This is a genomic window from Pseudomonas sp. YL2, assembly GCF_023063025.1.
In the GTDB taxonomy this organism is placed as follows: Bacteria; Pseudomonadota; Gammaproteobacteria; order Pseudomonadales; family Pseudomonadaceae; genus Aquipseudomonas; species Aquipseudomonas putida_A.
Window position 1 is genome coordinate 57,672 of record NZ_JAJSLU010000016.1, and the last position, 57,671, is coordinate 115,342.

A 57,671-nucleotide genomic window follows, 5' to 3' on the forward strand; every position below is an offset into this window, starting at 1 on the left:
TCGATGATCGAGGACGGCATTCTCGACGGTGATCTGGTGGGAGTGAAGCGCAATCCCGAAGCGCTCAACGGGCAGATCGTGGTGGCGCGCCTCGACGGCGAAGTGACGATCAAACGCTTCGAACGTGTCGGCGCTACGGTGCGCCTGCTGCCGCGTAACCCGGCGTACCAGCCGATTGTCGTGCGCGATGATCAGGACCTGGCCATCGAAGGGGTGTTCTGCGGTCTGGTGAGGCAAGGCTGATGGGCGCCGTCGTTGCACTCGATACGCTGTTCAATGGCGGCCAGGTCTGGAAGGGCCGGCCTGCGCCACCGGCGGCCAGCCCGCAACCCACCGGGCATGCCGCGCTGGATGCGGCACTGCCCAGCGGTGGCTGGCCGGAAGCGGCGCTGAGCGAAATCCTCCTGGCCGGGCCCGGGGTTGGCGAGTTGCAACTGGTGTGGCCGACGCTGGCGCGGCTGTCGGCGGCGGGCGAGCGCATCGTGCTGGTGGCGCCACCGTTCGTGCCGTACCCGCAGGCGTGGGCGAACGCCGGGGTCGATCTGCGTCAATTGTCGGTAATCCAGGCCAGCGAACGCGATGCCTTGTGGGCGGCGGAACAATGCCTGCGTTCCGGCAGTTGCGGCGCGGTGCTGTGCTGGCCGCACAAGGCCGATGACCGAGCGTTGCGGCGTTTGCAGGTGGCGGCGGAAACCGGCCAGACCCTGGCGTTTGCCTGGCGCCCGCTGAGCGAGGCGATCAACCCGTCGCCGGCCGCGTTGCGTATTGCCATCGACGCCAGACCCGCCCAGTTGCGCGTGCTCAAGTGCCGTGGCGGACTGGCGCGCACGGCGCCGATTGCCTTTGCCGTCGGGCACTGAGGTCGTCATGCGCTGGGTGTGTATTCTGTTCCCGCAATTGGCCCTCGACGCGGTGCTGCGCCAGCGTGCCGATCCTGCTGAGCCGTTGGTGCTGCTCAGTGGCCCGGCCCAGCGCCGGGTGCTGCAAGCGGTGAATGCAGCGGCGCGCCAGCTCGGCTTGCGCGCCGGCCAGTCGATGACCGCCGCGCAAGCGTTGAGCAAAGGCTTTGCCACCGCCGATTACGACCTCGCCGAGGTCGAGCACTGGCAGCAGTTTCTCGCCGCGTGGGCCTATCGTTTCAGCGCGCAGGTCAGCGTGCATTATCCGCGTACCGTGGTGTTCGAGATCGAGTCGAGCCTGGGCCTGTTCGGCTCCTGGGCGCAGTTCGAAGCGCGGCTGCGCAAGGAGCTGACCGAGCTGGGTTTCCGCCATCGCATCGTCGCCGCACCGAATCCGGTGGCGGCGCGGGTGCTGGCCAACGCCTACGACGGTCTGGTGGTACCTGACGGTGAAGCCCTGCAGCATCACCTCGGAAAGTTGCCCGTCGACCGTGTCGGGCTGGAGCCGCAGGTCGCCACCGCGCTGACGCGCATGGGTCTGCGCAACCTGAACCAGCTGCAGAGCCTGCCGCGTCAGGCCCTGGCCCGGCGCTTCGAAGCGTCGATGCTCAAGCATCTCGACACCCTGTTCGGCGCACGGCCGCTGGCCTTGGCGTTCTATCTGCCGCCTGACCGCTTCGATGTGCGTATCGAACTCAATTTCGACGTGCAATCTCACCAGGCGCTGCTGTTTCCGTTACGCCGCTTGACCGCTGACCTGTCGGCATTCCTCTGCGGACGTGACAGCGGCGTGCAGCGTTTCGACCTGCATCTGGAGCACGCCGGGCTGCCGGACACGCTGATCAAGGTCGGCCTGCTCAGCGCCGAGCGCGATCCGGCGATGCTCTTCGAACTGGCCCGCGGGCGACTGGAGCAAGTCCAGGTCGAGGCCCCGGTGCGCGGTTTTCGCCTGCGTGCCGAAGACCTGCCGAGTTTCGTGCCGCAGTTTCAGGAACTGTTCGATGACCGTCCGCAACAGACCTTGCCTTGGGAGCAATTGCGCGAACGTCTGCGTGCACGGCTCGGCGATGACGCGGTGCAGGGCCTGCGCTTTCAGGCCGACCACCGCCCCGAATGTGCGTGGCAGAACGGCGTCGACAAGCAGCGTTGCAGCGGTTTGCCGAGTGTGCAGCGCCCGGGCTGGCTGCTCGGCGAACCGCAGAGTGTGCCGGAAGGTTCGGCGCGGATTCTCATGGGCCCGGAGCGCATCGAGTCCGGCTGGTGGGACGGTGATGATGTGCGCCGCGATTACTACCTGATCCAGAACCGCGCCGGTCAGCAGGGCTGGGCCTATCGGGCCGTGGGCGAGGGCGGTCCGTTGTGGCTGCAGGGCTGGTTTGCATGAGCCACGACTATGCCGAGCTGCACTGCCTGTCGAACTTCAGTTTCCAGCGCGGTGCCTCCAGTGCCCTTGAGCTGTTTCAGCGGGCGAAAAAACACGGTTATCAGGCGCTGGCGATCACCGACGAGTGCACCCTGGCCGGTATCGTTCGTGCCTGGCAAGCGGCGAAATCGGTGGAACTGCCGCTGATCATCGGCAGCGAAATCCGCATCGATAACGGCCCGAAACTGATACTGCTGGTGGAGAACCTTGCGGGCTATCAGGCCTTGTGCGGCTTGATCACTCAGGCCCGGCGGCGTACGCAGAAGGGCCAGTACCAGGTGCTGCGCGAGGATTTCAGCGAGCCGTTGCCGGGATTGTTCACCGTGTGGGTGCCGGACAGCGTCGATGACGTGGAGGAGGGCCGCTGGCTGAAGCAGACTTTCGGCGAGCGTCTGTATCTGGCGGTGCAGCTGCATCGTGGGCAGGACGATCAGCGGCGGCTGGCGGCACTGCTGAGTTTGGCCGAGCAGCTGCAGATCGCCGCCGTGGCCAGCGGCGACGTGCACATGCACGCCCGTGGTCGGCGCGCCTTGCAGGACACCATGACCGCGATCCGCCATCACGTCCCGGTGGCCGAGGCCGGATTGCGCCTGCATCCCAACGGCGAGCGGCATCTGCGCAGCCTCGAGGTGTTGCGCGAGCTTTATCCGCCGGCGTTGCTCGACGCCTCGGTGCAACTGGCCCGGCGCTGCACTTTCGAGCTGAGCGAATTGCGCTATGAGTATCCGAAGGAGCTGGTGCCGCAGGGGCATACCGGCAGTTCCTGGTTGCGGCAACTGACCGAAGAAGGCATTGCCTGGCGCTGGCCGAAAGGGCCGCAGGCCAAAGTGCTCAAGCAAATCGACGATGAGCTGAAACTGATCGCCGAGCTCGGCTACGAAAGCTACTTCCTCACCGTGCACGACGTAGTAAGTTTCGCCCGCAAGCAAAAAATCCTCTGTCAGGGCCGTGGTTCGGCGGCTAACTCGGCGGTGTGTTTTGCCTTGGGCATCACCGAGATCGACCCGGACCGCACCACGCTGCTGTTCGAGCGTTTCATGTCGAAAGAGCGCAACGAGCCGCCGGACATCGACGTCGATTTCGAGCACGAGCGCCGCGAAGAAGTCCTGCAATACGTGTTTCGCCGATATGGCCGGCGGCGTGCGGCGTTGACGGCGGTGGTCAGCACTTACCACGCTGCCGGTGCGGTGCGCGACGTAGCCAAGGCCCTTGGGCTGCCGCCGGATCAGATCAATGCACTGGCCGATTGCTGCGGCCACTGGAGCGACGAAACACCGCCGCTGGCGCGCTTGCTAGAAGGCGGCTTCGACCCCGACAGCCCGGTGCTGCGTCGAGTGCTGAGCCTGACCGGGCAACTGATCGGCTTCCCCCGGCACTTGTCGCAGCACCCCGGCGGTTTCGTGATTTCCGAGCAACCGCTGGATACGCTGGTGCCGGTGGAAAACGCCGCGATGGCCGAGCGCACGATCATTCAGTGGGACAAGGACGACCTCGACGCGGTCGGGCTGCTCAAGGTCGATATCCTCGCCCTCGGCATGCTCAGTGCGATCCGTCGTTGTTTCGACTTGCTGCGCCGTCATCGCCATCTGGATCTCAGCCTGGCGACGATCCCTGATAAAGACAAAGCGACCTACGAGATGATCAGCCGTGCCGACACCATTGGCGTGTTCCAGATCGAATCACGGGCGCAGATGTCGATGCTGCCGCGCCTGAAACCGGCGAAGTTCTACGATCTGGTGATCGAGGTGGCGATCGTCCGCCCGGGGCCGATTCAGGGCGGGATGGTCCATCCGTACCTGCGCCGGCGTAACAAGGAAGAACCGGAAACCTATCCCTCGCCGGAACTTGAAGTGGTGCTCAAACGCACCCTCGGCGTGCCGCTGTTTCAGGAACAGGTGATGCAGATCGCTATCGTTGCGGCCGACTACAGCCCCGGCGAGGCCGATCAGTTGCGTCGCTCGATGGCCGCGTGGAAACGCCATGGAGGCTTGGAGCCGCACAAGGAACGCCTCGCCGCCGGCATGAAGAAAAACGGCTACACCGAGGAGTTCGCCGCGCAGATTTTCGAGCAGATCAAAGGCTTCGGCAGTTACGGCTTTCCCGAATCCCACGCTGCCAGTTTCGCCTTGCTGACCTACGCCAGTTGCTGGCTCAAGTGCCACGAACCGGCGGCGTTCGCCTGCGCGTTGATCAACAGTTGGCCGATGGGTTTTTACAGCCCGGATCAGATCCTTCAGGACGCCCGTCGGCATCAGTTGCAGATCCGTCCGGTGGACGTGCGCGCCAGCGACTGGGATTGCAGCCTGGAACCGATCAGCGGCGCGCAGCCGGCGATTCGCATGGGCCTGCGGATGATCAAGGGCTTTCGCGAGGACGACGCCCGGCGCATCGAAGCGGCGCGGGCGCGGGGGGCGTTTGCCGATGTCGCCGATCTGGGCGAACGGGCCGCGCTCGACAGTCGCGCCCAGGCATTATTGGCAGACTCCGGCGCGTTGCGTGGCATGGCCGGGCATCGGCACCGTGCGCGTTGGGAAGTGGCCGGGGTGCAGAAACAGCTGGGCCTGTTTGCCGGTTTGCCAAGTCAGGAAGAACCCGATGTGCTGCTACCCAAACCGAGTGTCGGCGAAGATCTGCAGGCCGATTACGCGACTATCGGCACCACGCTGGGGCCGCATCCGCTGGCGCTGCTGCGTGGCGAACTCAAGGCCCGGCGTTGCCGCAGCTCTCAGGAGTTGCTGGACGTCGAGCATGGTCGGCCGGTGAGCATCGCCGGGCTGGTCACCGGGCGGCAGCGACCGGGCACTGCCAGCGGCGTGACCTTCGTCACCCTCGAAGACGAGTTCGGCAACGTCAACGTGGTGGTCTGGCGCGATCTGGCCGAGCGCCAGCGTCAGGTGCTGGTCGGTTCGCAATTGCTCAAGGTCGATGGCCGCTGGGAGCGGGAGGGCGAAGTGCGGCATTTGATCGCCGGGCGATTGAGCGATCTGACTTCGTTGCTCGATGGCATCCGCGTGCAGAGCCGCGACTTTCACTAAACCCCAGAACACCACATATCCCCCCCTGTGGGAGCGGGCTTGCTCGCGAAGACGGTGTGTCAGTTGGCAAATAAGTGGCTGACACACCGCTTTCGTCGGAACGCCGCCCGGAGCAAGCCCGCTCCCACAAGGGGGATTTGTGTGCGTCCAAACAAGCCAATTCATTGGCGTCAAAAATATCTGTCGCCAATGGTGGCACTTTGTCATAATGCCGCCCCTTTTCCGCTCCCCACCGCGTAGCCGTGCCGGGGCACACCGTTTTTTTCAGAAGGAATGCACAGTGAGAATGATCTCCCGGATGTTGGTCTCAGGCGTTGCGATTGCCGTGCTCGGCACCCTCGCCAGCTCCCTTGCCGGGTGCGCCACCGAAAGCTCCCGCGCCCTGCCGGTGGCCAAGGTCGAGAGCGCCACGCAAGTCTGGACCGGCGCTCGCGTACCGATGGCGGTGGGCAAGTTCGATAACCGCTCCAGCTACATGCGCGGGATCTTCTCCGATGGCGTTGATCGTCTCGGCGGCCAGGCCAAGACCATCCTGATCACTCACTTGCAGCAGACCAACCGTTTCTCGGTACTGGATCGCGACAACATGGGCGAGATCCAGCAGGAAGCGGCGATCAAGGGCCAGGCCCAACGCCTCAAGGGCGCCGATTACGTGGTCACCGGCGACGTCACCGAGTTCGGCCGCAAGGAAACCGGTGACCACCAGCTGTTCGGCATTCTCGGCCGTGGCAAGACCCAGGTCGCCTACGCCAAGGTCAACCTGAACATCGTCAACATCAGCACCTCCGAAGTGGTGTATTCGACTCAGGGCGCCGGCGAATACGCCTTGTCCAACCGCGAAATCATCGGCTTCGGCGGCACCGCCGCGTATGACTCCACCCTCAACGGCAAAGTCCTCGATCTGGCCATGCGCGAGGCGATCAATCGTCTGGTCGATGGCATGAACGCCGGTGCCTGGAAACCGGCTAACTGATCGTTATTCATTGCAAGGAGCAACACCCATGAATCTGACTTTGTCGCGGTCGCTGCTGGCCCTGACGCTGGCCGCCAGCGCCTTGCTGGCCGGTTGCAGCAGCCCGAAAACCCTGTACCAGTGGGAAGATTACCAACCGCAGGTTTACGAATACTTCAAAGGCGAAGAGCCAAAAGAAGCCCAGGCCGAAGTGCTGGAGCGCGACCTGCAGAAGATCCGTTCCACCGGCAAGGCCGTGCCGCCGGGTTACCACGCGCACCTGGGTCTGCTGTACCTGAGCATGGGCAAGGACGATCAGATGGTGCAGCAGTTCCGCACCGAAAAAGCGCTGTTCCCCGAGTCCGGCCCATACATGGATTTTCTGCTTAAAAACGCCAAGACCGGAGACGCCAAATGATCTCGCGCACCCTGAAACTGCTGGCCGCCGGTTTGGCCCTGACCGTGCTCGGTGGCTGCGTCGCGCCGAAAACCGTGGATTACTCGGCGTACAAACAGGCACGGCCGAAGACCATTCTGGTGCTGCCGCCGCTGAACACCTCGCCGGACGTCAAGGCTTCCTACAGCTTGCTGTCGCAGGTGACGTTCCCATTGGCCGAAGCCGGTTACTACGTGCTGCCGATCACCCTGGTGGACGAAACCTTCCGCCAGAACGGCCTGACCACCCCGGATGACATCCATCAGGCGCCGGCCAACAAGCTCAAGGAAATCTTCGGCGCCGACGCTGCGCTGTACATCACCGTGACCGAGTACGGTACGCGCTACATGGTGATCAGCAGCGAAACCGCGGTAACCGCCACCGCCAAGCTGGTCGATCTGAAATCCGGCACCACGCTGTGGACCGGTTCGGCACGGGCGTCGAGCGAAGAGGGCGGCAATAACAGTGGTGGCGGCCTGGTCGGCATGCTGATCACCGCCGCGGTGAAGCAGGTGATCAACAGTTCGACCGATGCCGGGTATCCGATTGCCGGCGTGGCGAGCAATCGCCTGTTGTCGGCCGGTCAGCACGCAGGACTGTTGTACGGCCCGCGTTCGCCGAAGTACGGTACTGACTGATTTAGGTACGACACAAAAACCTTTGTAGGAGTGAGCCTGCGCGCGATAGGGGGTTGTCAGGCAACATCAACGAGGCTGACACACCGCCATCGCGGGCAGGCGCACCCCTACCCCGGGAAAGTGTTAATCAGTGTTATTTGGCAGCGGCCAAAACCGCTCCTCCCCACCCTCGAAAAAATCCCCGTATCCCCTGCATCTCGACGCCGAAGGCGATATCCTGCGCCACACTTATCTGCGCAAACGGCGAATAACGCTGCAACACCGTGTTTGCCCGAGGCTAAAGGAGTGTTCGAATGACCGAGAAGAAACTGGAAACCACGGTCGACCGCGTCTACCAAGGGGTTTACCAGGCGATCAGCAAGCGTTCGCTGCGTCCGGGGATGAAGCTGGGCGAAGCGTCCCTGGCCGAACTGTTCAATGTCAGCCGCACGTCGGTACGCGCCGCGCTCAAGCAACTGGAAGCCGAGGGGCTGGTCACCACCGAGCCGAATAAAGGTGCATCGGTGTCGCTGCCCAGCAACGAAGAGATCCGCTCGCTGTTCGAAACCCGGCGTCTGATCGAAATCGGCATGGTCACCGAACTCTGTCGGCGCAAGGACACCGCCGCCATGCAGGTCTTGCGCGAGCACCTGCTACTGGAGGACGCAGCCCACGCGGCAGGCGATCACGAGCAACTGATTTACCTGCTCGGCGAGTTCCACCTCAAACTGGCGCGCAGCCTCAACAACCCGGTGCTGCTCGACTGGTTCCAGAAGCTGATTTCCCGCGCCTCGCTGTATGTCGCTGCACTGGATGACGACAGCCATGAAGCCTGCCGTGACAACGAACATCTGCGCCTGATCGAATACATCGAGGCGGGCGACCAGAGCGCCGCCATCGAACTGACCTGCACGCATTTGAACGGCATCGAGAAGGCGATTCTCGACGTCGCGGCGAAGATGAAAACTGGCTACCATCCCCTCAAGCACCTGATCGGGGTCTGATCCGGGCCTGGTCTGAAATCGGCTATACCTCTAATGAAACCATTACGGCCGATGAGGCTCGAAACAGACGGGCGTCGCGGCGTTCTGCCGTCGCGATGTATCGGGCAAACACCACAGGACACCGAGTCAATCGATGCAGTTTTTATCCGATAGCCACGGTTGTGACGGCTGGAAAGGCGAGATGGCCGAACGCATTTGCGCGTTCGACTGGCGCCTCACCGAACTCGGCCCGCTCGACACCTGGCCTGCCAGCTTGTGCAGCACCGTGCAATTGATGCTGGCCTCGCCCTTGCCGATGGTCATGCTCTGGGGCCACGCCGGCTACATGATCTACAACGACGCTTACTCGCAGTTTGCCGGTGGCCGCCACCCGTATCTGCTGGGCGCACCGGTGGAACTGGGTTGGCCGGAAGTTGCCGAGTTCAACCGGCATGTGGTCGACACCTGTCTGGCGGGCGGCACCTTGTCCTACCGCAACAAGGAACTGGTGCTGCTGCGCGATGGCGTGCCCGAAGATGTCTGGATGGATCTGTATTACAGCCCGGTGGCCAACGATGATGGGGTGCCTTCCGGAGTGATGGCGATGGTGGTTGAGACCACCGAGTTGGTGCGCTCCGAGCGCCTGCGTCAGGCGGCAGAAGACGCCTATCGGGCCGACAACGAACGGGTGCGTCTGGCGCTGAATGCGGGGGCCTTGCTCGGCTCGTTCGTCTGGGACGTGAAGAACAATGTGCTGTCAGCCGATGAGCGTTTCGCCCGAACCTTTTGCTATCCGCCGGATCAGGACCTGAGCAACCTGCCGCAATCCGTCAATGAGTCGCGGATCCATCCGGACGACCTGGCGTGGGTGCATGATCGGGTCAGTCATTCGCTGCAGACCGGCGAGCCGTACAACGCCGAATACCGCGTGCGGCGCGCGGACGGCAGCTACCTGTGGGTGCTCGCCAGTGGCGCCTGCGAGTTCGACGAACACGGCGCGCCGTTTCGTTTCCCCGGGGTGTTGATCGACATCCATGAACGCAAGATTGCCGAAGAATCCCTGCTCAAATTCACGCGCAACCTGGAGCAGCGGGTGGCCAACGAAGTGGATGCCCGGCTGGCGGCGGAAGAGCAATTGCGCCAGTCGCAGAAGCTTGAAGCCATCGGCGGACTGACCGGCGGCGTGGCCCACGACTTCAACAACCTGCTGCAGGTAATTGCCGGCAACCTGCATTTGCTGGCGCGGCATGAACCGGACAATGCCAACGTGCAACGCCGGGTCAGCGCGTCGCTGGCGGCGGTCGAGCGCGGCGCCAAGCTGTCGTCGCAACTGCTCGCCTTTGCCCGGCGCCAACCGTTGTCGCCGGCGGTGTGCGATCCGCGGCAGATCTTCGACGGCGTCGGCGAATTGCTGCAGCGCGCGTTGGGCGAAACCATTCAGATCGACGTGCAACTGCCGCAAGAGCCGTGGCATATCAACGTCGACCGCAATCAACTGGAAAACGCCATTCTCAATCTGGCGATCAACGCCCGCGATGCGATGAAAGGCGAGGGCACGATTGTTCTCAGTGCCATTAATACACGGCTGGACAGCACTTTTTGCGCGGGCAAAGGCATCGTTGCCGGCGATTTCGTGCGGGTGGTGGTCAGCGATACCGGCGTCGGCATTGCGCCACAAATGCTCGAGCAGGTGTTCGAGCCATTCTTCACCACCAAGGCCGACGGCCAGGGCACCGGGCTTGGCCTGAGTATGGTGTTCGGCTTCGTCAAACAGAGTGGCGGCCACGTCGAGATCGACAGCACCGTGGGCGAAGGCACGCGGGTGCAACTGTACTTTCCGCGCAGCCTGCGTCCGGTCCTCGATGAGACGCCGAGCGTCGACCCGCAGCAGGGCGGCGGCCACGAGACCATTCTGGTGGTCGAGGATAACGACGCAGTGCGTGCTTCGGCCGTGGAGTTGCTGCGCGAGGAAGGCTACCGCGTGCTGACCGCCGGCAATGGCGACGTGGCGATGCAGATGCTGCTGGAAGGGATCGACGTGGATCTGATTTTCACCGACGTGGTGATGCCGGGGCTGATCAAGAGTTCCGATCTGGCAGCCTGGGCCAAGGTGCAGACGCCACCGGTGGCGGTGCTGTTCACCTCCGGCCACACCCGCGACATCATTTCACGCAACCACCAGTTGAGCCCGGACACGCATTTGCTGGGCAAACCGTATGGCCCGGAGGCGTTGTTGCAGATGATTCGCTCGGTGCTGAGTGCCTGATTCCCTGTGGCCAGGGAGCTTGCTCCCGCTCGGCTGCGCAGCAGTCGTAAACCCGGGAACCGCGGTTTACCTGCCGGGTTGATTCGTCTGGATTTGGGGCCGCTTCGCAGCCCAGCGGGAGCAAGCTCCCTCGCCACATGTTTTGTGTTCGACTCACATTTTCCGATCAAGGCCCGCCCATGACTTCCAAACGCACCTCCAAAGCACCCGTCGGCATGGTTCGGGTGCGTGGCGCTCGCGAACACAATCTGAAGAACGTCGACGTCGATATCCCCCGCGATGCGCTGGTGGTGTTCACCGGTGTATCCGGTTCGGGCAAGTCGTCGTTGGCCTTTTCGACCTTGTACGCCGAAGCCCAGCGGCGTTATTTCGAGTCGGTGGCGCCGTATGCGCGGCGACTGATCGATCAGGTCGGGGTGCCGGACGTCGATTCCATCGAAGGTCTGCCGCCCGCCGTGGCCCTGCAACAACAGCGCGGAACGCCGAGCACACGGTCGTCGGTGGGCAGCGTGACCACCTTGTCGAGCCTGATCCGCATGCTTTATTCCCGCGCCGGCAGTTATCCGCCGGGGCAACCGATGCTGTACGCCGAGGACTTCTCGCCGAACACCCCGCAAGGCGCGTGCCCGGAGTGCCACGGTCTGGGCCGGGTCTATGAGGTGACGGAGGCGCTGATGGTGCCTGATCCGAGCCTGACCATCCGCCAACGCGCCGTGGCGTCCTGGCCGCTGGCGTGGCAGGGGCAGAACCTGCGCGACATCCTCGTGACCATGGGCATCGACGTCGACATCCCCTGGAAGAAACTGCCGAAAAAGCAGCGTGACTGGATTCTGTTCACCGAAGAAACCCCGACCGTGCCGGTCTACGCCGGGCTGACCCCGGAGGAAACCCGGGTCGCCATCAAGCGCAAGATGGAACCGAGTTATCAGGGCACTTTCACCGGCGCCCGCCGTTATATCCTGCACACCTTCACGCATTCGCAAAGTGCGTTGATGAAGAAGCGCGTTTCGCAGTTCATGCTCGGCAGTCCGTGTCCGTTGTGCGACGGCAAACGCCTCAAGCGTGAAGCGCTGTCGGTGACCTTTGCCGGTTACGACATCGGTGAACTGTCGCAGATGCCGTTGCTGCAAGTGGCCGAGGTACTGCGGCCAGTGGCAGCGGCGACGTATCTGCAGCAGGCCGAAGAAAGCGGCGAAACCCTCAGCCATGCGCAAACCCGCGAAGCCCGCCAGCAACGTGTGGCCCACGGTGCCAGCGGCCACGCCAGTGCACCGGACGTACGCCACACGCCAAACCTGTCGCTGGAAAAACGCCTGGCGGCGCAACGGATTGCCGAGGACTTGCTGGAACGGGTCAGCACCCTGACCGATCTGGGCCTCGGTTATCTGGCGCTGGAGCGCAGCACGCCGACGTTGTCGTCCGGCGAGTTGCAGCGTTTGCGCCTGGCGACGCAATTGGGCTCGCAACTGTTCGGCGTGATCTACGTGCTCGACGAGCCATCCGCCGGTCTGCATCCGGCCGATGGCGAGGCGCTGTTCGAAGCCTTGCAGCGCTTGAAGGCCGACGGCAATACGCTGTTTGTGGTCGAGCACGATCTGGAAACCATGCGCCGCGCCGACTGGCTGATCGACGTCGGCCCGGCAGCGGGAGAGAAGGGTGGGCGTGTGTTGTACAGCGGCCCTCCGGCCGGGCTGGCCGAGATCGACGAATCGCAGACCCGCGCCTATCTGTTTGCCGAGAGCCAGCGGCAGACCCGCACCGCGCGCAAGCCGAGCGGTTGGCTGAAACTCGATGGCATCAGCCGCAATAACCTGCACAACCTCAGCGCTGAATTTCCCTTGGGCTGCTTCACCTCGGTGACCGGGGTTTCCGGTTCGGGCAAGTCGAGTCTGGTCAGTCAGGCGTTGCTCGAACTGGTCGGCGCGCAACTCGGGCGGCCGCTGGGTGAGGACGAGCCGGAAGAGCTCAGCCTCGAAGACGATGCGCCGCAGGCCAGCAGCGGTCAGGTGACGGCGGGGCTGGAGTCGATCAAACGCCTGGTGCAGGTCGATCAGAAACCCATCGGCCGCACGCCACGTTCGAATCTGGCGACCTACACCGGGCTGTTCGACAACGTGCGCAAACTGTTCGCCGCCACGCCCGAGGCACGGGCGGCGGGGTATGACGCCGGGCAGTTTTCCTTCAACGTCGCCAAGGGTCGTTGCCCGACCTGCGAGGGTGAAGGTTTTGTCAGCGTCGAGTTGCTGTTCATGCCGAGCGTGTATGCGCCGTGCCCGACCTGTCATGGCGCGCGCTACAACCCGCAGACCCTGGCGATTCAGTGGCAAGGCTTGAGCATTGCGCAGGTGCTGCAACTGACCGTGGAAGAGGCGGTAGAAGTGTTCAACGAGCAGCCGGGGATTCGTCGTTCACTGGAGGTGCTGCGTGACATCGGCCTCGGTTATCTGCGGCTCGGCCAACCTGCCACCGAGTTGTCGGGCGGTGAGGCGCAACGGATCAAACTTGCCACTGAGCTGCAGCGCAATCAGCGCGGCGCGACCCTGTATGTGCTGGATGAACCGACCACCGGACTGCATCCGCGCGATGTCGATCGGCTACTGGAGCAGTTGGACAACCTGGTCACGGCGGGGCACACGGTGATCGTCGTCGAGCATGAAATGCGCGTGGTGGCGCAGAGTGATTGGGTGATCGACATCGGCCCGGGGGCTGGTGATCAGGGCGGCAAAATCGTCGCCGCCGGCACGCCGCAGAAAGTTGCCGCGAGCAAAAAGAGCCGAACCGCGCCGTTTCTGGCCCGGGCCTTGAGCCGATAGCGACGCCGTTCCTACTGGCCCCACAGGGGGCTGCGGTGTACTCGGAAGATGTCACACCGCAATCCCTTGTAGGAGTGAGCCTGCTCGCGATAGCGGAGTGTCAGCCAGAAATGAATTGACTGACCTGACGCCATCGCGAGCAGGCTCACTCCTACAGGGTCTGTGTTCTCAACCGAGCAACCTGATGGCGGTGTGTCAGGCACCATCAAGCGTGCGGCGGACCTTGTCCAACAGTTCGCTGATCTGGAACGGTTTGACCAGCATTTCCATGCCGCTGCCCAGGAACACCTGGCGATTGATCGCGGTCTCGGCATAACCGGTCATGAACAGAATCGGCAGGCTTTCACGCCAGCCCCGCGCCACGTCCGCCAGTTCCCGGCCGCTCATGCGCGGCAGGCCGACGTCGCTCAGCAGCAGGTCGATCGTCGGATCATTCTGCAAGCGCTCCAGCGCGGTTTCGATATCCGCCGCCTGCGTGCAGCGATAACCTGCGTCTTCCAGCACTTCGGTAACGAACATGCGCACTGCCGGCATGTCCTCGACGATCAGGACATGCTCGCCGGCACCCTGCGGATCCACCTTCGGCGCCGGGATGTCGGCGCCGGTCGGGTCGTTCGTCGCCGGCAGCATGATGGTCACTTCCGTGCCGCGCCGTGCCACGCTGCGGATATGTGCATCGCCACCGGACTGGCGGGCGAAGCCGTAGATCGTCGACAACCCCAGACCAGTACCCTGGCCCAGCGGTTTGGTGGTGAAGAACGGGTCGAACACCTTGTCGATCACACTGTGCTCGATACCGGTGCCGTCATCGCGCACCGACAGCGCGACATACGCACCATCGGCCAGATTCGGGTCGCCGTGGGAATACGCCGCATAGGTGTTGACCCAGATATTGCCGCCTCGGGGCAGCGCATCCCGGGCATTGATGACCAGATTCAGCACAGCGCTTTCCAGCTGTACCGGGTCGACCAGGGCAATCGCCGGTTTGTTGGTCAGTTCAAGCTTGAGGGTGATGCGTTCGCCGATGGTGCGCATCAGCAATTCTTCCAGCGAGCGCACCTGCTCATTGATGTCCACCGGCCGGGTATCCAGTGGCTGTTGGCGGGCGAAGGCCAGCAGACGATGAGTGAGGGACGCCGCACTCATCGCCGAATTCAGTGCGGCTTCGGCGTAGAACTGCACCTTGTCCGGACGCGCATCGGCCATGCGTTTCTGGATCAGTTCGAGGCTGGTGATGATCCCGGTCAGCAGATTGTTGAAGTCGTGGGCGATGCCCCCGGTGAGCTTGCCCAGTGCGTCCATTTTCTGCACTTGCAGCAACTGCGATTCGGCGCGCACGCGCTCGGCGACTTCCTTGGCCAGTTGTGTGGTGGTGTCGTCCAGCTGTGCCAGGTGCGAGCGCTCGCGGTGGCGATGCTCGGTGACGTCTTCGACGAATACCAGGCTCAGTTGCGGTGTGCGGTACGGGGAAATCTGCCACTCGGTTTCGCGAACCTCGCCCTGTACGCGCATGTTCAACGTGCCTTTCCAGCGCTCGCCATCGACCAGCCGCAGGCGCAACTCGTTGAGGATCGCGCCCTGGTCTTGATCAAAGCACTCGCTGAGCGTTTCCGGGTTGCGGTTGTCCTGAATCATCTGCGTGAAGGCGTGGTTGCATTCATGCACTTTCAGGTTGGCATCAAGCACGGCAATCGGCGCCGAGACATTGACGAAAATCTCGCGGAAGCGTGCCTCGCTCTCGCGCAGCGCGTTTTCGGTATCACGCACCCGCAGCAGAGTGCGCAGGGTCGCCAATAGCACGTCAGGGTCTACCGGGTGAATCAGGTAGGCATCCGCCCCGGCATCGAGACCGGTGATGATGTCGCCGGTCTGGATCGACGCCGCAGACACGTGGATCACCGGCAGCAGCGCGGTGCGTGCATCAGCACGCAAGATGCGCACGATGTCGAAGCCGCTCATGTCCGGCAGGTTCACGTCGAGGATCAGCGCATCGAGTGGCTCGCTCGCGATCAGCGCCAAACCTTCGCTGCCGGTGCCGGCCTCCAGCACCTCGTAGTCATGGCGCTCCAGGCGCCGGCGCAAGGCGTAGCGGGTGGCGGCGTTGTCGTCGACGATCAACAGACGGATGTCACGTTTCATCGACATTCTCCAGGGCGAGCGCCAGTGGAATGATCACGAAAAAGGTCGATCCGACCCCCGGCTTGCTGTCCATCCCGACCTCGCCGCCGAGCAGGGCAGCGAAGCGCTTGCACAAGGACAAGCCGAGGCCGGTGCCGCGCAGGCGTTTCTGCAGCGGCGAGTCGACCTGCGAGAAGTCCTCGAACAATGCACCGTGCAGCTCCGGCGCGATACCGATACCGGTGTCGCTGACGGCAAAACGTACTTTGTCCGAGCCTTCCAGGCGCGCCGAAACCCGCACTTCACCGCGGGTGGTGAATTTCAGAGAGTTGGAAATGAAATTGCGCAGAATCTGCCCGAGTTTTTTGTCGTCGGTGTACAGGCGTGGCAGGCCGACCGGCTCTTCGAAAATCAGGTCCACCGCCGACGCATCGACGATCGGCCGGAACATCCCGCGCAGGGCGGAGAACAGGTCGAACATGTCGAACCATGCCGGGGAAATAGTGATCCGCCCGGCTTCGATCTTCGCCAGATCGAGCAAGTCATCGACCATGTCGCTGAGTTCACGCGCGGCGCTGCTGACGAACGCCACCTGCTTGTGCTGCTCGGGGCTGAGCGGGCCGTCGAGCTCATCGGCCAGCAGGCTGTTGATGCTGAGGATCGAGCCGAGCGGGGTGCGGAACTCATGGCTCATGTACGACAGAAAGCGGCTTTTCAGGTCCGAGGCCTGCCTCAGTTCTTCCGCCTGGGTGTCGAGTTCGGCGTAGAGCGCCAGCACGCCCTGGTTGGTCTCGTCGAGTTCCTCGCGCAGGGCCGCGGTCTCGCTCTGCAATCGGGCGATCAGCGCAGCCTGTTCGGCGGCATTCAGGCTTGGCGACTCAGCCATGGGCGGCCTCCAGGGCAACGACCAGTACCGTGACGTCGTCGCGCCCGCGACAGAAGTCACGGTGCAGGACGCTGGCTATCACGGCAGGATGGCGGTGCACCAGACCGGGGTAGTCTTGAAGATTCCAACGGGACTGCAGGCCGTCGCTGTACATGATCAATAGATGTCCGTTCACGTGAGCATAGTCAAAGGGCTGGGCTTTTCGGTATTGACCGCCGACGATGCCCGGGTGCGAGGCCAGCCCGCGCGACTTGTCGGCGGTGAGCAGGCTGGCGCCGATGTTGCCCACGCCAGTAAAGGTCAGGCCATCGCGGGCGGCATTGTACTGGGCGAACGCGGCGGCGCCGCCACGGCTGCCGATCATGTCGCGGTGCATATCCTCCATCAGCAGCACCGGACTGGCGAACGGGGTTTGGGCGAACACCCGCTCGCCGGCCTTGGCCGCGCGCTCGGCATCCTCACCGTGGCCGAGGCCGTCGATCACCAGCGCACTGACATTCGCGCCGTTGTACGCCAGGTGCCAGGTGTCGCCGCACGCCGGGTCGTTGTGCAGCGAGTGCTGGCTGACGCCGTAGCGCAAGTCCGGTTGACGGTCGCCGCGCGGGTACAAACGCGCCAGTAGCACCGCGCCACGGGCGTCGGCGTGGACGTCGAAGACTTCGGTCTGCCGCGCCACGGCGCCCAGTCCGATGCCTTGGGTGCCACCGGTGGAAAAACCATCGGTCAGGCAGGCGTCGAGGTCAAAGCCCTGTGCGCGATCAATCGCGAGCATTTCGATGCCGAATCCGCCGGGGCGCGGCAACAGGCGCAGGTGAACTTCGCCGCGGCTGGCGTGCTTGAGCACGTTACTGGCCAGTTCGGTGGCGACCAGCGCCACGCGTCCGGCATCGGTTGCATCAAAACCGAGTTGCTCGGCGAGCCGTTGCGCGGTGCGCCGGGCATGGCCGATCTGGCTGCTGTCTTCGATCAGCAGCACCTGGGTCAGCGACCCAGCGATATTCATGTCCATCGGGTGATCGTTATTCGCGTGCCCTTACCGGGCTCCGTGTCCAGTTCGAACTCCTCGACCAGCCGTTTGGCGCCGGTCAGGCCCAGGCCCATGCCGCTGCCGGAGGTCCAGCCGTCGGTCATCGCCAGTTTGATATCGGCAATACCGGGGCCTTCGTCACGGAACGTCAAGCGCAGACCGACCTTGTGATCTTCATCGAGAATCTGCCAGTCCATGTCGCCGCCGCCACCGTACACCATGGTGTTGCGGGCCAGTTCGCTGACCGCCGTGACCATTTTGGTCAGGTCGATCAGGCGCATCCCGCATTCGGTGGCGAGTTTGCGGGCGGTCTGGCGTGCGAGCACGACATCCTGCTCGATATGGATGGGTTGAGTACCGCTGCTGCGTACGGTCATTGCCGGTCTACTCGTTCCTGCAGCAGTTTCATCCCGCGCTCGACGTTCAGTGCGGTGCTGACACCCGGCAGGGTCAAACCGAGTTCGACCAGGGTGATCGCCACGGCGGGTTGCATGCCGACCAGCATGGTTTCAGCGTCCATGATTTTCGACAGCCCGGAGATGGTGCTGATCATCCGGCCAATGAACGAGTCGACCATGTCCAGCGCCGAGATGTCGATCAGCACGCCACGCGCCGAGGTCTTGCTTATGCGCTCGGACAAGTCGTCCTGCAACGTGAGGGCAAGCTGGTCATGCATGTCGACCTGAATGGTCACCAGCAGGAACTTGCCCATTTGGAGAATCGGGATACGTTCCATCGGCTCAGACCGCTTTGCCGAGGCTGATACCCAGGCGGGAGAGGGCGAGCTTCAGTGCGTCGGCCAGATTGGCCTTGGTCACCACGCCTTGCAGGTCGAGGCCCAGATGGACGATGGTCTGGGCGATTTGCGGACGCACGCCGCTGATGATGCAATCGGCACCCATCAGACGAATCGCGGTCACGGTTTTCAGCAGGTGCTGCGCGACCAGGGTGTCGACGGTCGGGACGCCGGTGATGTCGATGATGGCGATTTCCGAACCGGTGTCGACGATGCGTTGCAGCAAGGACTCCATCACCACTTGGGTGCGTTGCGAATCGAGGGTGCCGATCATCGGCAGCGCCAGGACGCCGTCCCACAGTTTGACCACCGGCGTGGAGAGCTCCAGCAGTTCTTCCTGTTGGCGCTTGATCACTGCTTCGCGGGACTTCTGGAAGGTGCGGATGGTGTGCATGCCGAAGGCGTCGAACAGTTCGGAGATTTCCCAGAGTTGTTCGGCGAGCAGCGCTGGCTGTTCTTTATAGTGCGCTTGCAGCAGGGCAAACAGCGGGCCCTTCAGGGCGAAGATGAAACTGGCAGTCTGTTGCGAATCCTGACCGAGCTGGGCACGGCTGTGGGAGAGTTTTTCGAGGAACTGGCGGGTGGCTTCCCAACCCGGCGCATTGATGTTGGTGCCGTTGTCATCCTGCAGGCCATTGATCACCAGTTGCAGGAATTCGCTGGTCTGCTGTTGCAGGTCATGGTCTTTGAGGTTGCGGGTGGCGCCGCTGGCTTCCAGGCCGTTGATCCATTCGCTCAGCAGTTGTGGTTGTTTGTTTTTCATCGCATCGAATGTGCTGTTCTGCAGTGCTGCCATGTGCCTGTTGCTCCGTAGCGTATTGGGGCCGGTTCTGTAAAAAGTGACCGGTGCGAAGTCAGTGACCTTTGCCGTTCAAAATAGTTGTTCAGGTGCGCAAGGATATTTTTGATCCGGCGCAAGCAATGCCCCGGTAACTCTAGTCGGCGCCCTTCAAACCAGCGATGTTTTGAACGTTGGCACCGTAGCGGCTTCGAACATACAAGGCCGGCGGGTTTGAGTCGCGCCGGTAGTGAAAAACGAGGTAGCCATGAACGAGCAAACCAGGCAACAACAGAACCAGGGTACAGAGCCGATCAATCGCAACGACCCGGCCATCGACCCGCAAGTGCCGGGACAGAGTCCGCCAACGCAACCCACGGGTGGCACCGAGCAGGCGCAGAGCGCCGATCCGGCGGTGGATCAAAAGAACAAACACACCGACAACAACAACGAGTTCAGCCCCGGTTTCGAACCTGAGCCCGATCGTCCGAAGCCCGGTGAAGAAACCGATGCCGACATCGATACTGACGGCGGTTGATCTCGCTGAAACGACAAAAGGCCGCATTTATCAATGCGGCCTTTTGCTGTACAGCGCCCGGGTTACTTGCTCGGGTGCTTGGCTTGTAGCTCTTTGGCGGCGGTCAGGTGTTTTTCCAATGCCGGGAGCATTTTCTGCGCAAAGGCCTTCAGTTCCGGGGCTCCTTTGACTTTGTCGTCGGTCACGGTGTTGGCTTCTTTCTTGAACAGTTCGATGGTTTCTTCGTGGGCCTTGACCTGGTTGTTGGCGTAGGCCGCGTCGAAGGATTCATCGCGCATGTCGAGGATCTTTTCCTTGGCCTGCTTGACCAGAGTCGTGGTGTCCGGGACATCGATGTCATTGGCCTTGGCAATGCTCGCCAGTTCGTCGTTGGCCTTGCTGTGGTCGGTGATCATCATGTTGGCGAACGCCTTGATGTCGGCCGACTGACTTTTTTCCAGGGCGAGGCGACTGGTCTCGATCTCCGCGATGCCACCGGCAGCGGCGTTGTCGACGAAGTCGTTCGAGGTGGCGGCGAAGGCACTGCCCATGCCGCTGCTCAGAGCGACAGCCAGAACGAGATGACGCAGGTTGAATCCGTCCATTGATGTATCTCCACACAGGTTTTTGTTGACGTTATGCAATGGAGGGAGCGGAGCAGGAAAAGGTTTGATCGTGTTTCCGAAAGGGCGACGAACGGCCACCGCTGGTCTGACAGGTGGTCGACAGAACCCCTCAACCAAGGCCATTCTGATACGGGCTGACGCATCGGTCGCGTCGGCTGCCGATCAACTGACGGAGGTGTTCCATGCCGGTTCCCCATGACCTGTTTCAGGACTTGAGCTGCACGAAGGAAGAGATCCAGCAAAAACGCACCCAGGATCCACGACTGGATTCACTGATCAACAAGTATTCCCAGGCTGACGCCGACGTGGTCAAGGCCGAAACGGCCACCTCGGACGCCCCCAGCGACGACGCACTGAAAAAACTCAAAGAGAAGCGTCTGAAGGTCAAGGACGAAATAGTCAGCCATTTGCAGGCGCCGTCCTGATCCCCGGATGATCCGCCGACCCACGGTTGCGGATTGATTGGAACGACGACCACCCTCGGCACCTCGAATGTTCAGAGTCTTCATTCAGCGACTCTCTGCGAGGTGCCACATGAACACACCCAGATTCCCCAGTGAAGAGCAGGGCGGTTTCGACCCTGTTCCCACTCACCCTGAGCCCAACAGCCCGGCACACACCACCACTTTTCCCGAAGAGCCGGACGAAGATCTTCCTGAAGACGAAGATCCGGACAAGTTCGACAGATCCGGTAACTGACAGTCCGCTATCGCGAGCAGGCTCACTCCTACAGTTGGAATGCGGTCAACTGTAGGAGTGAGCCTGCTCGCGATGACGTCAGTTGATCTAACACAAAACCAGCAGGCTCACTTCAACGCGTCCGCCAACGGCAACCGCGCCATGTGCGTAGCCTTCAGCGACCCCAGATACAACCAGTCCCCATACTCGCGCGCTGTGGTGATCGGCGAGTAATTGCCGCTGCTGGCGTCCTGCAGATTGGCGATCACCTTGCCCTCAAGATCCAGCCCCAGGACGAACCCGCGTTTCTCCACCGGTTTTGGCAGCACCGTCAGCGCGCGCACGATCATTTTGCGCACCCGCGGATGCCCAGCGGTGCCGTCGAGCAAGGCACTGCGCGGTGCGTACAGCGCGACCCAGAAGCGGTTGCTGCCATTGAACGCGAGGTTGTCCGGCAGGCCGGGCAGGTTGTCGATGAACAGGTCATGGGTGCCGGCCTTGGGTCCCGTCAGCCAGTAACGACTGATGCGGTAGGCGCCGGTTTCGTTGACCAGCACATAAGCGTCATTCGGGCCGAGGGTCACACCGTTGGCGAACTGCAGTTTGTCCAGCAGCACGCTGGTCTTGCCGGTCTGAAAGTCATAGCGCAGCAGGCGCCCGTCACCGCCATGTTCAATGATCGCCTCACCGTCATGCCCGTAACCCCAGCGGCTGCTGGCATCGCTGAAATAGGCGTAGTGCCCGGACTTGTCGATCGCCACGTCGTCAGTGAAACCGAAAGGCAGACCATTGGCCTCGGTGGTCAGCGGAATCAACTGACCCTGGGCATCGAGCGAGAGCAAACCCTTGACCCCGTCGGCAATCACCAGCAAACCATTGGGATGTCGCGCCAGGCCCAGCGGCCGGCCGCCAGTGTCACTCAGCACCTTGCGCTCCTTGCCATCGAGGCTGGTGCGGATCAGTCGCCCGTCATACAGGCCAGTGATCAGGTAATCGCCTTCCAGCAGCAGTGCTTCGGGGCCGTCGATGTCGCTCGGGCCAACCTGTTCGACGGCCTTGAGCCGCTGGTTTTCCGCGTAGACCCCTTCGTTCAGTGACGGCGCCGCTGGCGGTTTCCACGCCACCGGCTGCACCTTGGTCGGCATCAGCAGCAGAAACGCGATGACGAGGATCACCAGCAAAAACAGCAGACGCTTCATGAAAGGTGCCCCGTCAGCGTCAGGTGCCTGAGCGCCATGTCGCGCAGGGCCTGCATCGAGGTCGCCGATTCACGTTCGATGCGGCGCTTGAGCAGCAGCAGATTGGCCAGGCGCATGCCAAGGCCATCGAACCGGTAATCCAGAGTGCGCACGAACCGCGTGCCGTCGCCTTGCGCCGCGCACTCGTAGGTCAGCAACAGCGACAAGCCATGATCGCCCCGCGCCTTGGCGCACCAGCGGCGACCGGGCAGATACTCGGTGACCTCCCAGCGCAAATGGCCGGCGCGCCCGCCGGCATGAATGTCTTCTTCGAAACGCGCGCCGGCATGCAGCGGGCCTTGCGGGCCGTCGATTTTCAGCGACGACGGGTGCCACTCGGGCCAGTGGTTGACGCTGGCGGCGTAGCGGAGCACGGCGATCGGTTCGCCGGCGATATCGATCTGGTGCTGCATGCGGGTCATGGGCGATCTCGAATAGCGCAACGGGGCGGGTGGCGGTTCCCAGTACAGGGTGCCGAACAGGTAATCCATCAGCGGAAAAACGATATTGAAATTACGCTCCTGCATGCGCTCGCGACGGTGATGCAGTTCGTGCAGATGACGCATCTGGCGGATCCACGGCAGGTGGGTCAGCGGATTATTCGGCGGTAGATGCTCGCAGGCGTGAAACACTTCGTAGGTCAGATAACCCAGCACCATGCAGCCGCCGAACAGCCCGGCGACATTGGTGTTGAACTGCGCGAGCAGCCACCACAGCGGCAGGGTGAAAACCAGCGTATGCACGACGATCAGCCAGGCTGGAAACAGAATCACCCGCCAGTCGCGGGCACCGTCATACGTCATGTGGCCGGGGGTGAAAAAGCTGTGATGGTCGCCGGCATGTCGGGCATAGAACAGCTTGGCAAAAGTCTTTTTGTGGTGACCGAGATGGCGATGAACCATGTACACGCCAAAGTTGAACAGCAGCAGGGTCAGCGGCACGCTCAGCCATTCCAGCGGCTGCACCTGATGCGCGCTGCTCCAGAAGGCACCGATTGCCAGCACGCCAAACAGCAGCACGAAGGCGCCGTGCAGCCACGGGTTGTACAACGGATGAATGGCCGCGCGATAGCGGCTGCGGAATGCCTCGGTGGTCTGCCTCACTGCGTTCACCTGTGGGTATTGTTGTTATACCCGGCAGATTAGCCGATCCGGCCGTTTGTGCAGGCCGCACCTTGAGGTCAGTTGCGCCATGCTCCGGTGTAAAGCGGCCGACTCAGCTCAACGGGTTCCAGCGTTGCGACCAGTCGTCATCGGTGGCGATTACCTGGCGCAGCAGATCGAACGCCTGTTGCAGCGTCGCCGAGTCGCGCTCGCGGGCATACACCAGATAGGTTGGATAGCCGAATTCCGGGGCTTTGGTGACCGCTTCCAGTGCGCCGGTTTCCAGATAGCTGCGCACCACACGGGTACGGAAGTAGCCACTGCCGCCATGTTCGAGGATGTATTGCAGGGCCAACGGGCCGAGGTTGAAACTCAGCGCGGCTTTGGCCTTGTCCGGCAGGGCAGCGTCGTGCTGGCGACGAAAATCCGGCCCCCAGTCGATGTAGACATAGGGATCCGGGCGGTTCGGCGCACGCACCAGAATCAGTTTTTCTTCCAGCACCTGCTCGACTTGCAGGCCGGGCCAGTATTCCGGCTGATAGACCAGCGCGGCATCGAGCACGCCGAGTTCGAGTTGGCGCAGCAGGTTTTCGCCGTCGCGGATTTCCATGCGCAGGGCGTGGCCGGGGATCTTATCGCGCAGTTCGGCGGCCCAACTGAGCATCAACGGGTTGCACAGGCTGACTTCGCCGCCGATGTGCAGCACGTTGTGATAGCCGTCCAGCAGCGGCAGGTCGCGCCGTGCGGCTTCCCAGGTCTGCACCAGTTGATTGGCGTAGACCACGAAGGCCTCGCCGTTGGCAGTCAGTTTCGCCCCGGCGCGGTTGCGCACGAACAGCGTACTGCCCAGCTGACTTTCGAGTTTCTGCACCCGGGCGGTGATCGCCGTCTGCGTGACGAACAACTTCTGCGCCGCCGCCGCGAGGCTGCCGTGACGGACGATTTCCAGAAAGGTGCGGGCGAGGTCGATGTCCATGGGCGGGCCGGTGTCTGAGGTGCGGGCATTGTAAGTGCCGGCTCGCCACCGCGTCATCGTTCATCGCGAGCGGGCTCACTCCCACAGGGTCCTGCGCTGGCCCATCGATTTCGCGAACCGTCAAACCAGCATTGCCTGACCCACCGCCTTCGCGGGCAAGCCCGGCTCCCACAGGGTTGGGCGGTGGCCATGGATTTTGTGAACGACACGACCCCCTGTGGGAGCGGGCTTGCTCGCGAAGAGGTCCGCCGATCACCACAAAATCAACCCGCCAACTCAACCTTGCGCACCCGCGCCCAGTCTTCCACCAATCGCGCCGGCGTGCCGCAAGCCTTGCGCTTGTAGACGAAGTGGCTGCACTTCTCGGCAAACTGGTTGCGGTTGTAGAGCATGTCTTCCTGCATCTCTTGCAGTTCGCTTTCCCGACATTGCTCGATCAGCACCTGATCCACGCGCAACTTGCGCTCGCGCACGGCAGCGTAGGTCGGGTCGGTCAGTGCCGCGTTGGCTCGTTGCAGCAACCACAAGGAAAACTCATCCGGGCAGCGCGGGCCGATTTCCTGGATCATGCCCAGTTGCAGCGCCTGCGTGGCACTGACCGGCAGGCAGGCCTGGGTCAGTTGCTCGGCCATCGCCGGGCCGACGGCGCGCGGCAGGCTGTAGGTCCAGTATTCCGAGCCATACAGACCCATGCTCTTGTAATGCGGATTGAGCACGATGTCGGCCCGGGCAAACACGATGTCGGCGGCCAGCGCCAGCATCACGCCGCCGGCCCCGGCATTGCCGGTCACGCCGCTGACCACCAGTTGCCGCGCGCTGAGCAGTTCGGCGCAGACATCGTCGATCGCCTGAATATTCGCCCAGGCTTCAGCGCCCGGATCCTGCGCCGCCTGGATCACGTTCAGGTGCACACCGTTGGAAAAGCTGCCGCGTCCGCCCTTGATCAACAGCACGCGAGTGTCCCGAGACTTGGCCCAGCGCAGCGCCTCGACCATGCGCTGGCACTGTTCGGTGCTCATCGCACCGTTGTAGAACTCGAAGGTCAGCTCGCCGACATGCCCGGATTCGCGGTAGCGGATCGGCTGATACGGCTCGTCGTTGAATGGCTCGCTGGCGATCGACCAGTCGAGAGTCGGCACGCCGTCCAGTTGCCCGGCCAGCACATGCCGCGCCGGTTGCTTGAAGGTCTCTTCGCCGGGCAGTGGTTTGCGCCGCAGCGAGCCGATCCACAGGCTGTGATCGCCGGTCGCCAGCAGCACCGCGTCGTCATGCACCGCGAGGATTTTGCCGGGAATGCCAGTGCGCTGATCGAGGTGCGCGTCGTACACGTAATACTGCCCGCCCGCCAGGCTTGCCAAGACTCCGGGCTGGCCGTCAGCGGCGTCGATGCAGCGTTTGATGAACCGCGAGCAGTCGTGCCAGCTGAAGGTGCGGTCGTCCTGCTTCATGTTCGGTTGCAAGCGGCCGCGGACTTTCGGGTCGCTGTAATCCAGTGCGACCGGAACGAAGCCGTCGATGAATTTCTCGACCACTTCGCGAATGCAGCGAATCGCCGCATCGCTGACCCGCCCGTTGTACAGCTCGGACTTGCGCAAGCCCGACGGCAGATTGAATTCGCAGGTGGCCCAGACCGGGCCGGCGTCCATTTCTTCCACCGCTTGCAGCGCGGTCACGCCCCAGCGTGTGAGTTCGTTGGTGATCGCCCAGTCCAGCGCGCTGGCGCCACGATCGCCGACGATGCCCGGGTGGATGATCACCACCGGGCGCTGCGCATTACTCCACAGTGCGTGCGGCACGCGATCCTTGAGGAACGGGCAGATCACCAGATCGGCGCCGCTGTGTTCGATCTGTTCGCACACCGACGCCTCGTCGGTGAACACCACGACGCTGGGCGAGTGCCCGGCCTGACGCAGTTCCAGCCAGGCGCGTTGAGTGAGGCCGTTGAAGGCCGATGACAGCAGAATAATCTTCAGTGATCGCATGGTTTTCTTCCTTGAAGGGATAGCCGCGGGCTCCCGGTGAGCCGTCCTTGGCGTTCGATGAAGCGCGCAGATTAGAGAGTGGCTGCGCGCTGGCAACTGATCAGGGTCAACGTTGTGTCAGTCAATATTTCTGCGGCGACGGAGCGCCTTATTCTCAATGGTTTGCTTATCCTGATTTTTAATTACTTCAAATGTCCGCAACGCTATTGCACAGTCGCGCCTGATCAAGAGCCGGACGATCCCGGCAGAACGATGGTTTTTCGCAGCGGGTGGGACCCGTTTCAGGGAGCAAGGCATGGGTGATGTTCAAAACCCGCATTACCGGATGATTGGGCACATGTTCCAAAAGGACTATCGCTGGCTGTGCGCTGCCGTTGGCCGCACGCTGGGTTGCCCGCACAGCGCGCAGGACATCGCCTCGGAAACTTTTTTACGGGTGCTGGCCCTGCCGGACCCGAGCGCCATTCGCGAGCCGCGGGCGCTGCTGACCACCATCGCCCGGCGGCTGGTCTATGAAGGCTGGCGCCGCCAGGATCTGGAACGCGCCTATCTGGAAAGCCTGGCGCTGGCGCCGGAACCGGTGCATCCATCGCCGGAAGAACGCGCGCTGGTGATCGAGGCGTTACTGGCGGTCGATCGCTTGCTCAATGGCTTGTCGGCCAAGGCCAAAGCCGCGTTTCTCTACCATCAGCTCGACGGTTTGACCTACAGCGAAATCGGCAAACGGCTCGGGGTTTCCACTAGCCGTGTGCAGCAGTACATGGTCGAAGCCTTCAAACGCTGCTATCAGGCGATGCAGGCATGAGGCCGGACGAGGCGGTGATCGATGAGGCGGCGCAGTGGATGGCGCTGTTGCAGTCCGGCGAGGCCAGCGCTGGCGAGCGTGCGGCGTTCGAAGCGTGGCGCGCGGCTGATCCGCGCCATCAGCGGATCATCGAACAAATGGGCGGCGGCCTTAACCTGCTGCGCAACCCGAACTTGCGCGGGCTGCCACGCAACAGTCTGCTGCACAGCCTGAATGCGCCGTCGAGCCGGCGGCGCTTTGTCAGTGGCAGCTTGAGTGTACTCGGCATCGCGGTGCTGGCCGGGTTGCTCGGGCGCCGCTATGGCTGGCTGCCGGAAGCGGGGGAGTTAGCGACCGGCACCGGCGAGCGACGCGATTTCACCCTGGAGGATGGCAGTGCGCTGAGCCTGAATGCGCGGACGCGGGTGGTGGCGCGATTCGATGCGACTCAACGCTTGCTGGCGTTGCGCTCGGGTGAGTTGCTGGTGGACGTCGCCAAGGATCCCGCGCGGCCGTTCGTGGTCGAGACCGAACATGGGCGGATGCGGGCGCTAGGGACGAAATTTCTGGTGCAACAGGGCGACGATTCTACGCGGCTGGTGATGCTGCATTCGCAGGTCGAAGTGGTCACCGCCGGCGGTGCGCGGCAAGTGGTGGAGGCGGGGGAAAGTCTGCTGTTCAACGCCCAGGATATTCTGGCTCTGGAGCGCAGCACCGGCCAGGAAAGTGCCTGGGTGCAAGGTCGTCTGGAAGTGCGCGACCGGCCGCTGAGTGAAGTGATCGACAGCCTGCGCCGCTACCGCCGGGGCATTCTGCACCTGAGTCCCGAAGTGGCCGATCTGCGCCTGAGCGGCCTCTATCCGCTGGACGATAGCGACCGCACCCTGCAACTGCTGGAGCGCTCGCTGCCGATCCGCGTCACCTGGCACAACCCCTATTGGGTCAGCATCGGCGCGCGGTTATAGCGTCATAACTTCTTGGCCTAATCGCCGCCCTATAAAAAGCGCCGGCCCGCTGCTCATTCCCTGCAGACGCCTTCAACAGGGAAGCCCTTGATGATTTCATTCAAACAACAATTACCGCGCCTGACCCTCGCCGCCGCATTGGCGATGGGGCTGGGGCCGATCGCGGTGTATGCGCAGGATTCTGCCGCTCAGGTCTACACCTTCGACATCGCCAGCGGCCCGCTCGACGAGGTCTTGCTCGACATTTCACGCCAGACCGGCGTACCGATTTCCTTCAGCCAGAATCTGGTGCAAGGCAAACGCAGCAGCGCCGTGCGCGGAGCGTTGGGCGGGCGTCAGGCCGTCGAGAAGGCCTTGCTCGGCAGCGGCCTGCAAGTCGAGCAAAGTGCCCAGGGCCTGAGCGTGCGTGAAGGCGCGGCGAGCACGCCGGTGGCGGCCAAAGTCAGTGCCGTGGCCCCGGCGACCAGTGCCGATTACCGCATGGAAAAAGTCACCGTCACCGGCTCGCGAATCGCCCGTGCGCAGAGTGATGGCGCGACCCCGGTCAACGTCATCACCCATGAAGAAATGGAAGCGCGCGGCTACAAGAACGTCTACGACGCCTTGGCAACGCAGACGCAAAACACCGGCATGACCCAGGGCGAGGACTACGGCAACACCTGGCAGCCAGCAGCCAGCGCAATCAACCTGCGTGGCCTCGGCCCCAATCACACGCTGGTGCTGATCAACGGCCGGCGCGTTGCCGATTACCCGACGCCATACGATGGCAAGGTCAACTTCACCAACCTGGCGAATATTCCCTCGGCAGTTATCGACCGTATCGAAATTCTCAGCAGCGGCGCCTCGGCGATCTACGGTTCGGACGCAATTGCCGGCGTGGTCAACATCATCCTCAAGAAGCAGATCAATGGCATCGACGTCAATCTCAAGGGCGGCACCAGCGAGCGCGGCGGTGGCGACAATCAGCGCCTGCAAATCAGCGGCGGTGGCAGTTGGGGGGACTTCGACGGCTTGTTCGGCCTGGAGCTGACCAACCGCGATCCGATCTGGGCCGACGATCGCGGCTTCATGCAGAGCGGCCCGCTGGCGGATGTCGGTTACCGTCGCGACCTGAGCAACAACCGCTACCTCGGCCCCGGTTGCGGCGCCTATCAAGGCACCTTCGACAACAAGCTGCTGAACAACGCGGGTCGTTGCCGCACCGATCAGATGTACAACGATTACTGGACGATCCAGACGCAAAAGGAAAACTACGACGGCTACACCCGCGGCACCTGGCACTTCAGCGACAGCGGTCAGGTGTTTGCCGACTTGATGTATGGCCTCGATCATATCCAGAACAACACCCGTGGCCCGACTTTTACTTCGCCGGACTTCATCAACCAGAACAGCGGCAATCTCGAGCGCTGGTATCGCCGTTACGGTGAAGAGGAAATCGGTGGTCGCACCAGCAACAACAGCAAGTGGACCGACACTTCATGGACCGGCACCCTCGGCCTCTCGGACAAGATCGCCGACACCGGCTGGAGCTATGATCTGGCGGCCAACCGCTCGGAGTACCGCAGCGTCCGAACCACGCGCTACACGCCGCTGTCATCGATTCAGGATTTCTACCTCGGCCCGCAATTGGGCGTGAGTGGCGGTTATCCGGTGTTCGCCCCGGACGCCTCGCGCCTCGATCGCCCGCTGACGCCACAAGAGTGGGAGCAGTTTCGCAGCAACCTGACCCAGCGCAGCAAGTCGGTTTCCACCAGCTACAACGCCTCGATCAATGGCGACTTGTTTGACCTGCCGGCCGGCCCGGTCGGATTCGCCGGCGTGCTGGAAGCGGGCAAGCAGGAATATCGCGTCGACCCGGATGACGGTCTGAATGACGGCACCTTTTATGGCGTGAGCCCGGCGCAAAGCTCCGGCGGTTCGCGCAAGCGCTACGCGGCGGGCGGCGAGTTCAGTATTCCGGTCACCGACACCGTGCTGGCCACCGCCGCCGGGCGTTGGGACCAATACAAATTCAGCGGCCGCAGCGAGCAGCAGAAAACCTATAACCTCGGCCTCGAATGGCGCCCGATCACCAGTCTTTTGCTGCGCGGCAGTTACGGCACCAGTTTCCGCGCGCCGGACCTGAACTACATCTACCAGTCCGACAGCAACGGTTACTACCCGGCGCAGATCGACTACTACGGTTGCAGCCAGGGCGTGCAGGGCGCGTGTGATCGTGGGCGGGTCGACTACACCCAGAGCGGCACCCCGGATCTTGAGTCCGAACGCGGCAAATCCTGGACCTATGGGTTTGTCTGGTCGCCGTCGCGCAACTTCGATTTCTCCACGGATTTTTGGCGGGTCGAGATCGACGACCTGCTGACCACCGTCGATGAAAACCGCCTGTTGCAGCAAGAGAACGAATGCCGCAACGGCACCCAGGACATCAACTCGGCCAACTGCCAGTCGACCCTGGCGCGCATCGATCGCAACCCGGGCACTGCGGCGATTGACCCCAACCAGTTGCAACGGGTGCGGGTCAACGCGATCAACGCCGCCAGCGAGCGGGTCAGCGGTCTGGACTTCAAGAGCAACATCCGCTGGGGCGCCGGGCAGTACGGCGCGTTCAGTTCGGCGCTGGGCTATACCCTGGTGCTATCGCATTACTACAAGGAGTCGGACGAAGCACCGACTCAGGACTGGCGCACCTCGCGCACCAACTACGACTGGCGCAGCAAGGTCAACGCCAGCCTGACCTGGGATTACCAGAAGGCCACGGCGACGCTGATGGGCATTCGCTACGGCTCCGTGACCAACGGCGCGGGTGACGGGCGCCTGTCGCCGTGGACGGTGTTCAACGCCAGTGCGCGATACAAGCTCAATGACCGCGCCAGCGTCGGCCTGACCGTGAACAACGTGCTCAACCAGATCAAACACGATGACTCGGCTGGCTGGCCGTATTACCCGACCGGTAACTATGACCCGTACGGGCGGCAGTGGTGGCTGGATGTGAGTTATCACTTCGGCAGTTGAGCGCGCGGTATTCGTGGGTAATGTCCTACGGAAACAGGTCTGGATTTCGCAGAAGCGGGGATATTTCCGACGACATTCTCAGGTTGGTCGTCGGAAGTGCGATCTATAGCATCGGACATGACATTGAAGTCGTAAACGGCTTGGACGCTCAGGCCTCTGATAACGGATGGATTATGCGAACTCCCCACCTCGAATACGAAACGCCTGCTTATTCCCATCGCCTTCACTGGCGCACCGATCGTGCCAGATGCCCCATGGAGGAGGTCACGATGCCCAGCGTCAAGGTACCCCGGCTGACGGGGGTGAAGAGGGCCGAGGGCAAACCTGTCGACTTGCTCGTGAATGGCCGGAACATAGGTGACGATGCCTTTCTGATCGTTGACCTGACCGACGAAGGTTTTGAGCTGAACGATGTCGTCAACATGCTTTCAACCTCTGAGCTTTATCTGCAAGGCGACATGGTCAAACGCATCACCGGCAAGTCGGTCAGCACCGTACGCCGATTACTGAAGGAAGGTAAAACGGTACGGCTTGACCCGCAGCAGAGCGTCGTCGCCTACCAATATGCCTTGGTGCTGGAAAAGGCCACTCGCGCCTTCGGAAGGCAGTCACGGGCCGAGGAGTGGCTACGCAAGCCCAGCACCTACCTGAACGGTCGCGTACCGGTGGAGTTTATTCGGCATTCACTGGGGTTTCAGATGGTGGAGCAGTATCTGGGGCAACTGATATACGGGGTTTACACATGAATCCCTTGCCCTGGGACGAGCACTGGTATGCCTGGCGGCTGGACCCCGAGGTTTATGGCGGGACGTGGGACAGCGGGATGGGTTCGAATCTCAATGGTGGCCGATGGAACATACCCGGGCGGCGAGTCGTTTATGCATCAGTCGATCCGTCGTCGGCCATTCTGGAGGTGGCAGCCAATCACAGCTTTGATGCGCTGGACAGTGAACCTTATGTGCTCACGTGTTTTGAGGTCGTCAGCGAAGCAAAAGTGAAAATCGTCCAGCCGGAGGATGTGCCGAATCCTTATTGGTTGAGCCCCGCCAAGCCTTCCCCCAATCAACAATTGTTCGCCGATGCGTTATTGGCAGAGCATCCGTTTGTACTGAACCCCTCGGCGGCAACCCGGCACTCGTGGAATCTGCTGGTGAGCTGCGAGTTGGCGGAGGGGCAGTTCAGGATGGTTTCCCAGGAGCGATTCGGGCTGGATACACGGTTGCTGAGGGAGATGGAGCTGGCTTGATCCACACGTGCCATTTTTTGCATAACCTCATCACCCAACGGTCTAAATCGAGCTCTATAAAACCCTGCTGTCCATTGCACATCCCTGCATAAACCAAAACGCAGGGATGGCTGTTCATGATCCATTTTTCACCCGTTAGATCCCGTTTGAGCCTGGCCTTGCTGCTGGCGATCAATACCTTGCCGGCAGTCGCTGCCGAAGAGCCGACAACCCAGTTGCAACGGGTCGAAGTTACCGGCACGGCGATTCGCCGGGTCGATGCGGAAACCGCGGTGCCGGTCACCATTCTGCGAGTTGAAGAACTGCGCGAGCAGGGGGTGAGCACCACCGAAGAACTGGTCAGCCGGATTTCCGCCAACCAGTCCTCGGTCGGCTCCGGTCGTTCGGTGGGTTCGAGCAGCGGCGGGGCGTCGTATGCCGATTTGCGCGGCATCGGCCCGAACAAGACGCTGGTACTGCTCAATGGCCGGCGGCTGAGTAACAACGCGACCAATGCGATCAATGGCTCCGGGGTTGACCTGAACACCATTCCGTTCGCCGCCATTGATCGCGTCGAAGTCCTGCGTGACGGCGCTTCGGCGTTGTACGGCACCGATGCGATCGGCGGGGTGATCAACTTCATCACCAAGACCAGCCTCACCGAAGGCCAACTGAGCACCAACTACGACACGCCGACCCATGCCGGCGGTGGGGAAAGTCGTAACTTCAGCGGCAGCTGGGGTTTTGGCGATTTGCAGGATGACCGTTTCAACGTATTCGGCGTGGTCAGTCATGACAAGCAGCAACGACTGGCTGCCGAAGACCGTGGTTACACCTACAACTATCAGCCGGGACGCGGCCTCGATTACACCTCCGGCACCGCATCGCCGGCCAACTGGAGTCAGGGCAGCAACGCCACCAATCCACTGGCCAGTTCCGCTTGCAATGCACCGGGGTTGCTGGCGCGCAATGGCATCTGCCGCCAGAGCCTGTGGAACTACCTCGATCTGGTGCCGGAAACCGAGAAGACCTCGGCTTTCGCCAAAGCCACCGGCAAGCTCGCGGATGATCACAACGTCAGCCTCGAATACTTCTGGGCACGCAATGAAAACCGCACGCAGATTGGCCCCGGTACGTTGATGGGCAATCAGGTCAATCCCGGCACGACGTTCTATCCCGGTAACGGCATTACCCCCGGCCCCAACGGTTTCGCCCTCGACCCGACGCAACCGGTGGATGTGAACTGGCGCGAAACCGCCGTAGGCGCGCGCCAGCACGAAGACGACAACACCGGCCAGCGTTTGCTGTTGAGCTTCGACGGCAGCGTGGTGGGTTGGGACTACAACGTCGGTGCGTCGTACAACCAGAACAAAGTGGTCAATAGCATCGAGGCCGGCTATGTCAACGACCGCGCCGTCAGCGCCGGTATTGCCAACGGCATCATCAACCCGTTTGGCGCGCAGACCGCTGCCGGGCAGGCGCTGCTGGCGGCCAATGCGGTGGACGGCGATTACTCGACGGCAGTGGGGCGGGTGAAGGCGATTGATGGACGTGTCAGTCGCGAGATCGGTGACTGGTTCGGCGCCGGCCCTTCGGCACTGGCGCTGGGTGGCGAATACCGCAAGGAAGATTTCCATCAGGATTTTGCCCAGTTCGCCGCCGATGTGCAGAGCCTGGGTGTCGACCCCAATGCCAGCGTCGCCGGGGATCGCAGCGTCTCGGCGCAGTACGCCGAGGTCAACGTGCCAGTGCTCGACAGCCTCGAATTGTCCGCCGCCGTGCGCCACGACAAGTACAGCGACTTCGGCAGCACCACCAACCCGAAGTACTCGTTCCGCTTCCAGCCGTTCAAGGAACTGGTGGTGCGCGGCGCCTACAGTGAAGGTTTTCGCGCACCTTCGTTGTATGAGCTGTACAACCCGAACTTCACCACGTTCACCGTCGCCAACTACAACGACCCGCGACTGTGTGCCGGTGGCAACCCGAGTAACGGCGGCATCGCCAACCGCGACTGCGCCCAGCAGTTTTACAGCCGCACCGGTGGCAATACGGACCTCAGTCCGGAAACCGCGCGCAACGTCACCCTCGGTTTCGTCTATCAGCCATTCGAGCGCCTGAGCACCGGGCTGGATTTCTGGTGGATCAACATCGCCAACCAGATCGCCGAATTCCCGGAATCGGCGGTGTTCGAAAACCCGGAGCTGTACCCCGAGCGCCTGGTACGCAAGCCGGACGGCTCCATTGATCACATCGTCACCGGGCTGGCCAACCTCGGCAAGATCAAGACCAATGGCGTCGACGTCAGCTTCGACTACCGTTTGCCGAGCACTCCGTACGGTAACTTCGGCATCGGCCTGCAAGGCACCTATGTCAGCCGTTACGAGTACCAGCAGCAACTCAAGGGCGACTACATCGACAAGCTCGGCGATTTCCGTGGGGGCGACTTTTCCTCGGCCGGCGCCGTGGCCCGCTGGCGCCACAGCCTGACCGGCAGCTGGAATTACGGCCCCTACGGTATCGCCCTGACCAACCGCTACACCAGCGGTTACCACGACTCCGACCGCGAGACCCACGATTACGTTGGCTCGTACAACGTCTGGGATCTGGCCGGTACCTACACTTGGCGCAAAACCCTGAGCGTGACCCTCGGCGCGAAGAACCTGTTCGACCGCGAGCCACCGTTCAGCAACCAGACCTACACCTTCCAGAGCGGCTACGACCCGAAATACGGCGACCCGTTCGGGCGGACGTTGTACACGCGGGTCAATTACAAGTTCTGAGAATGCCCAGACGCGGCGGGTTTTAGTCACTTATTGATCTAAGCCTGCCCTATAAAAATCGCCGGCCTGTTGCACATCACAGGTAGGCAGAAGGTTTGGTGACTGTACTGGCCTCTCCGCGAGCAAGCCCGCTCCCACAGGGAATCTGCGGTGAGCACAACTTCCTTGTGGGAGCGGGCTTGCTCGCGAAGGGGCCAGTAGCAACACCTTGTGAAACGATCTGCCAATGCCATCCAGGCTCATTCTGCTCAGCGCCTTTGCCCTCTCAAGCCCATTCAGTTCGGCCGCCCCGCAACCCGCGTTAACGGTCTACGGCGAAGCCCCCAAATACGCCCCGGACTTTCAACACCTGGCCTACGCCAACCCCAACGCCCCCAAGGGCGGGACGCTGCGCCGCTCCTCACTGGAAAGCGGCCCATTCGATCACCTGATTCCGTACATCGACAAAGGCACCGGCGTCGCCGACATCGACGGCTGGCTCTACGCGCCGCTGGCCTATCGCAGCAAGGACGAACCCTATAGCGTCTACGGCTTGGTGGCGCAGCAGATGGAACTGGATGCGGATCGTCGCTGGTTGCGCTTCTACCTCAATCCGAAGGCCCGGTTCGACGACGGCACGCCAATCACTGCCGAAGACGTGCGTTACACCTTCGAACTGTTCACCACTCAGGGCAGCCTCAAATATCGCCAGCAGTTTCGTGACGTCGCCGACGTGGTGGTGGAGTCGCCAACGCAAGTGCGCTTCAACTTCAAGAACAACGACAGCCGCACCTTGCCACTGGATCTGGCAACGCTGCCGGTGTTGCCGGAACACTGGTGGCGCACGCGCAACTTCGCCGAGGGCGCCGGTTTCGAGATCCCGCCGGGCAGCGGCCCGTACCGGATCAGCGCGGTGGATGCCGGCCGCAGCGTGAAATTTCAGCGCGTTGCCGACTGGTGGGCCAAGGATCTGCCGATCACTCGCGGCCTCTATAACTTCGATCACTTGAGCGTGGAGTTCTTCGCCGACACCGATGTTTCCCGGCAAGTGCTCAAGGCCGGTGGCTTCGATTACAACCGCGAGTTTTCCGCGACCAGTTACACCATCGGCTATGCCGGGGCGGCGCTGGAGCAGGGCAAATTGCTTCGCGAACATCTGGCGCCGGGTGCTGCGCAAGGTTCGCAGGGTTTCGTGTTCAACCTGCAAAAACCGATGTTTCAGGATCGTCGGGTGCGGCAGGCGATCGCCATGCTCTGGGATTTCGAATGGAGCAATCGGCAAATGATGCGCAGCATGTACCTGCGACAGCGCAGTTACTTCTCGCACAGCGCATTGGCGGCCACCGAGTTGCCGGACGCCGAGGAACTGAAAATCCTCGAACCGTGGCGCGGCAAAATCCCCGATGAGGTGTTTACCCAAGTCTTCGAAGCGCCGAAAACCGACGGCAGCGGCAACATCCGCGCCGAGCAGTTGCAAGCGTTGAAGTTGCTGGAAACCGCCGGCTGGAAACCCCGTGGCGATCAATTGGTGAATGCCAATGGCGAGCCGCTGCAGTTCACTTTTCTCAACGGTCAGAAGGGCTTTGAACGGCTGCTGCTGCCGTTCAAGCGCAACCTGGCGCAGATCGGCATCGGCTTCGATATCCGCCAGGTCGACACCGCGCAGTACACCAACCGCGTGCGCAATCGCGACTACGACATGATCGTCGTCGGCTACCCCGTGAGCCAGGCGCCGGGGCGCGAGATGTTCAATTACTTTGGCTCCGACGGCGCCGACGATCCCGGCTCGAACAACTACATGGTGCTGCGTGATCCTGCGGTCGATGCCTTGCTCGAAGGGCTGGTGCAGGCCGACAACCGCGAAAGCCTGCTGCGCCATGCCCATGCCCTGGATCGGGTGTTGCAGTGGGGCTATTACTGGATTCCCAATTACTACCCACCGGGAATTTCCACGGTGTGGTGGAACCGTTTTGGTCGTCCGGCGACTGCGCCGTTGTATGACGCCGGACTCGATACCTGGTGGGAAATCAGCCCGACCGCGCTGACCGCCACGCAGATGCAGCAACAGCAAAAGGAGTACGCCCATGTTGGGTTATAGCCTGCGGCGTCTGCTGCTGATCGTGCCGACGTTGCTCGCCATTCTGCTGGTCAACTTCGTCATCGTGCAGGCCGCGCCGGGTGGCCCGGTGGAACAGGCGATTGCCCGGTTGCAGGGCATTGGTGTCGGCGCGGCGGTGGGCGGTGGTCATGTTGAAACCATCGGTGGCGAATCCCGCGCCACCCGGGGTCTCGACCCGAAACTGGTGGCCGATATCGAGCGTCAGTACGGCTTCGATAAACCGGCCGGTGAGCGCCTGTGGCTGATGCTCAAAAGCTACGCGCAACTGGATTTCGGCCAGAGCTTTTTCCGCGGTGCCAGCGTCACCGAACTGATCTGGCAGAAGCTGCCAGTGACCTTGTCACTGGGCTTGTGGGCCACGTTGATCACTTACCTGGTGTCGATTCCGCTGGGCATCCGCAAGGCCGTGCACAACGGTTCGGCGTTCGATGTCTGGAGCAGCGTGGCGATCATCGTCGGCTACGCGATGCCGGGGTTTCTGTTCGCACTGCTGCTGATCATCGTGTTCGCCGGCGGCAGCGCGCTGGACTGGTTTCCGGTACGCGGACTGGTCTCCGACAACTTCGCCGAGCTGTCGCCGTGGGCCAAGGTCGCGGACTACTTCTGGCATCTGGTGTTGCCGGTCACCGCGCTGGTCATCGGTGGATTCGCTACGCTGACCATCCTCACCAAAAACAGCTTTCTCAACGAGATCTCGCGCCTGTATGTGGTGACGGCACGGGCCAAGGGCCTCAGCCAGCGTCAGGTGCTATACGGCCACGTGTTCCGCAACGCGATGTTGCTGGTGGTCGCCGGATTACCGCAGGCGCTGGTGACGGTGTTTTTCGGCGGTTCGTTGCTGATCGAAGTGATCTTCTCCCTCGATGGCCTCGGCCGTCTCAGTTACGAGGCGGCGGTGTCGCGCGACTATCCGGTGGTGTTCGGTTCGCTGTTCATCTTCACCCTGTTCGGCCTGCTGATAAAACTCCTCGGCGACCTGTGCTACACGCTGGTCGACCCGCGCATCGACTTCACCGCGAGGACTGCCTGATGCTGACCTTATCTCCCATAGGACAGCGCCGTTGGGCGCGATTCAAGGCACATCGACGTGGCTGGTGGTCACTGTGGCTGTTTCTGCTGCTGTTTGGCCTGAGCCTGGGCGGCGAGCTGATCGCCAATGACAAACCGTTAATGGTCGAGTATCAGGGCCAGTGGTATTTCCCGGCGTTCAAGCGCTACACCGAACAGGATTTCGGCGGTGAACTGCCGTTCCAGCCGGACTATCGCAGCGCGCAGGTGCGGCAACTGATCGAGGGGCAGGGCGGGCGGATGTGGTTTGCGCCGATCCCGTTCGGTTTCGATACGGTGAATTACGACCTGACTGAACCGGCACCGAGTCCACCGAGCGTCGAGAACTGGCTGGGCACCGACGATCAGGCGCGGGATGTGCTGGCGCGGGTGATCTTCGGTACGCGGGTGTCGCTGCTGTTTGCCTTGGCGCTGACCGCCGCCAGTGCGCTGATCGGCATTGCGGCCGGTGCCTTGCAAGGTTATTACGGTGGCTGGGTCGATCTGCTCGGGCAGCGGTTGCTGGAAGTGTGGTCGGGGCTGCCAGTGTTGTATCTGCTGATCATCCTGTCCGGGTTCGTCGAGCCGAATTTCTGGTGGTTGCTGGGGATCATGGCGCTGTTTTCCTGGCTGAGTCTGGTCGATGTGGTGCGCGCCGAATTCCTGCGCAGCCGCGGTCTGGAATACGTGAAAGCCGCGCGGGCGCTGGGGGTTGGCGATGTGCAGGTGATCAGTCGGCACATCCTCCCCAACGCCATGAGCGCGACCCTGACCTATCTGCCGTTCATTCTCACCGGGGCGATCGCGACCTTGTCGGCGCTGGATTTTCTCGGTTTCGGCATGCCCGCCGGCAGCGCTTCATTGGGCGAATTGATCGGTCAGGGCAAGAGCAATCTGCAAGCGCCGTGGTTGGGGCTGACGGCGTTTTTTGTCTTGGCGCTGATTCTTTCTCTGTTGGTGTTCATCGGTGAGGCCTGCCGAGATGCTTACGATCCGAGGACTTGAGATGAACGATAACCTGATTGAAATCCGCGACCTGCGTGTGGCATTTAACGGTCAGCCAGTGGTGCATGGCATCGACCTCGATATTCGTCCGGGCGAATGCCTGGCGCTGGTCGGGGAGTCTGGCTCCGGCAAATCGGTGACCGCCCACAGCATTCTGCAATTGCTTGACCCGAACATCACGCGGATCGACGGCAGCATTCGTTATGCCGGTGAAGAGCTGCTCGGTGTGCATGAGCGCTATCTGCGCCAGTTACGGGGCAACCGCATCGCGATGATTTTTCAGGAGCCGATGAGCTCGCTGAATCCGCTGCACACGATCGAGCGGCAACTCGGTGAGAGCCTGGCGCTGCACAAAGGCCTGGCGGGCGCGCAAGCCCGTGAACGGATTCTTGAACTGCTCGAACTGGTGGGGATTCAGAAACCGCGCGAACGGCTCAAGGCCTATCCGCATCAACTCTCTGGAGGTCAACGCCAGCGGGTGATGATTGCCATGGCGCTGGCCTGCGAGCCGCAACTGCTGATCGCCGACGAGCCGACCACGGCGCTGGATGTGACGGTGCAGCGCAGGATTCTGTTGCTGCTTAAAGAGCTGCAACAGCGCCTGGGCATGGCGCTGCTGATCATCAGCCATGACCTGAATCTGGTGCGCACCATTGCGCAGCGGGTGGCGGTGATGCGCAGTGGGCGGATCGTCGAGCAGGCGTCGTGCGAGCAGCTGTTCCGTGCGCCGCAGCATCCCTACAGTATCGAATTGCTCAACGCCGAGCCGGGGGGCGAAGCGCTGTGCCGGGATGTCGCGCAGGACTTGTTGCAGGTGCGCGATCTGCATGTGCGCTTTCGCCTGGGCGGCGGTTGGCTGCGGCCGAAGACTTGGCTGCAGGCGGTCAAGGGCATTGATCTGAACCTGCAGCGCGGCAAGACGCTGGGGATTGTCGGCGAGTCGGGCTCGGGCAAGTCGACCTTGGGTCAGGCGATTTTGCGCCTGATCGACGCCGAGGGCAGCATTCGCTTTGCCGGTGAGGCGCTGGAGCAGTTGAGCGGCAAGCAACTGCGGCCGTTGCGCAAACGCCTGCAAGTGGTGTTTCAGGACCCGTTCGGCAGCCTCAGCCCGCGCCTGTGTGTGGCGCAGATCATTGCCGAGGGCTTGCAGGTACACAGCGACTTGAATGCTGCCGAGCGTGAGCAGGCGGTGATTGATGTGCTGCGCGAAGTCGGTCTCGATCCGGCGACCCGACATCGCTATCCGCACGAGTTCTCCGGTGGCCAGCGACAACGGATTGCCATCGCTCGGGCGCTGGTGCTCAAGCCGGACCTGATTCTACTCGATGAGCCGACCTCGGCACTGGATCGCACGGTGCAGAAGCAGATCGTTGCTTTATTGCGGCGGCTGCAGGAAGAGCATGGGCTGACTTACCTGTTCATCAGTCATGACCTGGCGGTGGTGCGGGCATTGGCCCATGACCTGATAGTGATGAAGGATGGCGAAGTGTTGGAGCGTGGCGAGACCAGTGCGCTATTCAGCGATGCGCGGCATCCGTATACGCAGGAGCTGTTGGCGGCATCATTTGCTGGTTGATGACAGCTCCAATGTAGTAGAAGGTGCATGCCACGGTTTATGGTGCGCCACGTGACCAATGTGGGAGGGGGCTTGCTCCCGAAAGCGGTGTGACAGGCGGCAAAACTTGTGGCTGATCCGACGTCTTCGGGAGCAAGCCCCCTCCCACCTATGACCTGTTTATGACGAAACCTGGGAGTCAGACGCAAAAATCCCGCCACAGGGGCGGGATTTTCTTCAAACCGAACGACGTCTTACGACGGGAACAGCTCGGACAGCTTCATCGACAGCATCATGTCGCCTTCAACGCGCAGTTTGCCGCCCATGAACGCTTGCATGCCGTCGGTTTCACCGCTGACGATGTCTTTCAGGGTTGCACTGTCCAGTACCAGGGTGCAGTTGGCGTCCGGGTTTTCACCTTCCTGGATGTCGCAAGTACCGTCTTTGACGATCAGCGCGTAGTGCTTGTCTTCGTCGGTGATGTTGAAACCGAAAACCAGATCCAGACCGGCAGCAGCGGCTGGGTTGAACTTGGCTTGCATCGCTTTTACGGCATCAGCTACGGAGGTCATGGTTCGATCCTTTCTTGGGTTAGGCGCTGGTTGATTACAGCAAGGGTCACAATTATCCGGACTCAGCGGAAAGTGATGAGTTCCGGAGCCTTCAGCAGTTGCAGGTGTGCGTGACTGTTGAAGGAGGCCAAAGCCACCTCGCGACCGCGGAACTTCAGCTGGTTGAGCGAGGTGTTGACGATTTGCCAATTCAGTTCAAAGGCCTGCCGGGCAGGCATTTGGGTAATCAGGTGGAGCAGGGCGGTGATGGTGCCGCCGGAGGTGAACACGGCGATTTTCTGGTTGCCGTCGGCCTGTTCGAGGATCCGGTGCAGTCCGGCCTGTACCCGCTCGACGAAACCCAGCCAGCTTTCCAGCCCGGGGGTGTCGTAGGTGCCTGCCAGCCAGCGCTCGATGACCAGGGCGAAGATACGCTGGAATTCGGCGCGGTTCTGCGCCGCGTTGCGCAGGATGTCGATGGCTTCCGGCTCGTCCTTGAGCATGGCCGGGATCAGGGCGCGGATGATCGCGTCGGCATCGAACTCGTTGAACGCGGAGTCGGTCTCCAGCGTCGGTACCGACAGGCCCTTGGCGCTGAATTGCTCCAGCGCACTGCTGGCCGTGTGTTGCTGACGACGCAGGTCGCCGGCCAGGCAGCGATCAAAGCGGATTCCCAGCTCGGCGAGGTGCTGGCCGAGGACTTCTGCCTGGCGCACACCGATGGGCGACAGGACGTCATAATCGTCTGCACCAAAGGAGGCCTGGCCATGTCGAATCAGATAGATGCTGCCCACGTCCGCGTCATCCCGGTACGTTGAAGGTTTGGCGAGGTTATGAGGATGAAAGAGTGCTGTCAATGAAAAAACATACGCTTGTTTGAAATGCTCGTTACAGGCCTGTTGCCAGAGGTTTCACGGCTGGCCGACGAGGCGGCGCATGGGTATGCTGGAACCATCCCGCGCGTGTTTTGCATCCGCGCATTGTTTTAAGGAGTCTCTGTGGAGTTTTTCACCGAATACGCCAGCTTCCTGGCCAAGACCGTAACGCTGGTGGTCGCCATCCTGGTGGTGCTCGCCAGTTTTGCTGCATTGCGCAGCAAGGGCCGGCGCAAGTCGGCGGGGCAACTGCAGGTCAGCAAGCTCAACGATTTCTATAAAGGCTTGCGTGAACGTCTGGAGCAGACCCTGCTCGACAAGGATCAGCTCAAGGCCCTGCGCAAGGGCCAGGCCAAATCGGAAAAATCCGAGAAGAAGCAGAAGAACAAACCCGAGAGCAAATCCCGGGTGTTCGTGCTCGATTTCGACGGTGACATCAAGGCCTCGGCCACCGAGAGCCTGCGTCACGAAATCACCGCACTGCTGACCCTCGCCACGCCAAAGGACGAAGTGGTACTGCGTCTGGAAAGCGGCGGCGGCATGGTCCACAGCTACGGTCTGGCGTCCTCGCAACTGGCACGTATTCGCGAGGCCGGCGTGCCGTTGACCGTGTGCATCGACAAGGTCGCGGCCAGCGGCGGTTACATGATGGCGTGCATTGGCGAGAAGATCATCAGCGCGCCGTTCGCGATTCTCGGCTCGATCGGCGTGGTGGCGCAGTTGCCCAACGTCAACCGTCTGCTGAAAAAGCACGACATCGATTTTGAAGTGCTGACCGCCGGTGAGTACAAGCGCACCCTGACCGTGTTCGGCGAAAACACCGAAAAGGGCCGGGAGAAGTTCCAGGAAGACCTGGACATCACCCATCAGCTGTTCAAGAACTTCGTTTCCCGTTATCGCCCGCAACTGGCCATCGACGAAGTGGCCACCGGTGAGGTCTGGCTTGGTGTTGCAGCGCTGGACAAACAACTGGTCGACGAACTCAAGACCAGCGATGAATACCTGGCAGACCGGGCGAAGAAAGCCGAGGTTTATCACCTGCATTACGCCGAGCGCAAAAGCCTGCAGGAGCGCATCGGCATGGCTGCCAGCGGTTCAGTGGATCGCGTGCTGCTGAGCTGGTGGAGCCGCTTGACCCAGCAACGCTTCTGGTAAGAAAAGGCCAAAGAAAAACCCCTTTCACCGTAACGGTGGAAGGGTTTTTTTTATGGTGGCGGTATATATGTATAGTTTGAGTTTGAATAGTTGATTCGAACTTGAAGTTTTTCATCGGCAATTCGCGCTTTTATAAAAAAGCCTGCTCGATAAGCTGTTGCTACTTTCAGTTTTCGAGATATTCAGTATGTCTTCCTTACCTGTACAGGCTGTCGCGCCTGTATTAACACCCGAACAAAAAGGCATGTTCTTTGAGTTAATCAAGAACAATGCTCCCGGCTGGCTGCTGTCGGCATCGGATGAACTGCGTCAGAAACTTTATCAAAGCATGATGGCCAGCCATCGCGCCCAGAGTGAAATGGCCCCGTTTCTGAAGGACCTCAAGTCTCCAGAAGAATTTTGCGCACCGTTACTGGCCAGCGCCATGTCGCAAAAGCTCGGCCACTCGCTGGATATCGTTGGGGTGATTTTTCAGCACGTGCGCTCCACCTCCAGTCTTTTGGGCTTGCGCAGGAAACTGGTGTTGCCAGTTGATCGGGATCTGCTCACGGCCGCCTGCGAAAACTTCGAACTCAGCGAGACTCAGGCCACAAATTATAACGATACCTCCTTGATCTATATTCCCGAGAAAGTAACCGGTCGAGAAGCGCATATATTATCGATCCAGCCCCATGAATTTGCGCTGTTGTGTCGAACCCTGGACTTGGGCCAGCAATATCAGACTCATCTTCGTGCGGTCTTCAATGTGGATGCCGAGGCCAATCCGTTGCGCAGCAAGTTTACTGCGAACTTGCGGTGTCGCTTCGAGGTGGATCGGCACGTCGCATTGCTGAAGAAACACATCAGTGTCGAAGTGCATGAGATGTTGCAGGCAGTCAAGGATAACCGGGACACGATCAAACTGGGCAACAACACCTTGGGTTATCAGGCCTTGCGGATGCTGGGTGTCACACTTAACGGTGTGCTGTTTATCGGCCCGGTGAGTGAGCACGCCGACAACGACTACCGTTGCGTTGTTTACCTGCCAGGTGATCCGTTGCACCCGCTCAAGGAGTATTCATCCTTCAGCGATTTCGAGAAACAGTTGAGCCAGCGGTTGAAAGGCGCAGCGTTTCGCCAATTCTTCATGCGCTTCATCAAGATCAGTGAGCGCGCAGCGTGGGTGACCGAACTCGATGGGCGTTTGTATCCGCACAGTCATTCAATCCTGCCTCGTGCCTCGTTCTACGTGACGTTGTCCGGCATCGATATTGCGGGCGACCCGTTCACCCTGATGTATCGCCAGCACGCCGAACAGACCACGGCTGACGCTCGGCTCGTAGTGGTGCCAACGGACGATGAAGACGAGAAAACCCGGCTGGCCCGACTGGACACCTATAAGGCAATCGGGGTCGACCTGCTGTTGGTCGCCGTATCGTTCATACCTGTAGTAGGAGAGGCGTTATTGGCGGTCACTGCGGTGCAGTTGCTCTCACAGGTCTATGAAGGGATTGCCAGTTGGTCCAGAGGCGAGCAGGAACAGGCAACGGATTACTTTTTCGATGTCGTCGAAAACCTGATTCTGATGGCGGCTTTCGCTGCGAGTACCAGGGCGGTGGGCACAGCGTTCAAAGTCGTCAGGTCATCGGCTTTTATCGAGCGCTTGCGCATGGTCAAACTGGCTTCGGGGCAGTCTCGCCTCTGGAAGCCTGACCTGCACGTGTATCAACAGCGTCGGGCCTTGCCTGCCGGAGTGCGTCGCGATGGTCGCGGCTTGCGTTGGGTCGATGGCCAGGCGTACCTGACGCTCGATGATCTGCACTATGCAGTGCGCCCCGAACCTCAGACCAGGCTGTGGGAAGTGCAGGCGCCGCCGGAATCGGCGAGCCGCTATGCACCGCTGCTCGAAACCAACGATCGGGGTGCCTGGCGTCATGACAGCGAGCTGGTTCAGGACTGGGATCGATTGAAGCTGCTGCGCCGCTTCGGCCATCCCCGCGAGGAGCTGTCGGATGCCAGTGCGCTGCAGGCTCTGGCTGTCTGCGGTATCGAAGACAGCGTGTTGCGTCAGATCCATGTAGATCGCGGTCATCCGCCGGCCTTGCTGCTCGACACGGTGTGGAGATTTCGCGCCGATGCAGCGGTGACGGAGTTTATCGAGCAACTGCAGATCCCGTTGTCGGCCCCCATGGCGGATGCTGACCTGCAATTGCACCTGCTGACGACATCGGCCAGTTGGCCGGCAGACTGCGCCATCAGTGTCGTCGATGCAGTGGGCACGCCAATCAATCGTTATGGCGCAACCCACGCCACCACGATCCTGAAGATAACTCAGCAGGATGTGCAGCGGGGGAAACTGTACCGTTCTCTGCTGCCTGCACTCGGCAGCCAGCGGCGCAATACCTTGCTCGGCCTGACGAGCCAGGATTCGGCGGTTCAGACGCGCAAGCTGGTGCAAATGATCGGCCAGCAGGCACAAGGTCGCCGGCAGCCGTTGTTCCAGCGAATCTATCGACGCCACGAAGCGCCGAGCAATGGTCGGGTGGCGTTTCTGGTGAAGACCTTTGCCGATCTGCCTGCCAGTGTTGCCGAAGAGTTGGCGGGCAGTGCACTGGATGGCGAAGCGCAGGAGCTGGATGCTGCCCGCGTACCATTGCGGCTGGCGCAGGAGGTACGCCGCTATCAACAGGCAATTGCTGTGTGTCGAGCCTATGAAGGCCTGTACCTGGATAGTGGCGGTGGCCACAGTACCAATCGTCTGGTGCTCGATGCCCTTGAGCATTTGCCGGGCTGGTCAGGGGTTTCAGCGATCGAGATACAGGAGTGGTCGGGCAGCCATGACAGTGTTGCGACGACGGCGTCAAGCTCATCCAGTGAGCGGGTGGTCATCAATGTGTTGGCGGATCGCATCAGCGTTCAGCAGGGTAATGATGCTGCGCTGAAGTCATTTTCCGGGCGCACCCGCGAGCATTATTTTCAGGCCCTCTGGCATGGGTTGTCGGCGCAACGCAAGGTTCTGTTGGGCCTGTCGATCGAGGCCGGGGCGAACGGGCTACGGGAGAAAATCACCGAACTTGCCATGAAACGGCGAACAACGTTTGCCAGAACCATGGGCGAACGTCCCGGCGACTATTCGCCGATGGCCCTGGCTGACCGGCCCCCGACAGGGCCTTGGGCGAACTCAGGTGTGAGCGTTTCAGTGATGGTGCGCCGTATTCAGGAACTCTACCCGGCCCATTCCCCTGCGCAGATCCATGCGCTACTCAACGTTTTGGGCCGCAATGAGATTCTGGTGCTGATGAAGCTGGAATTGCTGCGGCTGGAGTTTCTCGGTATTCGCGAAGTCTTGAATCGTTGGGTGACGCGGCAAACGCAGTACAACGGGATCGATGGCGCATTGCTTGATGTTCCACAGTCGGCGAAGGCCCGTGCCATGCGCGCGATCATTCGCTGCTGGCGCAGAGAACCGGGGGCCTCGGGCGACGCGCCACCCGACACCTTGATCTTCGCCCCGGAGCCGTTGGGAGAGTTGCCAGTGCTGGTCGGGGATTTCAGCCACGTCACGCATCTGGTCATGGACGGCGCTACGCCGCTGGGGCTGACGGCATTTTTGCGTCATTTCAGAAATTTGCGCAGCCTTTCCCTGAGGGGGAACCAATTGACCCAGTTACCGATGGCATTGGCGCGCATGCCCTGGCTGACGCATCTGGATCTGAGCGAGAACCGTATTCGTCTATCTTCTGCATCGGTGCCGTCACTGGCGCGATTGAAAAAGCTGCGGGTGCTGAGTCTGGACTTCAATGCAGACCTTGCGCATGCCCCGGATGTCAGCTCGCTGCCGGATCTGGAAATACTGCGCTTGCGCGGTTGCGCAATCGATCATTGGCCCGAGGGAACCACCGGTTTGAAACGACCGCAACTGATCGATCTGCGTGATAACCAGATAAGCACGGTACCGGAGGCGGTTCTCAGTGCTCCGCTGATGGTCAGCCGCGCCGTTCGCCTGATGGGTAACCCCTTGTCGCCTGACGCCTTGCGACAGATTGCGGCGTATCAACGGGCAAACAGCGTCAGTTTCGGTGTAATGGCCCGGGTCTATCAACACCAGCCGCTACCCAGCGTGTCGTATGAAGGTCAGAGTGCGCGCTGGCTGACCGGCAGGCCTGCCGTCGAAGCGATACCGCGTAGCGTTACCTGGGAGGCGGTAAGGGCAGCGCCCGGCTCGCGGGATTTCTTCAATGTGCTTTCACAGTTGATCCACACGGCCGATTACACCCGGTTGTACCCGTATTTCAGCCAGCGTGTGTGGAATGTGGTCGAGGCGGCCGCTGAAGACACGCGGTTGCGCAGCGAATTGTTCCGCACGGCGCGCGTCGCCACCAGTGTCGATGGTTATTCCGCGGTGTTCAGTGAGATGGAAGTCCAGGTTCTGTGTTACCGAGCCACGGTCGCGGCCGGGATCGATGGCGCGCCGCTGGAGCGGCAATTGACGCATTTGCTCAGAGGCTTGTTTCGCCTGCAAACGCTGGAAGAGCGCACCTTGGCAGAGATCAACGCCCGCGCCCAACCGAGTGTCTACGAGCATGCGCTCGAATTCAGTCTGGCCTATCGGGTGGGGCTGGCGGAGCGTCTGAATTTGCCTGGGCAGCCAAGGGCGATGAGCAGCCCGTTGAATGTCGAGGTCTCGCAGGTAGAACTGGATCAGGCCAATCAGGCCGTGATGCGTATCGAAGGCTCTTCGGCGTTTCCCGACTGGTGTATCGGCCAGCGATTCTGGGTCGAGTTTCTCGAATCGGCCTACCCCGACGCTTTCGCCCTTGTCTATGTTCGAACCTCGCAGGCATTGGAGCGCCTGGAGGAGCAGGCGGAGCTGACGCGCGACCAGGCAGCGGTGCAGATGAACGCGATTCACGACAATTTCAGAAATGAACGTCAGGCGCTGATTCGCCAGCTCACCGATCAGGCACTCGCGCGCCATCCGGCCAATGAGCTGGCCAGTTCGGATACAGAAGAGGAGGGAAGTACGCCTTGAGCAGGTGCTCAAGGCGTATTCGAGTCAGCGGCGACGGAACAGCGGCAGCGGTTCGTCAGTGGCGGCCTGGTAGGTCACCGAGAAGTCTTTCAGGCTTTCCAGTGCCTCGTACGGGTCCTTGTCGGCGCGCAGGGCGAACGCATCGAAACCGCAACGGTGCATGTAGAACAGCTGATCGCGCAGCACATCGCCAATCGCCCGCAGTTCACCTTTGAAACCATAGCGGTCGCGCAGCAGGCGGGCGTTGGAGTAGTTGCGGCCATCGGTGAAGGCCGGGAAGTTCAGCGCGATGACCTGGAACTGCGCGATGTCGTCACCGATTTCCTCGGCTTCTTCATCGGCGTCCAGCCACACACCCAGCCCGCCGTCGCGGGCCTTGAGCGCGTGAGCATGATCGCGCCACAGGGCCAGCGGCACGATCAGGTCGTCGCAGTTGGAGATGCCGTCGAGGGTCGCGTCCTTGGGCAGCAAGTGCCAGGTTTCGTCGACCACCTCGTTGTTCTTAATGATTCGCTGCATAGACGCGTTCCTTGAAGAGGTCGATGCCAATACGCTGGTAGGTGTCGATGAAGCGCTCGTCTTCGGTACGTTGTTCAACGTACACGTCGATCAGCTTCGAGATCACGTCCGGCATGTCGTCCTGGGCGAAGGACGGGCCGAGGATCTTGCCCAGGCTGGCGTCACGGCTGGCGCTGCCACCGAGGGACACCTGGTAGAACTCTTCACCTTTCTTGTCCACCCCGAGGATGCCGATGTGGCCGACGTGGTGGTGACCACAGGCGTTCATGCAACCGGAGATGTTCAGGTCCAGCTCACCGATGTCGAACAGGTAGTCCAGGTCGTCGAAACGGCGCTGGATCGATTCGGCGATCGGGATCGACTTGGCGTTGGCCAGCGAGCAGAAATCACCGCCCGGGCAGCAGATGATGTCGGTCAGCAGGCCAATGTTTGGCGTGGCGAAACCGCTTTCACGCAGTTCGCCCCACAGGGTAAACAACTGGCTCTGCTCGACGTCGGCCAGAATGATGTTCTGCTCGTGGGACGTGCGCAGTTGACCGAAACTGTAGCGCTCGGCCAGATCGGCGACGGCGTCGAGCTGCTTGTCGGTGATGTCGCCCGGCGCAACGCCGGTCGGTTTCAGCGACAGGGTCACGGCCACATAACCCGGCTTCTTGTGCGCCAGGGTGTTGCGCGAACGCCAGCGGGCGAAACCCGGATGCTCTTTGTCGAGTTCGGCCAGGGCGGCAGTCTGGTTCTCCAGCGCCTTGTAGTCCGGATCAACGAAGTGTTTGGCGACGCGATGCAGTTCGGCTTCGGTCAGTGTGGTCTGGCCACCGCGCAGGTGTTCCATCTCGGCATCGACTTTCTGCGCGAACACTTCAGGGGTCAGCGCCTTGACGAGGATCTTGATCCGCGCCTTGTATTTGTTGTCGCGACGGCCATAACGGTTGTACACCCGCAGGATGGCGTCGAGGTAGCTCAACAGGTCCTGCCATGGCAGGAATTCGTTGATGAAGGCGCCGACCACCGGGGTACGGCCCAGGCCACCGCCGACCAGCACACGGAAGCCCAGCTCGCCGGCGGCGTTGTGGACCGGCTCCAGGCCGATGTCGTGGACTTCGATGGCCGCACGGTCAGCGGTCGAACCGTTGACGGCGATCTTGAACTTGCGCGGCAGGTAGGCGAATTCCGGGTGGAATGTAGTCCACTGACGGACGATTTCGCACCATGGGCGTGGGTCGATCAGTTCATCGGCGGCGACACCGGCGAACTGGTCGGTGGTGACGTTGCGCAGGCAGTTGCCGCTGGTCTGGATCGCGTGCATCTGCACGGTGGCCAGTTCCGCGAGGATGTCCGGGATGTCTTCCACCGCCGGCCAGTTGAACTGCACGTTCTGCCGGGTACTGATGTGGGCGTAGCCCTTGTCGTAGTCACGGGCAATCTTGGCCATCATGCGCACCTGACGGGAAGTCAGTTGGCCGTAAGGCACCGCCACGCGCAACATCGGCGCAAAACGCTGGATGTAGAGGCCATTTTGCAGGCGCAGGGGGCGGAATTCTTCTTCGCTCAGCTCGCCTGCCAGATAGCGTCGGGTCTGATCACGGAACTGCTTGACGCGGTCCTCGATGATCCGCTGATCGTACTCGTCGTATACGTACATATAAGTCCTGTTCTCAGGCTTTGGGCTACTCGGAAAACGCTGCGTTTTCGCTTGCTGGAGTCCGATGGTGCCTCGGCAATTACGCGCGCACGGCCGCGCACTCCCTAACGGAGCCGGGGCAATATACCCGTTTGCAGTTATGCGCAAAAGTGATGTTTGAGTATATGTAAAGAACCAAATCGCCTAACGAGAATAGTTGTTGATTAACCCACATTTGTCGCGGGGACAATCATCGTCTTAACTGTGATCGAGTCTTTCTGCAATCACCGATAAAACCGACAAGAGGCGATGCAATGAGCAATCCGACCAAGGCAAGAAAAAGCGATAGCAGTGTCGATGCATGGGCCATTCTGTTCCTGATTATTCTGGTAGTAGGGACGGCGGTATTCTGGGTCAGTCATCAGTAAACGACCGATCCGGGTCCGCTTCCGACGATTGTCGGACAAAAAACGGGATCAGGCGTCAATAGCCGCTGATTAGGGGGCTATAATGCGCGGCCATTTTTCCTTGGGCCCGGATCATTCATGTTGAAGTTTTTCCACCTCAGCCTTCTGCTGTTCGGTGCGGTTTTCGGCTCTGCGGCCCGGGCCGAGTCGGTGCTGTTCCTCAATCCTGGGTCAACTCAGGAAGCCTTCTGGGTCAGCTATTCGCAATTCATGCAGGCGGCCGCCCGCGACCTGGGCGTCGATTTGCAGATTCTCTATTCCCAGCGCCAGCCGGAATTCACCCTGGCCCAGGCCAGAGTTGCCCTGCAGGGACCGAATCGTCCCGACTATCTGGTATTCGTCAACGAGCAGTACGTGGCGCCGCAGATCCTGCGTATGGCGGAGGGCAGTGGGGTCAAGCTGTTCATGGTCAACGCGGTGCTCACCCCCGATCAGCAGGCGATGATCGGCGAGCGTGCCGATCGCATCGGCAGCCTGGTGCCGAATGACGAGGAGGGCGGCTACCTGATGATGAAGGAGCTGATTCGCCTGCATCCGCCGGTGGCGCGGGGCGAACAGATCGAAGTCCTGGCGTTTTCCGGCCTGAAGATCACCCCGTCAGCGCAATTGCGCGAGCAGGGCATGCAACGCGCTCTGGCCGAGCATCCGCAGGTTCGACTGCGGCAACTGGTGCACGGCGGCTGGACCCGGCAACGTGCCTACGAACAGGCGCGGCAACTGGTCAGCCGTTATCCGAAGGTGTCGCTGGTGTGGGCAGCCAATGATGAAATGGCCTTTGGCGCCATGCATGCGTTTGCCGAAGCCGGCAAAGTCCCCGGCAAGGACGTGCTGTTCAGTGCGGTCAACACCTCGCCCGAGGCGTTGCAGGCGGTGGTCGATGGACGCTTGAGCGCGCTGGTGGGCGGACACTTCACGCTGGGTGGCTGGGCGCTGGTGGAGTTGCATGATTACGATCAGGGCGTCGATCTGGACCGGTATGGCGGACGTGACCGGCAATTGTCGCTGCTGCAACTGATCGACAAGCATCAGGCACAGCAAATGCTGGCCATGGGCGCCGCGCCGGATTACGGCGTGAGTTTTCGCAAGTTATCGGCCAAGGAGCGTCCCGCGTCCTATCGCTACCCGTTCAGCCTGCAGATCCTGATGCACTGAACCCTGTCAGACCCCGGCGAAATGCAGCACCAGCTTGACGATGACAAACAGCGTCAAAGCGAACACGGCGGTGAAGCCGATCCCCAGGATCACGAAATGGCTGGGCTTGCCATGGGTGAAGTCCCTTGCCCGATTTTTCCCGCTTTGCACGCCGAATGCCGCAGCCATCACGCTGTGCAGCATCTGCCAGAAGCTCGGTGGCTTGTTGTCGACTGGATCGTCCATAAATCCCCCGTCCGAAAGGCTGTCCCGACAGCATAGTCAATCCAGCGGGTTGTGCCGTGGTCGCACGCGGGTTCCAGACTTGTCCGGTAACACGTTCATGCCGATACGATAACTATGTACCGCAGATCACCGTGGCGGACATGGTGTCCTGTCCTCCCATTTTTCAGGAGAGACAGGATGTCCACTCATCCCCCGACATTGCCCCGCGCGCCGGTCAGCGCCAGCCTTCACGGCAAGCTGCTGGAGCAGCTGATCCCCGATTGGCTGATTGCCGCTTCGCCCGCACGGCGAGCCGCGATGAAAGCAGCCAGTACCCGTCCAGCGCACGGCTATCACCATTTCTCGAATGATCAGCAACAAGCCTTGAAAGACCGTGTCACGGCGGCCTTTGTCGCCCAGACCCGGCTCGACAAGACCATGGCCGGCCTTGAAAGCATCGATGCATTTGCCCAGGCGCTGCTTGGCAAGGCACTCAAGGATCAGTTCAACGTCACGGTCGATCTCGGCAAGACCTTGCTGTGTCTCAGACGGCCCCTCGAACTCGGGGTGCTGGAAGTTGAAGTTTCCACGTTCGAAGTGTTGAAGCTGCCCTTGCTGCAAGCGGCATTGCACAACTTCGAGGCTCAGGAATGTGAAGCGGGTGCCTATCACGCCAGATCCGGTTTCGTGGTCGAGACGGCGACTCCGGGCGAATTTCAGGCAGTAGACATCGGCATAACGGTCGGGCAGTTTCTGACGCTGTGTCGTTCGCTGGACGTCGGTGCCCGTTATCAGGCAAGGATCAAAGCGTTTTTCGAGAAAACCGACACCTTGCGCCGGCACTTCATTGCCAGCCAGAAAACCGCGTTGCATGCCGCCGCTGAATGGGCGCTGCTGAAACAGGACATCGAGCCCGCCGACTACCGGATGATTCTGTCGGTGGTGGACGGCCAGATCCATCCGCAGCTCGGCGGCAAGGCCGTGTGGTTTCGTGATCTGAGCCTGATGAAGCGGCGGATGACCGGTTGCGTGGTGTTCAGCATCAGCGAGCGCTACCGCTACACCAACGAGTTCATTGTCTACATTCCCCATGACCCGCAACACCCACTCAAGCGTTACACCATGGCGCAGATGCGGGAGGTGTTCAAAGGCAAGTTCACCGCGACTGACCCTACGGCTTCCGCGCCAGGCGCGACCGCTTACCAGCAGTTTTTCAGTCAGTTCGTGGCTTATGCCGACCGTCCTTACTATTTCAGTCAGTTCACCCAAAAGGCTGCGGACTCGCCGAGTGACCCGTTGCATTCGATCTGGGTCAAGGTCGCACAGCTGATACCGCCACTGTCGACCATCGCGCGAATCAAGGAGCTGCCACCCGAAGCCCCCGGCAAGCGCGAGCCGCAGCCTGACCCGTATCTCGACCCGTTGCCAACCACGCGCAAAGGCGTGGCCGGGATCTGGGCCGACAACACTGATCTGTGGCAGTACCTCTATGAGCAGCACCAGGCCAAATTTATCGCCGACGCGCGTGCGCATGCCGTGCCCACAGCGGACGTCGACGCCCGGGTGCGGGCTGAAAAGCTCAGTCATCTGCTCGAACTCGGCATGATGGCGTTGAACATGGTGTCGATGTTCGTCCCGGTACTGGGCGAAATCATGATGACCGTGATGGCCGGGCAACTGCTCTATGAATCATTCGAAGGCGCTATCGAATGGTCGGAAGGTGATCGCCAGGCTGCCAAGGCGCATCTGGTCGATGTCGCGCAGAACCTGGCGCTGATTGGCGTGATGGGCGCGGTCGGCAAGGGCGCAGGCCGACTCCAGGCGGCCTCCGCCGAGCCCGTGATCGAGCACCTGCAGCCGGTCGAACGGCCTGACGGTTCGGTCCGCTTGTGGAAGCCTGACCTTGATGCCTACGTCAGCGATAGTGTCCTGCCAGCGACTGTCGTACCCGATGCGCAGGGCGTGTATCGATTCGATGGCAAGACCTTCATTCGCCAGCAAGGCAAGGTCTACCAGACGCACTACGACGAGGCCTTGAATAGCTGGCGCATCCGCCACCCGCGTGATCCTGCAGCGTATCGACCGATCCTGGAGCACAATCGACTGGGGGCCTGGCGCCACAATCTCGAGCGACCGCTGAGCTGGGATCGGCTGACTCTGCTGCGGCGCATCGGTCACTCGACTGAGGCGTTTTCGGATGCGCAACTGCTCGAAATCGCCGATGTCAGTGGTGTCAGTGATGAGGCCCTGCGTCAGATGCACCTCGATCATCAGCCAGCGCCACTGGCCCTGGCCGATACGCTGCGCCTGTACGAGGCGGATCAGCAGGTTGGGCGGCTGATCGATCAGGTCGAACGAGGGGCCGCCCTGGATGATTCGTATCTGTTGACGCTGCCAATGCTCACGCAAATGCCGCGCTGGCCGAGCGGGTTGATTCTGCAAGTCTTCGACGGAGCGCAGCTGTCCGGCCCCAGCCGGCTGTTCGGCGCAGAATCAGGCTTGATCGAGGGCCAGACGCATACACCGATCCAGGTGACCCGCGCCGAAGTGCTCGACGGCCAATTGCCTGAGCGTATTCTGGCCGCGCTGGATGAGCCGCAAACACGTTGGCTGCTGGGCGCCGAGCCGGCGCGTGTGGTCGCATCCCGGCCGCTGGAACTGCGCAAACAGATCGCCGATTACCTGCGCACCCGGCAACCGGCGATGTTCGACAGGCTCTATGACGAGCCCGCGTTGAACGACCGGCGAATCGCCAGGCTGCAAGCCGCGACACCGGGGTTGGGCAGTTCGGCGGCAATCCGCGTGCTGCTGGAGGCGAACGCCGAGGAGCTGGCGCGCCTGCAAAGCGGCAAGCGGGTGCCGTTGCGGCTGCTGGAGATCTCCCGTGAATTTGCCCGGCGACGCCGCTTCAACCACGCGGTCGCCGGCCTGCACATGGAAAATTCCGGCGGCAGCGAAAGCCAATGGCTGGCCTTGCGCGCCCTGGAACGACTGCCGGGCTGGTCGGACGAGGTGCGTCTCGAGGTGCGCGAAGGTAGCCTCGACGGGCCGTTGATTGACAGCGTCGGCAGCGAAAGTGCCGGCCAAACCAAGTATCTGGTCAAGCGCGGGCCGGTCTATCAGGCGTACAACGAGCGCGGCGAAGAGCTGAACAGCATTCCGCGTCACGGCGACAACTTTTTTGCCTCAATCCTCCATGCCTTGCCCGACCAGTCGCGACAGGCCCTGGGTTTTACCCAGGTTGCGCGTAGCGCCGGACTGCGTCGGGCACTGATCCGGTATGTGGCCCGACACCGTGCCGAACTGGCTCGACTGGCGAGCAGACGCCATGGCCACAAGCAACGCTTCAAGGCGCCGGTGCGGGTACGCCAGCACGGGCTGGGTTATTACGCCAGCGGTCGTGGCGAAGGCGTCAATCCGTTGCTGGTGACGCGTGTGCAGGATGTGTATCCGGCGCTAACGGATCAGCAGGCGGGCGGGTTCATCCTCAAACAATTGGCCGCTGGGCGGACTGACGCACAGATCTACGAACTGTTGCAAAGGCGCCTGCGTGAATGGCAGGAGCTCGAATCGACGCTGGCGCAATGGGAAGGTGTGCCGGCCCCGGAGCCGACGCTGGAGTCGATGATCGGCGGCCGATCGAGCGTGGTGCGCAGCCTCAAGCAGAGCTGGCGCAATTCGCCGCTGGCCGATAGCCGCGCGAGTGCCGCACGCCTCGATTTGACCTGCGATGACCCGTTGCCGGTGCTGACGGCGGACTTCTCGCATGTGCGCGATCTGCGAGTCAGGGGGCGCTGCATCACCGATGCCAACGTCGATGAACTGTTGGGCAGTTTCCCCAGGCTCAAGTCGCTGCGCATCAACGCCACCGCAGAAGCGTTCACTAACGTGCCGGTGGTGTTGCAGAACCTGCCGGAATTCACTGACCTGACGCTTTACAGCGCAATGCCCTATGCCGCCGATATGCCGGCACGCCTGGCTCAATTGACCCGGCTGGAAGCTTTGAGTGTCAGCACCGCGAGCTATCAGCCGCTGGCTTTCGACGTCAGCGGCATGCGTAATCTGCGCACACTGGAAATCGTCGCCTATTCATTGTTCGACTGGCCTGCGGGTGCGCTGGAGTTACCGGCCCTGGAGCGTCTGAACCTCAGGGACACCGGAATCAGCACCGTGCCGGCAACACTGTTGCAGGGGCATGGAAAACTCTGGTCGGGGCTGTCGCTGGACTGGTCAAGATTCTCCCGGGAAAACTTCACGGGCGTGTACGAATACGTCAAGACCCATCCAGAACACCTGATCGACCGTGAGACGATGGTCAGGGATTATTGCCGCGGCGAGTTGCGGCGCCTGGGCGAGGGCGTGAATCAATCGCCGGAGGGGGTGTTCAATCGCTTCTTCGAGCAATGGCCGGATGAGCAGCAGCGTTTCACCGCCATCAATGCCTTGAGCGATCAATATGCCGCGCTGGATAGCCAACTCAATCAGTGGCAGCAGCGCGTGGTGGTGTCGGCAGAATCGCTGCGCGAACTTGTCGCGCGATCAAACCTGGCCCATGTCCTGAAAACCAGTTGGCGCAAGGGCATGTTCAAGCGCTATGGCGCGACGCTCAGCGCTTCGACCCTGGACTTGTCGGGGCTGATGCTCAGCGACCTGCCGGCGTTACCCGCTGACGCATTTGCGCATGTACGCACGCTGCTGCTCAACGGCCAGCGCGTTGCGGCCGCGCAGATGCGCGGTTTCCTCAGTGCGTTCAGCGAAGTGCGAACCCTTGATCTGAGTGACAATGCCTTGCACGAATGGCCGATCGAGTCGCAGAGCCTTTCGCGCCTGGTGCACCTGGATCTGGCCGAGAATCAGTTGACCGACGCTTCAGGCCTGGAGCGCGGATTGAGTGAATTGCCTGCGCTCGAACAGTTGAATCTGCGGAGCAATCCGCTGAGCGAGATGAACGTTGGCAGCCTGCAGCGCTTGAAGGCCCTCGATCTGCAGGCAACGCACCTGCAACAGTGGCCGACAGGGGCCGAAGGTCTGCCGCAACTGGCGTGGCTGGATCTGCGCGACACCCGTATCAGCACGCTGCCGCCTGCCGTGCTCGAGAGCACCGCACTGCTCAATACCAACCTGACCGGTACGCCGCTGAGCGCAGCAGCGTCGGCTGAACTGCGTCTGGCGCAACGGCGGCTCGAGCACACTCTCGGCCTGCCTGCCGGCGCGTTGGATGCGTTTGCCCGGCAGCCAGTGCCGGCGACCTTTCCGCCGGCAGAGAACGGTGTATCAGTGGCCCGCCAGTTGCTGCCGCTGACGCAGGCGCCGGTCAGTACCGGGCTGACACGGATGCGCCAGGACCTGCAGCGAGTGCAGCCGGCCCTTAGTGATGAACAAGCCACGCAAATGATCGAGGCGCTGCGCAATGAGGGTGCGACCGATGTGCAGGTCGGCGAGCGGATCACCGGTTGGAGTCAGACCTTTGAAACCCTCGTTCGCCAACTCAATGGC

Annotated in this window: 43 protein-coding genes (2 of these 43 cut by a window edge); 27 read left to right on the plus strand and 16 right to left on the minus strand. The window is 61.7% G+C overall.

Translation table 11 applies throughout. The features are described from left to right. The 10 genes from lexA to LVD08_RS21055 form a co-directional block, all read left to right on the plus strand. Window positions 1-243 carry the final stretch of a transcriptional repressor LexA gene (gene lexA / locus LVD08_RS21010; protein ID WP_134786550.1) on the plus strand. Its footprint begins 375 nt before the window's first position, so the window shows 243 of its 618 coding nt (coding positions 376-618); its start codon lies beyond the left edge, outside the window; it ends in the stop codon at window positions 241-243. Further along, on the plus strand, window positions 243-860 hold the full coding sequence (imuA, locus tag LVD08_RS21015) for a translesion DNA synthesis-associated protein ImuA (RefSeq protein WP_007968686.1): 618 nt from the start codon (window positions 243-245) through the stop codon (window positions 858-860). Before lexA ends, imuA begins: the two co-directional genes overlap by 1 nt. A 7-nt stretch (window positions 861-867) precedes the next feature. Next, window positions 868-2,283: a Y-family DNA polymerase gene (locus tag LVD08_RS21020; protein WP_247269159.1), complete on the plus strand. Its 1,416-nt coding sequence runs from the start codon at window positions 868-870 to the stop codon at window positions 2,281-2,283. After that, the gene (locus LVD08_RS21025; RefSeq protein WP_247269160.1) at window positions 2,259-5,357 is read left to right on the plus strand and encodes an error-prone DNA polymerase; all 3,099 of its coding nucleotides are present in this window, start codon (window positions 2,259-2,261) and stop codon (window positions 5,355-5,357) included. The genes LVD08_RS21020 and LVD08_RS21025 overlap by 25 nt, the downstream gene beginning before the upstream one ends. A gap of 286 nt (window positions 5,358-5,643) precedes the next feature. After that, complete coding sequence (locus LVD08_RS21030) at window positions 5,644-6,330, plus strand: CsgG/HfaB family protein (protein WP_177325722.1); 687 nt, start codon at window positions 5,644-5,646, stop codon at window positions 6,328-6,330. A 28-nt stretch (window positions 6,331-6,358) separates the two neighbouring features. Then, window positions 6,359-6,727, plus strand: a complete 369-nt coding sequence (locus tag LVD08_RS21035) for a DUF4810 domain-containing protein (RefSeq protein ID WP_003225593.1) — start codon at window positions 6,359-6,361, stop codon at window positions 6,725-6,727. Beyond that, window positions 6,724-7,383, plus strand: coding sequence for a DUF799 domain-containing protein (locus LVD08_RS21040; protein ID WP_027613674.1), 660 nt, complete (start codon window positions 6,724-6,726; stop codon window positions 7,381-7,383). Before LVD08_RS21035 ends, LVD08_RS21040 begins: the two co-directional genes overlap by 4 nt. Before the next feature lie 293 nt (window positions 7,384-7,676). Next, window positions 7,677-8,366 (plus strand): GntR family transcriptional regulator, encoded by a 690-nt coding sequence (locus tag LVD08_RS21045; protein WP_027613675.1) that lies wholly within the window; start codon window positions 7,677-7,679, stop codon window positions 8,364-8,366. Between the two features lie 133 nt (window positions 8,367-8,499). Continuing rightward, a complete protein-coding gene (locus LVD08_RS21050; RefSeq protein WP_247269161.1) occupies window positions 8,500-10,611 on the plus strand; it encodes a hybrid sensor histidine kinase/response regulator in 2,112 nt (703 codons plus the stop codon). A gap of 179 nt (window positions 10,612-10,790) precedes the next feature. Then, window positions 10,791-13,424 (plus strand): excinuclease ABC subunit UvrA, encoded by a 2,634-nt coding sequence (locus tag LVD08_RS21055; protein WP_247269162.1) that lies wholly within the window; start codon window positions 10,791-10,793, stop codon window positions 13,422-13,424. A 195-nt stretch (window positions 13,425-13,619) separates the two neighbouring features. On the opposite strand, the gene LVD08_RS21060 is transcribed toward LVD08_RS21055, so the two are convergent. The 6 genes from LVD08_RS21060 to LVD08_RS21085 are packed head-to-tail and all read right to left on the minus strand — an operon-like array spanning window position 13,620 to window position 19,047. Beyond that, window positions 13,620-15,563, minus strand: a complete 1,944-nt coding sequence (locus tag LVD08_RS21060) for a response regulator (protein WP_096796828.1) — start codon at window positions 15,561-15,563, stop codon at window positions 13,620-13,622. Further along, window positions 15,553-16,428: a sensor histidine kinase gene (locus tag LVD08_RS21065; protein ID WP_247269163.1), complete on the minus strand. Its 876-nt coding sequence runs from the start codon at window positions 16,426-16,428 to the stop codon at window positions 15,553-15,555. The genes LVD08_RS21060 and LVD08_RS21065 overlap by 11 nt, the downstream gene beginning before the upstream one ends. Next, window positions 16,421-17,431, minus strand: a complete 1,011-nt coding sequence (locus LVD08_RS21070) for an ATP-binding protein (protein ID WP_247269195.1) — start codon at window positions 17,429-17,431, stop codon at window positions 16,421-16,423. The genes LVD08_RS21065 and LVD08_RS21070 overlap by 8 nt, the downstream gene beginning before the upstream one ends. Then, window positions 17,428-17,832, minus strand: a complete 405-nt coding sequence (locus tag LVD08_RS21075; protein ID WP_003225570.1) for an anti-sigma regulatory factor — start codon at window positions 17,830-17,832, stop codon at window positions 17,428-17,430. The genes LVD08_RS21070 and LVD08_RS21075 overlap by 4 nt, the downstream gene beginning before the upstream one ends. Continuing rightward, window positions 17,829-18,191 carry an STAS domain-containing protein gene (locus LVD08_RS21080; protein WP_007912539.1) on the minus strand — a complete coding sequence of 121 codons (363 nt, stop codon included), beginning with the start codon at window positions 18,189-18,191 and terminating at the stop codon, window positions 17,829-17,831. The genes LVD08_RS21075 and LVD08_RS21080 overlap by 4 nt, the downstream gene beginning before the upstream one ends. A 4-nt stretch (window positions 18,192-18,195) precedes the next feature. Next, a complete protein-coding gene (locus tag LVD08_RS21085; protein WP_096796830.1) occupies window positions 18,196-19,047 on the minus strand; it encodes an STAS domain-containing protein in 852 nt (283 codons plus the stop codon). Between the two features lie 250 nt (window positions 19,048-19,297). Here LVD08_RS21085 and LVD08_RS21090 point away from each other — a divergent pair, with 250 nt between their 5' ends. Continuing rightward, the gene (locus tag LVD08_RS21090; protein ID WP_247269164.1) at window positions 19,298-19,567 is read left to right on the plus strand and encodes a hypothetical protein; all 270 of its coding nucleotides are present in this window, start codon (window positions 19,298-19,300) and stop codon (window positions 19,565-19,567) included. Window positions 19,568-19,629: 62 nt separating this feature from the next. Here LVD08_RS21090 and LVD08_RS21095 read toward each other — a convergent pair whose 3' ends face one another. Further along, a complete protein-coding gene (locus LVD08_RS21095) occupies window positions 19,630-20,151 on the minus strand; it encodes a DUF4142 domain-containing protein (RefSeq protein WP_096796831.1) in 522 nt (173 codons plus the stop codon). Between the two features lie 203 nt (window positions 20,152-20,354). Here LVD08_RS21095 and LVD08_RS21100 point away from each other — a divergent pair, with 203 nt between their 5' ends. Both LVD08_RS21100 and LVD08_RS21105 read left to right on the plus strand, forming a co-directional pair. After that, window positions 20,355-20,597, plus strand: a complete 243-nt coding sequence (locus LVD08_RS21100; RefSeq protein ID WP_042559423.1) for a DUF465 domain-containing protein — start codon at window positions 20,355-20,357, stop codon at window positions 20,595-20,597. Between the two features lie 109 nt (window positions 20,598-20,706). Then, window positions 20,707-20,871: a hypothetical protein gene (locus tag LVD08_RS21105; RefSeq protein WP_166495921.1), complete on the plus strand. Its 165-nt coding sequence runs from the start codon at window positions 20,707-20,709 to the stop codon at window positions 20,869-20,871. Window positions 20,872-20,978: 107 nt separating this feature from the next. Here the strand turns inward: LVD08_RS21105 and LVD08_RS21110 are convergent, their stop codons facing one another. From LVD08_RS21110 to LVD08_RS21125, 4 genes are all read right to left on the minus strand, one after another. Further along, the gene (locus LVD08_RS21110) at window positions 20,979-22,049 is read right to left on the minus strand and encodes an SMP-30/gluconolactonase/LRE family protein (RefSeq protein ID WP_247269165.1); all 1,071 of its coding nucleotides are present in this window, start codon (window positions 22,047-22,049) and stop codon (window positions 20,979-20,981) included. Next, window positions 22,046-23,191 (minus strand): sterol desaturase/SRPBCC family protein, encoded by a 1,146-nt coding sequence (locus LVD08_RS21115; protein WP_027613688.1) that lies wholly within the window; start codon window positions 23,189-23,191, stop codon window positions 22,046-22,048. The genes LVD08_RS21110 and LVD08_RS21115 overlap by 4 nt, the downstream gene beginning before the upstream one ends. 112 nt (window positions 23,192-23,303) lie before the next feature. Further along, window positions 23,304-24,167: a LysR family transcriptional regulator gene (locus LVD08_RS21120; RefSeq protein WP_027613689.1), complete on the minus strand. Its 864-nt coding sequence runs from the start codon at window positions 24,165-24,167 to the stop codon at window positions 23,304-23,306. A 263-nt stretch (window positions 24,168-24,430) separates the two neighbouring features. Then, on the minus strand, window positions 24,431-26,149 hold the full coding sequence (locus LVD08_RS21125; protein ID WP_247269166.1) for a hydrogenase maturation protein: 1,719 nt from the start codon (window positions 26,147-26,149) through the stop codon (window positions 24,431-24,433). A 295-nt stretch (window positions 26,150-26,444) separates the two neighbouring features. Between LVD08_RS21125 and LVD08_RS21130 the strand changes: the two genes are divergently transcribed. From LVD08_RS21130 to LVD08_RS21175, 10 genes are all read left to right on the plus strand, one after another. Next, window positions 26,445-26,954 carry a sigma-70 family RNA polymerase sigma factor gene (locus LVD08_RS21130; RefSeq protein ID WP_103366928.1) on the plus strand — a complete coding sequence of 170 codons (510 nt, stop codon included), beginning with the start codon at window positions 26,445-26,447 and terminating at the stop codon, window positions 26,952-26,954. Next, on the plus strand, window positions 26,951-27,898 hold the full coding sequence (locus tag LVD08_RS21135) for a FecR domain-containing protein (RefSeq protein WP_247269167.1): 948 nt from the start codon (window positions 26,951-26,953) through the stop codon (window positions 27,896-27,898). Before LVD08_RS21130 ends, LVD08_RS21135 begins: the two co-directional genes overlap by 4 nt. A gap of 90 nt (window positions 27,899-27,988) precedes the next feature. After that, window positions 27,989-30,910, plus strand: a complete 2,922-nt coding sequence (locus LVD08_RS21140) for a TonB-dependent receptor (RefSeq protein WP_247269168.1) — start codon at window positions 27,989-27,991, stop codon at window positions 30,908-30,910. 269 nt (window positions 30,911-31,179) lie between these two features. Continuing rightward, entirely contained in the window at window positions 31,180-31,656 is a 477-nt protein-coding gene (locus tag LVD08_RS21145; RefSeq protein WP_247269169.1) for an MbcA/ParS/Xre antitoxin family protein, read from the plus strand. Beyond that, window positions 31,653-32,156 carry an RES family NAD+ phosphorylase gene (locus LVD08_RS21150; protein WP_247269170.1) on the plus strand — a complete coding sequence of 168 codons (504 nt, stop codon included), beginning with the start codon at window positions 31,653-31,655 and terminating at the stop codon, window positions 32,154-32,156. The genes LVD08_RS21145 and LVD08_RS21150 overlap by 4 nt, the downstream gene beginning before the upstream one ends. 116 nt (window positions 32,157-32,272) lie before the next feature. Then, complete coding sequence (locus LVD08_RS21155) at window positions 32,273-34,915, plus strand: TonB-dependent receptor (RefSeq protein ID WP_247269171.1); 2,643 nt, start codon at window positions 32,273-32,275, stop codon at window positions 34,913-34,915. A 226-nt stretch (window positions 34,916-35,141) separates the two neighbouring features. After that, window positions 35,142-36,992 (plus strand): extracellular solute-binding protein, encoded by a 1,851-nt coding sequence (locus tag LVD08_RS21160; RefSeq protein WP_247269172.1) that lies wholly within the window; start codon window positions 35,142-35,144, stop codon window positions 36,990-36,992. After that, the gene (locus LVD08_RS21165; RefSeq protein ID WP_247269173.1) at window positions 36,979-38,043 is read left to right on the plus strand and encodes a microcin C ABC transporter permease YejB; all 1,065 of its coding nucleotides are present in this window, start codon (window positions 36,979-36,981) and stop codon (window positions 38,041-38,043) included. Before LVD08_RS21160 ends, LVD08_RS21165 begins: the two co-directional genes overlap by 14 nt. Further along, window positions 38,043-39,065, plus strand: a complete 1,023-nt coding sequence (locus tag LVD08_RS21170; RefSeq protein ID WP_247269174.1) for an ABC transporter permease — start codon at window positions 38,043-38,045, stop codon at window positions 39,063-39,065. Before LVD08_RS21165 ends, LVD08_RS21170 begins: the two co-directional genes overlap by 1 nt. A gap of 1 nt (window position 39,066) precedes the next feature. Beyond that, on the plus strand, window positions 39,067-40,641 hold the full coding sequence (locus LVD08_RS21175) for an ABC transporter ATP-binding protein (protein ID WP_247269175.1): 1,575 nt from the start codon (window positions 39,067-39,069) through the stop codon (window positions 40,639-40,641). 233 nt (window positions 40,642-40,874) lie between these two features. Here the strand turns inward: LVD08_RS21175 and LVD08_RS21180 are convergent, their stop codons facing one another. Together LVD08_RS21180 and LVD08_RS21185 are read right to left on the minus strand one after the other, a co-directional pair. Beyond that, window positions 40,875-41,192 (minus strand): SCP2 sterol-binding domain-containing protein, encoded by a 318-nt coding sequence (locus LVD08_RS21180; protein WP_027613701.1) that lies wholly within the window; start codon window positions 41,190-41,192, stop codon window positions 40,875-40,877. A gap of 62 nt (window positions 41,193-41,254) precedes the next feature. Continuing rightward, complete coding sequence (locus LVD08_RS21185; protein ID WP_247269176.1) at window positions 41,255-41,965, minus strand: histidine phosphatase family protein; 711 nt, start codon at window positions 41,963-41,965, stop codon at window positions 41,255-41,257. 204 nt (window positions 41,966-42,169) lie between these two features. Here LVD08_RS21185 and sohB point away from each other — a divergent pair, with 204 nt between their 5' ends. Both sohB and LVD08_RS21195 read left to right on the plus strand, forming a co-directional pair. Then, on the plus strand, window positions 42,170-43,201 hold the full coding sequence (sohB, locus tag LVD08_RS21190) for a protease SohB (RefSeq protein ID WP_027613703.1): 1,032 nt from the start codon (window positions 42,170-42,172) through the stop codon (window positions 43,199-43,201). A gap of 244 nt (window positions 43,202-43,445) precedes the next feature. Next, complete coding sequence (locus LVD08_RS21195) at window positions 43,446-48,212, plus strand: dermonecrotic toxin domain-containing protein (protein ID WP_247269177.1); 4,767 nt, start codon at window positions 43,446-43,448, stop codon at window positions 48,210-48,212. A gap of 24 nt (window positions 48,213-48,236) precedes the next feature. Here the strand turns inward: LVD08_RS21195 and LVD08_RS21200 are convergent, their stop codons facing one another. Then, entirely contained in the window at window positions 48,237-48,731 is a 495-nt protein-coding gene (locus LVD08_RS21200) for a DUF934 domain-containing protein (protein ID WP_247269178.1), read from the minus strand. Next, window positions 48,715-50,373, minus strand: a complete 1,659-nt coding sequence (locus tag LVD08_RS21205) for a nitrite/sulfite reductase (RefSeq protein ID WP_166495906.1) — start codon at window positions 50,371-50,373, stop codon at window positions 48,715-48,717. Before LVD08_RS21205 ends, LVD08_RS21200 begins: the two co-directional genes overlap by 17 nt. Window positions 50,374-50,897: 524 nt before the next feature. Here LVD08_RS21205 and LVD08_RS21210 point away from each other — a divergent pair. After that, entirely contained in the window at window positions 50,898-51,971 is a 1,074-nt protein-coding gene (locus LVD08_RS21210; RefSeq protein ID WP_247269179.1) for an ABC transporter substrate-binding protein, read from the plus strand. Window positions 51,972-51,977: 6 nt separating this feature from the next. Here the strand turns inward: LVD08_RS21210 and LVD08_RS21215 are convergent, their stop codons facing one another. Continuing rightward, window positions 51,978-52,196, minus strand: a complete 219-nt coding sequence (locus LVD08_RS21215; protein ID WP_007967863.1) for a DUF2970 domain-containing protein — start codon at window positions 52,194-52,196, stop codon at window positions 51,978-51,980. 177 nt (window positions 52,197-52,373) lie between these two features. Here LVD08_RS21215 and LVD08_RS21220 point away from each other — a divergent pair, with 177 nt between their 5' ends. Then, window positions 52,374-57,671 carry the 5' portion of an NEL-type E3 ubiquitin ligase domain-containing protein gene (locus tag LVD08_RS21220; protein WP_247269180.1) on the plus strand. It continues 1,719 nt past the right edge of the window, so the window shows 5,298 of its 7,017 coding nt (coding positions 1-5,298); the start codon lies at window positions 52,374-52,376; the stop codon falls past the right edge of the window.

Excerpts from the sequence above, each read along its gene's own strand:
- imuA (WP_007968686.1), top strand. The coding sequence starts at position 243 with ATGGGCGCCGTCGTTGCACTCGATACGCTGTTCAATGGCGGCCAGGTC.
- LVD08_RS21020 (WP_247269159.1), top strand. The coding sequence starts at position 868 with ATGCGCTGGGTGTGTATTCTGTTCCCGCAATTGGCCCTCGACGCGGTG.
- LVD08_RS21030 (WP_177325722.1), top strand. The coding sequence starts at position 5,644 with ATGATCTCCCGGATGTTGGTCTCAGGCGTTGCGATTGCCGTGCTCGGC.
- LVD08_RS21035 (WP_003225593.1), top strand. The coding sequence starts at position 6,359 with ATGAATCTGACTTTGTCGCGGTCGCTGCTGGCCCTGACGCTGGCCGCC.
- LVD08_RS21040 (WP_027613674.1), top strand. The coding sequence starts at position 6,724 with ATGATCTCGCGCACCCTGAAACTGCTGGCCGCCGGTTTGGCCCTGACC.
- LVD08_RS21045 (WP_027613675.1), top strand. The coding sequence starts at position 7,677 with ATGACCGAGAAGAAACTGGAAACCACGGTCGACCGCGTCTACCAAGGG.
- LVD08_RS21050 (WP_247269161.1), top strand. The coding sequence starts at position 8,500 with ATGCAGTTTTTATCCGATAGCCACGGTTGTGACGGCTGGAAAGGCGAG.
- LVD08_RS21055 (WP_247269162.1), top strand. The coding sequence starts at position 10,791 with ATGACTTCCAAACGCACCTCCAAAGCACCCGTCGGCATGGTTCGGGTG.
- LVD08_RS21060 (WP_096796828.1), bottom strand. The coding sequence starts at position 15,563 with ATGAAACGTGACATCCGTCTGTTGATCGTCGACGACAACGCCGCCACC.
- LVD08_RS21065 (WP_247269163.1), bottom strand. The coding sequence starts at position 16,428 with ATGGCTGAGTCGCCAAGCCTGAATGCCGCCGAACAGGCTGCGCTGATC.
- LVD08_RS21070 (WP_247269195.1), bottom strand. The coding sequence starts at position 17,431 with ATGAATATCGCTGGGTCGCTGACCCAGGTGCTGCTGATCGAAGACAGC.
- LVD08_RS21075 (WP_003225570.1), bottom strand. The coding sequence starts at position 17,832 with ATGACCGTACGCAGCAGCGGTACTCAACCCATCCATATCGAGCAGGAT.
- LVD08_RS21080 (WP_007912539.1), bottom strand. The coding sequence starts at position 18,191 with ATGGAACGTATCCCGATTCTCCAAATGGGCAAGTTCCTGCTGGTGACC.
- LVD08_RS21085 (WP_096796830.1), bottom strand. The coding sequence starts at position 19,047 with ATGGCAGCACTGCAGAACAGCACATTCGATGCGATGAAAAACAAACAA.
- LVD08_RS21090 (WP_247269164.1), top strand. The coding sequence starts at position 19,298 with ATGAACGAGCAAACCAGGCAACAACAGAACCAGGGTACAGAGCCGATC.
- LVD08_RS21095 (WP_096796831.1), bottom strand. The coding sequence starts at position 20,151 with ATGGACGGATTCAACCTGCGTCATCTCGTTCTGGCTGTCGCTCTGAGC.
- LVD08_RS21100 (WP_042559423.1), top strand. The coding sequence starts at position 20,355 with ATGCCGGTTCCCCATGACCTGTTTCAGGACTTGAGCTGCACGAAGGAA.
- LVD08_RS21105 (WP_166495921.1), top strand. The coding sequence starts at position 20,707 with ATGAACACACCCAGATTCCCCAGTGAAGAGCAGGGCGGTTTCGACCCT.
- LVD08_RS21110 (WP_247269165.1), bottom strand. The coding sequence starts at position 22,049 with ATGAAGCGTCTGCTGTTTTTGCTGGTGATCCTCGTCATCGCGTTTCTG.
- LVD08_RS21120 (WP_027613689.1), bottom strand. The coding sequence starts at position 24,167 with ATGGACATCGACCTCGCCCGCACCTTTCTGGAAATCGTCCGTCACGGC.
- LVD08_RS21125 (WP_247269166.1), bottom strand. The coding sequence starts at position 26,149 with ATGCGATCACTGAAGATTATTCTGCTGTCATCGGCCTTCAACGGCCTC.
- LVD08_RS21130 (WP_103366928.1), top strand. The coding sequence starts at position 26,445 with ATGGGTGATGTTCAAAACCCGCATTACCGGATGATTGGGCACATGTTC.
- LVD08_RS21135 (WP_247269167.1), top strand. The coding sequence starts at position 26,951 with ATGAGGCCGGACGAGGCGGTGATCGATGAGGCGGCGCAGTGGATGGCG.
- LVD08_RS21140 (WP_247269168.1), top strand. The coding sequence starts at position 27,989 with ATGATTTCATTCAAACAACAATTACCGCGCCTGACCCTCGCCGCCGCA.
- LVD08_RS21145 (WP_247269169.1), top strand. The coding sequence starts at position 31,180 with ATGCCCAGCGTCAAGGTACCCCGGCTGACGGGGGTGAAGAGGGCCGAG.
- LVD08_RS21150 (WP_247269170.1), top strand. The coding sequence starts at position 31,653 with ATGAATCCCTTGCCCTGGGACGAGCACTGGTATGCCTGGCGGCTGGAC.
- LVD08_RS21155 (WP_247269171.1), top strand. The coding sequence starts at position 32,273 with ATGATCCATTTTTCACCCGTTAGATCCCGTTTGAGCCTGGCCTTGCTG.
- LVD08_RS21160 (WP_247269172.1), top strand. The coding sequence starts at position 35,142 with ATGCCATCCAGGCTCATTCTGCTCAGCGCCTTTGCCCTCTCAAGCCCA.
- LVD08_RS21165 (WP_247269173.1), top strand. The coding sequence starts at position 36,979 with ATGTTGGGTTATAGCCTGCGGCGTCTGCTGCTGATCGTGCCGACGTTG.
- LVD08_RS21170 (WP_247269174.1), top strand. The coding sequence starts at position 38,043 with ATGCTGACCTTATCTCCCATAGGACAGCGCCGTTGGGCGCGATTCAAG.
- LVD08_RS21175 (WP_247269175.1), top strand. The coding sequence starts at position 39,067 with ATGAACGATAACCTGATTGAAATCCGCGACCTGCGTGTGGCATTTAAC.
- LVD08_RS21180 (WP_027613701.1), bottom strand. The coding sequence starts at position 41,192 with ATGACCTCCGTAGCTGATGCCGTAAAAGCGATGCAAGCCAAGTTCAAC.
- LVD08_RS21195 (WP_247269177.1), top strand. The coding sequence starts at position 43,446 with ATGTTCTTTGAGTTAATCAAGAACAATGCTCCCGGCTGGCTGCTGTCG.
- LVD08_RS21200 (WP_247269178.1), bottom strand. The coding sequence starts at position 48,731 with ATGCAGCGAATCATTAAGAACAACGAGGTGGTCGACGAAACCTGGCAC.
- LVD08_RS21205 (WP_166495906.1), bottom strand. The coding sequence starts at position 50,373 with ATGTACGTATACGACGAGTACGATCAGCGGATCATCGAGGACCGCGTC.
- LVD08_RS21210 (WP_247269179.1), top strand. The coding sequence starts at position 50,898 with ATGTTGAAGTTTTTCCACCTCAGCCTTCTGCTGTTCGGTGCGGTTTTC.
- LVD08_RS21215 (WP_007967863.1), bottom strand. The coding sequence starts at position 52,196 with ATGGACGATCCAGTCGACAACAAGCCACCGAGCTTCTGGCAGATGCTG.